General features: G+C 66.9%; 60 protein-coding genes and 1 pseudogene (1 of these 61 running past the window's edge). 30 read left to right on the forward strand and 31 right to left on the reverse strand.

Annotated elements, in window-relative coordinates:
• A pseudogene (locus tag NP4_RS04990) lies at positions 1–927 on the reverse strand (hypothetical protein); the annotation flags it as partial.
• 306 nt (positions 928–1233) lie between these two features.
• On the reverse strand, positions 1234–1746 hold the full coding sequence (locus NP4_RS04995) for a hypothetical protein (protein WP_067992590.1): 513 nt from the start codon (positions 1744–1746) through the stop codon (positions 1234–1236).
• A gap of 348 nt (positions 1747–2094) precedes the next feature.
• On the opposite strand from NP4_RS04995, the gene NP4_RS40660 reads away from it, so the two are divergent.
• The 3 genes from NP4_RS40660 (at position 2095) to NP4_RS05010 (ending at position 4547) form a co-directional block, all read left to right on the forward strand.
• Positions 2095–2373, forward strand: coding sequence for a LysR family transcriptional regulator (locus NP4_RS40660; RefSeq protein WP_067992593.1), 279 nt, complete (start codon positions 2095–2097; stop codon positions 2371–2373).
• On the forward strand, positions 2370–3278 hold the full coding sequence (locus NP4_RS05005) for a DUF5995 family protein (RefSeq protein ID WP_067992594.1): 909 nt from the start codon (positions 2370–2372) through the stop codon (positions 3276–3278). The genes NP4_RS40660 and NP4_RS05005 overlap by 4 nt, the downstream gene beginning before the upstream one ends.
• Positions 3279–3488: 210 nt before the next feature.
• On the forward strand, positions 3489–4547 hold the full coding sequence (locus tag NP4_RS05010) for an AraC family transcriptional regulator (protein ID WP_067992597.1): 1059 nt from the start codon (positions 3489–3491) through the stop codon (positions 4545–4547).
• Between the two features lies 1 nt (position 4548).
• On the opposite strand, the gene NP4_RS40665 is transcribed toward NP4_RS05010, so the two are convergent.
• Positions 4549–5499: a hypothetical protein gene (locus NP4_RS40665; RefSeq protein ID WP_156524884.1), complete on the reverse strand. Its 951-nt coding sequence runs from the start codon at positions 5497–5499 to the stop codon at positions 4549–4551.
• Between the two features lie 37 nt (positions 5500–5536).
• The gene (locus NP4_RS05020) at positions 5537–5878 is read right to left on the reverse strand and encodes a winged helix-turn-helix transcriptional regulator (RefSeq protein ID WP_067992601.1); all 342 of its coding nucleotides are present in this window, start codon (positions 5876–5878) and stop codon (positions 5537–5539) included.
• 141 nt (positions 5879–6019) lie between these two features.
• On the opposite strand from NP4_RS05020, the gene NP4_RS05025 reads away from it, so the two are divergent.
• The 4 genes from NP4_RS05025 (at position 6020) to NP4_RS05040 (ending at position 9793) form a co-directional block, all read left to right on the forward strand.
• Entirely contained in the window at positions 6020–6223 is a 204-nt protein-coding gene (locus tag NP4_RS05025; RefSeq protein ID WP_174556096.1) for a carboxymuconolactone decarboxylase family protein, read from the forward strand.
• On the forward strand, positions 6220–6414 hold the full coding sequence (locus NP4_RS05030; protein ID WP_067992603.1) for a hypothetical protein: 195 nt from the start codon (positions 6220–6222) through the stop codon (positions 6412–6414). The genes NP4_RS05025 and NP4_RS05030 overlap by 4 nt, the downstream gene beginning before the upstream one ends.
• Positions 6415–6527: 113 nt before the next feature.
• The gene (locus NP4_RS05035; protein WP_245997151.1) at positions 6528–6917 is read left to right on the forward strand and encodes an MmpS family transport accessory protein; all 390 of its coding nucleotides are present in this window, start codon (positions 6528–6530) and stop codon (positions 6915–6917) included.
• 50 nt (positions 6918–6967) lie between these two features.
• On the forward strand, positions 6968–9793 hold the full coding sequence (locus NP4_RS05040; protein WP_245997304.1) for an MMPL/RND family transporter: 2826 nt from the start codon (positions 6968–6970) through the stop codon (positions 9791–9793).
• A 2-nt stretch (positions 9794–9795) separates the two neighbouring features.
• Here the strand turns inward: NP4_RS05040 and NP4_RS05045 are convergent, their stop codons facing one another.
• Positions 9796–10386, reverse strand: a complete 591-nt coding sequence (locus tag NP4_RS05045; protein ID WP_147287856.1) for an Rv1733c family protein — start codon at positions 10384–10386, stop codon at positions 9796–9798.
• Positions 10387–10635: 249 nt separating this feature from the next.
• On the opposite strand from NP4_RS05045, the gene NP4_RS05050 reads away from it, so the two are divergent.
• Positions 10636–12090, forward strand: coding sequence for an amidase (locus NP4_RS05050; protein WP_067992611.1), 1455 nt, complete (start codon positions 10636–10638; stop codon positions 12088–12090).
• A 6-nt stretch (positions 12091–12096) separates the two neighbouring features.
• Here NP4_RS05050 and paaK read toward each other — a convergent pair whose 3' ends face one another.
• Genes paaK through NP4_RS05085 form a run of 7 tightly spaced genes read right to left on the reverse strand, consistent with a single transcriptional unit; the run spans position 12097 to position 18040 of the window.
• Positions 12097–13431, reverse strand: coding sequence for a phenylacetate--CoA ligase PaaK (paaK, locus tag NP4_RS05055; RefSeq protein ID WP_082875554.1), 1335 nt, complete (start codon positions 13429–13431; stop codon positions 12097–12099).
• Between the two features lie 21 nt (positions 13432–13452).
• Positions 13453–14520, reverse strand: coding sequence for a 1,2-phenylacetyl-CoA epoxidase subunit PaaE (gene paaE / locus NP4_RS05060; protein ID WP_067992614.1), 1068 nt, complete (start codon positions 14518–14520; stop codon positions 13453–13455).
• 1 nt (position 14521) lies between these two features.
• Entirely contained in the window at positions 14522–15043 is a 522-nt protein-coding gene (gene paaD / locus NP4_RS05065; RefSeq protein ID WP_067992617.1) for a 1,2-phenylacetyl-CoA epoxidase subunit PaaD, read from the reverse strand.
• A gap of 4 nt (positions 15044–15047) precedes the next feature.
• Complete coding sequence (paaC, locus tag NP4_RS05070; RefSeq protein ID WP_067992620.1) at positions 15048–15965, reverse strand: 1,2-phenylacetyl-CoA epoxidase subunit PaaC; 918 nt, start codon at positions 15963–15965, stop codon at positions 15048–15050.
• Between the two features lie 21 nt (positions 15966–15986).
• Positions 15987–16277, reverse strand: coding sequence for a 1,2-phenylacetyl-CoA epoxidase subunit PaaB (paaB, locus tag NP4_RS05075; RefSeq protein WP_067992622.1), 291 nt, complete (start codon positions 16275–16277; stop codon positions 15987–15989).
• Positions 16274–17230, reverse strand: a complete 957-nt coding sequence (gene paaA / locus NP4_RS05080) for a 1,2-phenylacetyl-CoA epoxidase subunit PaaA (protein ID WP_067992625.1) — start codon at positions 17228–17230, stop codon at positions 16274–16276. Before paaA ends, paaB begins: the two co-directional genes overlap by 4 nt.
• A 12-nt stretch (positions 17231–17242) precedes the next feature.
• Positions 17243–18040 carry an enoyl-CoA hydratase/isomerase family protein gene (locus tag NP4_RS05085; RefSeq protein ID WP_067992628.1) on the reverse strand — a complete coding sequence of 266 codons (798 nt, stop codon included), beginning with the start codon at positions 18038–18040 and terminating at the stop codon, positions 17243–17245.
• Positions 18041–18143: 103 nt separating this feature from the next.
• On the opposite strand from NP4_RS05085, the gene NP4_RS05090 reads away from it, so the two are divergent.
• Positions 18144–18773 (forward strand): TetR/AcrR family transcriptional regulator, encoded by a 630-nt coding sequence (locus NP4_RS05090; RefSeq protein WP_067992631.1) that lies wholly within the window; start codon positions 18144–18146, stop codon positions 18771–18773.
• 108 nt (positions 18774–18881) lie between these two features.
• Positions 18882–19193, forward strand: coding sequence for an EthD family reductase (locus tag NP4_RS05095; protein WP_067992633.1), 312 nt, complete (start codon positions 18882–18884; stop codon positions 19191–19193).
• On the opposite strand, the gene paaI is transcribed toward NP4_RS05095, so the two are convergent.
• The 3 genes from paaI to NP4_RS05110 all read right to left on the reverse strand — a co-directional run bounded on the left by paaI (position 19180) and on the right by NP4_RS05110 (position 20960).
• On the reverse strand, positions 19180–19578 hold the full coding sequence (gene paaI / locus NP4_RS05100) for a hydroxyphenylacetyl-CoA thioesterase PaaI (RefSeq protein ID WP_114755547.1): 399 nt from the start codon (positions 19576–19578) through the stop codon (positions 19180–19182). The genes NP4_RS05095 and paaI overlap by 14 nt on opposite strands.
• Before the next feature lie 97 nt (positions 19579–19675).
• Entirely contained in the window at positions 19676–20209 is a 534-nt protein-coding gene (locus NP4_RS05105) for a TetR/AcrR family transcriptional regulator (RefSeq protein WP_067992636.1), read from the reverse strand.
• A 28-nt stretch (positions 20210–20237) separates the two neighbouring features.
• Complete coding sequence (locus tag NP4_RS05110) at positions 20238–20960, reverse strand: TetR/AcrR family transcriptional regulator (protein WP_067992639.1); 723 nt, start codon at positions 20958–20960, stop codon at positions 20238–20240.
• Positions 20961–21065: 105 nt separating this feature from the next.
• Between NP4_RS05110 and NP4_RS05115 the strand changes: the two genes are divergently transcribed.
• The 3 genes from NP4_RS05115 (at position 21066) to NP4_RS05125 (ending at position 27231) form a co-directional block, all read left to right on the forward strand.
• Positions 21066–22433 (forward strand): M24 family metallopeptidase, encoded by a 1368-nt coding sequence (locus NP4_RS05115; RefSeq protein WP_067992643.1) that lies wholly within the window; start codon positions 21066–21068, stop codon positions 22431–22433.
• Positions 22430–24073: a CocE/NonD family hydrolase gene (locus NP4_RS05120; protein ID WP_245997166.1), complete on the forward strand. Its 1644-nt coding sequence runs from the start codon at positions 22430–22432 to the stop codon at positions 24071–24073. Before NP4_RS05115 ends, NP4_RS05120 begins: the two co-directional genes overlap by 4 nt.
• A 227-nt stretch (positions 24074–24300) precedes the next feature.
• Entirely contained in the window at positions 24301–27231 is a 2931-nt protein-coding gene (locus NP4_RS05125) for an AfsR/SARP family transcriptional regulator (protein WP_169813659.1), read from the forward strand.
• Here the strand turns inward: NP4_RS05125 and NP4_RS05130 are convergent.
• On the reverse strand, positions 27221–27421 hold the full coding sequence (locus tag NP4_RS05130; RefSeq protein ID WP_067992649.1) for a hypothetical protein: 201 nt from the start codon (positions 27419–27421) through the stop codon (positions 27221–27223). The genes NP4_RS05125 and NP4_RS05130 overlap by 11 nt on opposite strands.
• Before the next feature lie 137 nt (positions 27422–27558).
• On the opposite strand from NP4_RS05130, the gene NP4_RS05135 reads away from it, so the two are divergent.
• The 3 genes from NP4_RS05135 (at position 27559) to NP4_RS05145 (ending at position 30181) form a co-directional block, all read left to right on the forward strand.
• The gene (locus NP4_RS05135) at positions 27559–28347 is read left to right on the forward strand and encodes a hypothetical protein (RefSeq protein WP_067992652.1); all 789 of its coding nucleotides are present in this window, start codon (positions 27559–27561) and stop codon (positions 28345–28347) included.
• Positions 28348–28535: 188 nt separating this feature from the next.
• Positions 28536–29657 carry a GGDEF domain-containing protein gene (locus tag NP4_RS05140; protein ID WP_082875557.1) on the forward strand — a complete coding sequence of 374 codons (1122 nt, stop codon included), beginning with the start codon at positions 28536–28538 and terminating at the stop codon, positions 29655–29657.
• A 23-nt stretch (positions 29658–29680) separates the two neighbouring features.
• The gene (locus NP4_RS05145; RefSeq protein ID WP_114755512.1) at positions 29681–30181 is read left to right on the forward strand and encodes a MarR family winged helix-turn-helix transcriptional regulator; all 501 of its coding nucleotides are present in this window, start codon (positions 29681–29683) and stop codon (positions 30179–30181) included.
• Here NP4_RS05145 and NP4_RS05150 read toward each other — a convergent pair.
• Complete coding sequence (locus tag NP4_RS05150; RefSeq protein ID WP_067992658.1) at positions 30114–31607, reverse strand: SDR family oxidoreductase; 1494 nt, start codon at positions 31605–31607, stop codon at positions 30114–30116. The two genes, NP4_RS05145 and NP4_RS05150, sit on opposite strands and share 68 nt — an antisense overlap.
• Positions 31608–31684: 77 nt before the next feature.
• Here NP4_RS05150 and NP4_RS05155 point away from each other — a divergent pair, with 77 nt between their 5' ends.
• The gene (locus NP4_RS05155; protein ID WP_245997168.1) at positions 31685–33757 is read left to right on the forward strand and encodes an MMPL family transporter; all 2073 of its coding nucleotides are present in this window, start codon (positions 31685–31687) and stop codon (positions 33755–33757) included.
• 64 nt (positions 33758–33821) lie between these two features.
• Complete coding sequence (locus tag NP4_RS05160) at positions 33822–34304, forward strand: adenosine-specific kinase (RefSeq protein ID WP_067992661.1); 483 nt, start codon at positions 33822–33824, stop codon at positions 34302–34304.
• Here NP4_RS05160 and NP4_RS05165 read toward each other — a convergent pair.
• Together NP4_RS05165 and NP4_RS05170 are read right to left on the reverse strand one after the other, a co-directional pair.
• Positions 34292–34663, reverse strand: coding sequence for a hypothetical protein (locus NP4_RS05165; protein WP_147287859.1), 372 nt, complete (start codon positions 34661–34663; stop codon positions 34292–34294). The genes NP4_RS05160 and NP4_RS05165 overlap by 13 nt on opposite strands.
• A 126-nt stretch (positions 34664–34789) precedes the next feature.
• The gene (locus NP4_RS05170) at positions 34790–35545 is read right to left on the reverse strand and encodes a GAF and ANTAR domain-containing protein (RefSeq protein ID WP_082875558.1); all 756 of its coding nucleotides are present in this window, start codon (positions 35543–35545) and stop codon (positions 34790–34792) included.
• Positions 35546–35857: 312 nt separating this feature from the next.
• Here NP4_RS05170 and NP4_RS05175 point away from each other — a divergent pair, with 312 nt between their 5' ends.
• Entirely contained in the window at positions 35858–36277 is a 420-nt protein-coding gene (locus NP4_RS05175) for a pyridoxamine 5'-phosphate oxidase family protein (protein ID WP_255285485.1), read from the forward strand.
• 636 nt (positions 36278–36913) lie between these two features.
• Here NP4_RS05175 and NP4_RS05185 read toward each other — a convergent pair.
• Entirely contained in the window at positions 36914–37255 is a 342-nt protein-coding gene (locus tag NP4_RS05185) for a MerR family transcriptional regulator (RefSeq protein WP_067992672.1), read from the reverse strand.
• Positions 37256–37551: 296 nt separating this feature from the next.
• Here NP4_RS05185 and NP4_RS40670 point away from each other — a divergent pair, with 296 nt between their 5' ends.
• Complete coding sequence (locus NP4_RS40670; RefSeq protein ID WP_156524885.1) at positions 37552–37707, forward strand: hypothetical protein; 156 nt, start codon at positions 37552–37554, stop codon at positions 37705–37707.
• A gap of 119 nt (positions 37708–37826) precedes the next feature.
• On the opposite strand, the gene NP4_RS41485 is transcribed toward NP4_RS40670, so the two are convergent.
• The 3 genes from NP4_RS41485 to NP4_RS43285 are packed head-to-tail and all read right to left on the reverse strand — an operon-like array spanning position 37827 to position 38487.
• Entirely contained in the window at positions 37827–38027 is a 201-nt protein-coding gene (locus NP4_RS41485; RefSeq protein WP_067992675.1) for a hypothetical protein, read from the reverse strand.
• Positions 38027–38350 carry an aminotransferase class I/II-fold pyridoxal phosphate-dependent enzyme gene (locus NP4_RS41490; protein WP_169813660.1) on the reverse strand — a complete coding sequence of 108 codons (324 nt, stop codon included), beginning with the start codon at positions 38348–38350 and terminating at the stop codon, positions 38027–38029. The genes NP4_RS41485 and NP4_RS41490 overlap by 1 nt, the downstream gene beginning before the upstream one ends.
• Positions 38347–38487, reverse strand: a complete 141-nt coding sequence (locus NP4_RS43285; RefSeq protein WP_218023977.1) for a hypothetical protein — start codon at positions 38485–38487, stop codon at positions 38347–38349. The genes NP4_RS41490 and NP4_RS43285 overlap by 4 nt, the downstream gene beginning before the upstream one ends.
• Between NP4_RS43285 and NP4_RS43290 the strand changes: the two genes are divergently transcribed.
• On the forward strand, positions 38446–38724 hold the full coding sequence (locus NP4_RS43290; RefSeq protein ID WP_082875559.1) for a helix-turn-helix domain-containing protein: 279 nt from the start codon (positions 38446–38448) through the stop codon (positions 38722–38724). The two genes, NP4_RS43285 and NP4_RS43290, sit on opposite strands and share 42 nt — an antisense overlap.
• On the opposite strand, the gene NP4_RS05205 is transcribed toward NP4_RS43290, so the two are convergent.
• The 4 genes from NP4_RS05205 to NP4_RS05220 all read right to left on the reverse strand — a co-directional run bounded on the left by NP4_RS05205 (position 38721) and on the right by NP4_RS05220 (position 43059).
• A complete protein-coding gene (locus NP4_RS05205) occupies positions 38721–39215 on the reverse strand; it encodes a DUF6924 domain-containing protein (RefSeq protein ID WP_147287860.1) in 495 nt (164 codons plus the stop codon). The genes NP4_RS43290 and NP4_RS05205 overlap by 4 nt on opposite strands.
• A 78-nt stretch (positions 39216–39293) precedes the next feature.
• The gene (gene rph, locus NP4_RS05210; protein WP_255285427.1) at positions 39294–41903 is read right to left on the reverse strand and encodes a rifamycin-inactivating phosphotransferase; all 2610 of its coding nucleotides are present in this window, start codon (positions 41901–41903) and stop codon (positions 39294–39296) included.
• A 71-nt stretch (positions 41904–41974) separates the two neighbouring features.
• Positions 41975–42181 (reverse strand): DUF397 domain-containing protein, encoded by a 207-nt coding sequence (locus NP4_RS05215; protein WP_067992690.1) that lies wholly within the window; start codon positions 42179–42181, stop codon positions 41975–41977.
• Entirely contained in the window at positions 42178–43059 is an 882-nt protein-coding gene (locus NP4_RS05220) for a helix-turn-helix domain-containing protein (protein ID WP_067992693.1), read from the reverse strand. Before NP4_RS05220 ends, NP4_RS05215 begins: the two co-directional genes overlap by 4 nt.
• A gap of 284 nt (positions 43060–43343) precedes the next feature.
• Between NP4_RS05220 and NP4_RS05225 the strand changes: the two genes are divergently transcribed.
• Positions 43344–44882, forward strand: coding sequence for a M1 family metallopeptidase (locus NP4_RS05225; RefSeq protein WP_067992695.1), 1539 nt, complete (start codon positions 43344–43346; stop codon positions 44880–44882).
• A 43-nt stretch (positions 44883–44925) separates the two neighbouring features.
• Here NP4_RS05225 and NP4_RS05230 read toward each other — a convergent pair whose 3' ends face one another.
• Together NP4_RS05230 and NP4_RS05235 are read right to left on the reverse strand one after the other, a co-directional pair.
• The gene (locus tag NP4_RS05230; protein WP_082875561.1) at positions 44926–46437 is read right to left on the reverse strand and encodes a threonine/serine exporter family protein; all 1512 of its coding nucleotides are present in this window, start codon (positions 46435–46437) and stop codon (positions 44926–44928) included.
• A gap of 76 nt (positions 46438–46513) precedes the next feature.
• On the reverse strand, positions 46514–47329 hold the full coding sequence (locus tag NP4_RS05235) for an SAM-dependent methyltransferase (RefSeq protein ID WP_082875562.1): 816 nt from the start codon (positions 47327–47329) through the stop codon (positions 46514–46516).
• Positions 47330–47651: 322 nt separating this feature from the next.
• On the opposite strand from NP4_RS05235, the gene NP4_RS40680 reads away from it, so the two are divergent.
• Entirely contained in the window at positions 47652–47801 is a 150-nt protein-coding gene (locus NP4_RS40680) for a hypothetical protein (protein ID WP_156524886.1), read from the forward strand.
• Between the two features lie 168 nt (positions 47802–47969).
• Positions 47970–49157, forward strand: coding sequence for an oxygenase MpaB family protein (locus NP4_RS05245; RefSeq protein ID WP_067992703.1), 1188 nt, complete (start codon positions 47970–47972; stop codon positions 49155–49157).
• Here NP4_RS05245 and NP4_RS05250 read toward each other — a convergent pair.
• Together NP4_RS05250 and NP4_RS05255 are read right to left on the reverse strand one after the other, a co-directional pair.
• Complete coding sequence (locus tag NP4_RS05250; protein WP_067992706.1) at positions 49113–49376, reverse strand: DUF6653 family protein; 264 nt, start codon at positions 49374–49376, stop codon at positions 49113–49115. The two genes, NP4_RS05245 and NP4_RS05250, sit on opposite strands and share 45 nt — an antisense overlap.
• On the reverse strand, positions 49360–50139 hold the full coding sequence (locus tag NP4_RS05255) for a class I SAM-dependent methyltransferase (RefSeq protein ID WP_067992708.1): 780 nt from the start codon (positions 50137–50139) through the stop codon (positions 49360–49362). Before NP4_RS05255 ends, NP4_RS05250 begins: the two co-directional genes overlap by 17 nt.
• Positions 50140–50202: 63 nt before the next feature.
• Here NP4_RS05255 and NP4_RS05260 point away from each other — a divergent pair, with 63 nt between their 5' ends.
• From NP4_RS05260 to NP4_RS05285, 6 genes are all read left to right on the forward strand, one after another.
• On the forward strand, positions 50203–51108 hold the full coding sequence (locus NP4_RS05260; RefSeq protein ID WP_067992711.1) for a LysR family transcriptional regulator: 906 nt from the start codon (positions 50203–50205) through the stop codon (positions 51106–51108).
• A gap of 82 nt (positions 51109–51190) precedes the next feature.
• On the forward strand, positions 51191–51760 hold the full coding sequence (locus NP4_RS05265) for a cysteine dioxygenase family protein (RefSeq protein ID WP_067992712.1): 570 nt from the start codon (positions 51191–51193) through the stop codon (positions 51758–51760).
• A complete protein-coding gene (locus NP4_RS05270; RefSeq protein WP_067992715.1) occupies positions 51757–52782 on the forward strand; it encodes a YeiH family protein in 1026 nt (341 codons plus the stop codon). Before NP4_RS05265 ends, NP4_RS05270 begins: the two co-directional genes overlap by 4 nt.
• Positions 52783–52889: 107 nt before the next feature.
• A complete protein-coding gene (locus NP4_RS42410; RefSeq protein WP_245997183.1) occupies positions 52890–53564 on the forward strand; it encodes a cupin domain-containing protein in 675 nt (224 codons plus the stop codon).
• 507 nt (positions 53565–54071) lie between these two features.
• The gene (locus NP4_RS05280; RefSeq protein ID WP_067992718.1) at positions 54072–54956 is read left to right on the forward strand and encodes a helix-turn-helix domain-containing protein; all 885 of its coding nucleotides are present in this window, start codon (positions 54072–54074) and stop codon (positions 54954–54956) included.
• Between the two features lie 101 nt (positions 54957–55057).
• Positions 55058–56144, forward strand: partial view of an AMP-binding protein gene (locus NP4_RS05285; protein WP_067992721.1) — the 5' portion only. The gene runs 554 nt beyond the window's last position; only the first 1087 of its 1641 coding nucleotides appear in the window; the start codon lies at positions 55058–55060; the stop codon falls past the right edge of the window.

Consider the following 56144-nt stretch of genomic DNA (forward strand, 5'->3'; position numbering starts at 1 on the left):
TCCGGACTGCAGCAGCGGCGTCAGACGATCGGTGATGACGGTCTTGATGTCCGCGCCGGATGCGATGTCGCGCAAGGCCGGAGCGATCTGTGCCAGTACCGGGGACCAGTCACTGCTCGTGGCGCTGGCCAGGACGGGCTCGACCAGTTCACGCAGCGCCTGGGTCGGATTCTGTCCGCCCTCGCCCGGCGCGCCGAAGACCTCACGCGCCTGGGCGATCAGCGTATCGATCACGGTGTCGCCGGAATCGCGTCGGGCCCCGGCCATTTCGGTGGCATCGCGGACGAAGGCGAGCACATCCTGCACCGGCTGCCGCAACGGACCGGCCGGAACCTGTTCGGCCCACGCGCCGATCTGATTCAGATTCAGCCCCGAGGTCGCGATCTGGCCGACCAGTCCGGCGATATCCTCGACCATCGCGGGCGCGCGACCGGTCTCGCCATTGCTGGCGACCGCCTCGTTCTCCGGAACCGCCGCGCGCACAGCCTGATGAATCACGGGCGCGGCCGCCATCGGCGTGAAGGTCGCCTCCGACACCGGCGGGACGGGCTCGGCCGGTCGCTCGGGCGACGGTCCGCGCACGGCATCGGAGAAACTGTCGAGCGGGGCGGCCAGCGGGCTGCCCTGTGCCATCGACTGGGCTCCGGTCAGCGCCGATTCGAGCTGGGAACGAGCGCCCGGATCCAGATGTGCGCCCAGGGCCGCGCCGAGCTGACCGAGCGGTCCGCCGCCGCCATCGGTGGCGGTGGCCGTCGCGGGTGTCGTCTCGGCCTGCGCCACGGTTTCGGCGCCGAACGTCGCGGTCGCGATCGAGGCGAACGCGGCAGCGGCATACAGGCCGCGCCGGTTCCTGTCGGTCTTCCTTCTGTGCCGACCCGATGCCTTGGTGACTGATGTCTTCTGCACGTCTCGCCCATGCCTTTCCATGAAATGAATCCATTTACAGCGGAAGGAGCAAATTTTCAGCTAAGTATTGGCAGCGCAAAGAAAAAGGGCAACGAATATCGTTGTGACGTACGTTGCCATACAAAAAACAGTGATGAATGAAGTCGAATTCAGCGCAATAACAATGCGACGGCCCGGTCGGATATCACCACGATCCAGACCATCAGCAGCAGACCGATAGCGACAAGTCCGGCCAGCACGGAAATCGACCGAGCCCGCCCCCGCGACCGTCGATCATCACGCACGCGGAACACCGGCGGCGAATCAGCGCCCCGCGGAGCCCGATAGTCACGCATGAGCGTCCCCGAGTCCCTCATGCCACGGGCGCAACAGCTCCCGGTGCACCTCCTCGGTGAACTCACCGCGCCCGACCAGATCGCCCAGCACCGCGGCGGTCACCGCCTGCGCGACGGTCGTCGTCGCGCCGATCGCGCCCAGTGACTGCAGGATCGTGGCGAATCCGCCCGTTCCCGCGCCGGGCGAGAGCGCCTGTCCCGCAGCCGCCGTCGCGATCTGAATATTGCGCGAGCGGCCGAATTCCTTGGCCACAGCGGCGGCGATCCGCAACGGCTGCGCCGAGGTCTGCTGACCCAATCCGGACAACAGCCCGGCCAGGCCGCCGCCGCCCGCGGCGACGCCCTGCAGATCCGTCAGCCGGGATTCGGCGGCCCGCGCCGCGCCGGCATTGAGCCGTTCACGCTGTTCGGCGGTCAGCTGTCCGGCGCGTTCGACGATCGTCATGACGTCGTGCCAGCGCGGACCGTACAGGTATTCCAGATGCAGCGTTTGTTGATCGTTCATAGCAATTCGGGCCCTTCTCTCGAGCTCTCCAGAGAACCGATCAACTGCATATTCCACATTGCAGACAACCGCGTCAATGCCCGCCCAATGGAATATTTCAACTCCGGCAATATTGTACGAAAATCCGCCCGCGCAAACCCTTGACAATATTCGCCTTCGATGATTCGCCAGCAATTTGCCGCTTCGATGAGCGCGTCCCGTTCCCGAGCCTCCGCCCGGTGTGGGCCCCGAACCGTCCGGGCAGCACACCATTTCGGCCGCCGATACCCTCCTGTGGCGCGAACTTGGCGAAATAAACTACATCGTCGTAGCTCGTTTCTGTGTGGTCGACCGAGAAAGGGCCGTGTCATGGAGCCGCTCAACCTGTATCGGCTGACCCAGTTCCTCGAGGTAGCCGAGGAGTTGAATTTCACCCGGGCGGCCCGGCGGTTGCATATGACGCAGCAGGCACTGAGCGTTTCGGTGCGCCGCCTCGAGCGCGAACTCGGCGTCACGCTGTTCGAACGGACCACCCGCCGGGTGGCGCTGACCGACGCCGGACGGATCCTGCGCGACGGATCTCGGACCCTGCTCACGGCCTCCCGCGAGGTGGCCGCCCAGACCCGGCAAGCCGCACAGTCCGCATGAAGGCGGGCCGTTCGACCCTGTTCGAACGCATCGGATTCACAGTGCTCGTCGCGCTCGTCGCGGCCCTGGCCCCGGTCGGGACCGCGGCGAACGCGCAACCGGCGGCCCCCACGGCGGTCTGCGGGACCGCGCTGTCCGACGATGAGTTGGACACCATCGCCCGGCTCTCGCAAACCTCCGACCTGACCGGCGATTCGCTGGCGCGGCTGGAGACCGCCGTGGCGCGGCTGCACGAGATCACCGAAATTCTTGTGGCGCATCACGATCGACGCGGCCTGTTCGGGGTCGGTCTGGACACCGTCGAGCAGGCCGCGGTCATGCCGTTGCAGCGCGATCCGGCGGCCTTCCAGGATCGCGAGTACGCGCATCGCATCAGCCTCGAATTGCTGAGCCGTTACCTGGACAATCTGCACGCCGAATTCACCGGTGGCCCGCTCGCGCCACAGTGGGCGCGATATTTCGATGCGACCCGGCGGTGCGAACTGTCCGGGGCGCGCGTCGCGATGACGGGCTACGCCGCCCACCTGGTCGTCGACCTGTCCGAATCCGTCGCCGCGATCGGCAGCGAACCGCGCAACGCGCCCGACTACTTCGAAATCGTCGCCGCCATCGCCGAGACGGGCGATCTGATCGTTGACCGCACCAGGGACGTCTACGCCGCGGACCTGGGTCCGCTGTGGCGGTTCTATTTCTTCGGCGAGGGTCTGGATCTCCTACTGGGCCGGGGCGTGGCGACCCGGCCACTGTTGGTACTGGCCGACCTCGGAGCCAATGTCGTCATCTTCGGTAATGGCTTGGCACTGCGCGATCCGGCGCTGCACGACACCACCGCGGCCGAGATGTGGGCGCTGTTCGACGCCGCCGACACCGCCTTCGCCGTCCTGGCCCAGATCCACGCGCTCTGACAAGAGACCGATTGTCAAGCGCTACAGCGTAAAAGAATCGCTAAGCATATCCCGCGCGGAACATTCTCCCCGGTCCCTGACCTGCGCGGACGCCAAAGTTGCTGCGAGGTTGCTTGACGGTGTGGTCGCGGTCCGAGAACCATCGGTCCCCGGGGGGCATGAACATCTTGTCGACTCGCTCATCCGCCCGACGAAGGAGTTTCACCCGAGATGGACCTCTTCGATCCGCAGTTCAGCGCCGCCGTGATCCCCCCGACGATCCTGTTGCATCTGCGCAGGCTCGCCGTCGAACGTGGGTTCGACACCGAGCTGTGGTTCGGCGGGACGGGCGTGGTACCCGAACAACTCGACGCGCCCGAAACCCGCGTCTCCTTTCGCCAGGCCGATACGGTACTGCGCCGCGCGCTGCGGGCGCTGCCGGACGGGCCGTGGGGTGTGGAGGTCGGGGTGAAGAACGCGACGGTGCGATTCGGTCTCCTGGGCTTCGCGATGCGCTCGTGCCGCAATGGCGGGGAAGCGTTCGGTCTGGGTGTGCAGCTGCATCGGTCGATAGGCAGCCTGCTCGACTTCGAATTCGACCGCGGACCCGAATCGAGCACCCTGCGCATTCTCGAACGTATCCCGGATCCCGAGACCGTACGCTTCCTCACCGAGGAGGCCATGTTCACCGCCCTGATCGCCGCGCGGTCGGTGCTGGAGGACGATGTCTGCCCGCAGCGTGTGCGCGTCGCGTATCCGGAGCCGTCCTACAGCGAGGAATATCGCCGATACTTCCGCTGCCCGATCGACTTCGATTGCGGGGTCACCGAGCTGAGTTTCGACAGCCGACTGCTCGACCGACCCATCCGCACCTGCAACGAGGCCAATCTCAATGCCTCGCTCGACGCCTTCAAACGCATGTCCGAGGCGATTCCGGATCGCAGTGACATCGTGGCCTCGGTCGAGGCCATACTCGGTGAGAATCTGCGCCGCGTGATCACCATGGCCGAGGTCGCCGACCGCCTGTTCGTCACCGAACGCACCCTGCGCAGACAACTCACCGCGGCCGGCGAACGCTTCAGCGATATTCGCGACCGGGTTCGGCAGCGTCGGGCCCTGTTCCTGGTCCGCGAAACGAATATGACGATCGCCCAGATCGCGTCCCAGACCGGCTACAGCGACGCTCGGGAATTCCGGCGCGCCTATGTCCGATGGAACGGCGAACCACCGAGCGAAACCCGCCGGACGAGCGGTGTGATCGGAGACGATTGGGAACGAGTCGCCTCCTAGTTCACGCGGCGGGCAGATCGAAACTGATGACGACCGACGGTTGCTCGTCCCATCCGGCCGGACCGATCGTCCCGCCGAGCGGGACCAGCGACGCGCCGCCGCCTCCCCCGCCGGGAGGCGTATCCGGATCACCGCGCCCGTCCCGGGCGGTTCCGCCGATCGCGCCGCCGCCACCGCCGTGCCACCCCGCACCGCCGCCTCCGCCACCGCCTGTCCCGCTGCCCTGAACGCCGACATCGCCACCGGCCGTGCCGCCGTATCCGGGCCCGCCCCGACCGCCCGCGGGCAGATCGGTGCCGAAGACGTTCTCACCGCCGCCCGGCGCCAACGCGGTATCGGAAGTGCCTGCGGCTCCGCCACGTTCGCCGCCGCCGGGCATGCCCGCGTCACCGCCCGGTGACATTCGCCCGTCCCACGTCGCCGCACCGCCGCCACCACCGGCCGCGGTCACCAATTCCAGACGACCCGGCGCGTCACCGATGATCACCCCGAGATCGAGCGAAACCGACGATGCCCCGCCACCGTCACCGCCCCGGACATTCGGATAGGCCGTGGCATCCGCACCCGGCACCGGCCGGGTCGAACCACCCCGACCGCCGCCACCGGTGCTCTTGGCCGGATCGGGCACGGCGACATGGATATTCAGCCGGGACCCCGGCGGCACCGACGCGTCACCACCGGCACGCGCACCGCGCCCACCCGCCGCGACGGTATGACAGCAACTGGCCGCCCCGCGCGCACCGACCGCTTCGATATGTATCCGCGTCACCGGCATCGGCAGTTCCAGGACCCGACCCGTACTCAGCGAATCCGGATTCGTATAGACGCATGTGACCGTCGTCCCCGAGGTTCGACACTCCGGCGGCAGCGGCGCGGCGGCGGCGGGTACCGCCGCGACGATCGGCCAGGCCATGGCGGCAGTTCCGGCAATGGCACCCAGACGCAGGCTCATACCGTGCATTTCAACATGGAAACGGTCCCGGCGAGGGTCATTCCGACCCGGTGTCGGTTTGCGACTCGGCCCATTGCGACGCCCAGGCATCCAGCGGGCCGAGCGCCTCGTGCAGTCCCACGCCGAGCGGCGTGAGCGCGTAACCCGCTGTCCCCGTAGCGATTACGCCCGCCTCGATGAGCTCCCCGAGACGTTGATACAGCACACTCGACGACAAACCCGCGCATCGCGCCAACAGCGCTCGCGCACCGACCGGCCCGTCCCGCAACTCCCAGACGATCCGCAAGGTCCAGCGCCGCCCCAGCAGGTCGAGCGCCGCCATGAGCGGTCGACCGGTCGTCGAGCCGCGCACCGGACGGCCCGGGCGGGGTATCACCATCACACTCCTCGTCCATTGCGTTTCGATTATCGAAACACTAGTCGCGTCGGACTCACCACCGAGCAGCGGATCTCCCTGACCCATGGCTCCCCCGAAGACTCTTGCTGGACAAGCGAATCCGACCGCCTACTCCTGCTGACCGTGGACGCCCTGCACGATCACAGCGATATCGACGACGCTCTGTGGTCACGCCTGACCCAGGTCTTCGACGATCGCCAACTCCTCGACATCCTCCTGCTGTGCGGCTGGTATCACGCCATCAGGTTCACCGCCCGCGCCACTCGCCTACCACCGGAACCCGGCGCACCGCGCTTCGCCGACCTACTGCCCCGAACCTCGGGATGACTTGGCGCGAACGTGGATTCGTCGACCTCGACATCCCGCTGTCCGCCGCCGGAATTCTCATCACCGCGTTCGCGCGGGATGTCGTATTCGGCGGCCCGCCGTTCGCCGTCCTGAGCCTGCGCTGCGTGATCGGCGCGATCCTCGCCGCGGCCGCGTGTCCGCTGATCCGGCTGGAAAAGATCCTTCAGTGAACGGTTGTACTACACCGATTGTTGTACTACCGTCTGGTCCCATCTTGATTGATGTAACTTGCTGTAACGTTTAATGAAGGGTGAGGTAATGCGGCGTCACGCCTGGATACCTGGTGGTGATCGCGACGCTCGCGACCGCCGGGGCGTATATCGCCCACCTACGGCTGAGCGAGATTCCGGACCTCGCGATCGGGCATTCCCCGACGCCGCCCGCCCTCGGCCGACCGCACGACAAGGTCGTCGACTACGCGGTCGACGGTCCCGCCCACGCCTCGGTCACGCTGTCGTATCTGGACGCCAACGGTGATGCCCGCGATGTGACGGCCACCCTGCCCTGGCGCACCTCCGTGCGCACCGGCAAGCTGACCATCTCGAGCGGTGTGATCGCACAGTCGGACGCCGACCGCCTCTCCTGCCGTATCGCCATCGACGGCCAGGTTCGCGACGAACAATCCGCCACCGGACCGTCGGCCGCCGCGAGCTGCAAGGTCGTGGTGTCGTGAACCGGGACCGGCTGCGCGATCTGGCAGCCCGCACGCGCGCCGAACTCTCGGTGCCCTTCGATCGACGATATCGTGAAAAGGCCCCGGGCCGACCGCTTTACGCACGCCTGCTCTACGTCCTCGCCATTCCGATCATCGTGGTCTGGCTGGTCGCCGCGGGCGCGCTCAACGCGGTGGTCCCGCAGTTGGAGAAGGTGATCGAGGGCCACGCCCAATCGTTCCTGCCCGATCAGGCGTCCTCGGTGCAGGCGATCGCGAAGATGGGCGACTACTTCGGCGGAGCCGGGACCAACAACTTCGATTACGTTCTGCTGGAAGGCGATCGACCACTCGGCGGCGCCGCGCACCGGTACTACCGCGATCTGCTGCAACGCATCAACGCCGATACCGCCCACGTCAATTCGTCGATGGACCTGTGGTCCAACCCCGATCTCGCACCCGCCAACGAAAGTTCCGATGGTAAAGCGGCATTCGTGCTGCTGAACCTCAAAGGCAATATGGGCACCGCGCTGGCGATGGAGTCCACCCAGGCGGTACGCGACATCATCGCCGGATTTCCGCCGCCGCCCGGTATCAAGGCGTACCTCACCGGCCCGTCCGCGGTGGTGAACGACGAACTCGTCTCGATCAACGATTCGATACTGCTGTTGATCTTCGCCTCGATCGGACTCGTCGGCGCGGTGCTGATCTGGGTCTACCGCTCGCCGATCACCGTGGCGATGCCACTGCTGGTGGCGGGCATGGGATTCGCCGTCGCCCGCGCGATCGTGGCCTGGCTCGGCGAGCATTCGATCATCGGCGTCTCGATCTTCGCCTCGGCGCTGCTGGCGGTGATCGTGCTCGGCGCGGCCATCGACTACGGCGTCTTCCTGCTGGGCAGATATCAGGAGGCACGCCGCGCGGGCGAGGATCCCACGACCGCCTACTACACGGCGCTGACCGGCGTCCAATACATCATCATCGCCTCGGGACTGACCGTCGCGGGCGCCACGGCGTGCATGGCATTCACCCGGCTCGCCATCTTCAGCACCTCGGGGCTGCCCTGCACGGTGGCCGTAATCGTCACCCTCGCAGCGGCATTGACCCTGGGTCCGGCCTTCCTCGCGGTCGGCAGCCGACTGGGTTTCCTCGAACCGCGCGAACAACCGTCGCTGCGCCGCTGGCGGCGCATCGCCACCCGCGTGGTGCGCTGGCCCGGCCCGGTACTGGCCGCCTCCCTGGCCGTCCTCGCCTTGTTCTTGCTGATTCTGCCGACCTTCCAGGTCAGCTACAACGAGCGCCGCGCCCAACCCAGCGATTCCCCGGCCAATGTCGGATTCGCCGCGGCCGACCGGCATCTGCCGCCCAACATCATGGCTCCCAGCGTCCTGATCGTGGAGGCCGACCACGACATGCGCGACTCGGCCGATCTCATCGCCCTGTCCAAACTCACCAACGCGGTTCTCGCGATACCGGGAATCAGTGGCGTACAAGGGATTACCCGGCCACTCGGCGCACCCCTGGAACAGGGCACCCTCACCAGCCAGGCCGGATACGTCGGCAGCCGCCTCACCCAGATGACGGATCTACTCGGGCAGCGCCTGGCCGATCTGGAATCGCTGTCGGGGAATATCGGCCGCCTGACCCTCGCGGTGAACGGCGTGCAGTCCGCCCTCGGCTCCGGCGAACAGGGCATCGATCAGGCCACCGGCAAGGCCACCGAATTGCGTTCCGCCCTCACCGGAGTCACCGATAAACTGCATTCCCTCCAAGCCCAGGCAGGCCCGGTGAAACAACTCGTGGACAGCATCCCGAACTGCGCGAACATCGACGCATGCCATTCGGTGCAGGCCGGCTACTCCCTGTTCGACGATCTCGGCCGATTCGACGGTATGGCAGGCGGTTTGATCGATGGCGTGAACTCCGCGGCCGGTGCGCTACCGCGACTGGCGACCCAGCTGACCACCCTCAGGGGCTTCATCGCCCAGATCGATCAGGTCGTCACCCCGTTGCAGAGCACCCTGAAAGTGCTTGTCCCCCAGGTATCGGAGATCACCCAGTTCACCGACGAGATTCGGCAGAGCTTCGCCGCGGGCGATCCCGGCGGCTATTTCTTCCTGCCCAGTCAGGCCTTCGACAACAAACTCTTCAAAGAGGCCATGCCGCTGTTCTTCTCCCTCGACGGCAAGGTCACCCGCATGATCGTCACCCCGCAGGACGAGGGTTTCAGCCGCGAGGCGATGGATATCAGCGCCAAGATCATTCCGGCCTCGCTGCAGGCGATCAAGGGCACCGCGCTGGCCGGTAGCACCGTGAGCATCGGCGGTCCCGGTGGCACGCTGCTCAATATCGAGGCGTTCACCCACGAGGATTTCATCACCAGTATCGTCGCCGCCTTCGCATTCGTATTCTGCGTGATCCTGATCCTGTTGCGCAGCTTGGTCTCCGCGATCGCCGTGGTCGCCTCGGTCGCCCTGTCGTATCTGTCCGCGCTCGGCCTCAGCGTCCTCGTCTGGCAACATCTGCTGGGCAATCCGCTGCACTGGTCGGTGGCGCCGGTGTCGTTCATATTGCTGGTCGCGGTGGGCGCCGATTACAACCTGCTACTGGCCGCGCGATTCAAGGAGGAATTGCCCGCGGGCATCAACACCGGAATCATCCGCGCGATGGTCAACACCGGCGGCGTCGTGACCACGGCCGGACTGGTCTTCGGCGTCACCATGTTCGCGATGCTGGTCAGCTACGCGCACAATATCGCCCAGATCGGCACCACCGTCGGACTCGGGCTGTTCCTGGACACCCTCATCGTCCGATCCTTCGTCATCCCGGCCATCGCCGCCCTGTCCGGCCGCTGGTTCTGGTGGCCGATTCCGGTGCGCAACCGACCTACCCGCTGAACTCACCGCGCCCCGATCAGCCGCCACTGCCGACCCCACTCGTCCTCGTGCCGACGGCCGATCAGCCAGGTACTCAACCAGGCCAGCGCCGATACCGCGACCCAGATTTCGATCAGTAGACCCAACCCGACACCGGCCCCCTGCCACGCCGCCGCGCTCGCGTGCCGCGGCGGATCGGTCGGCCGACCGTCGGGTCCGAGCCACATGGCGACGCCGTCACCGATCCGAGCGGACGAACCGACCTCGACCGTCGCCCGGCCGTCCCCGGCCCACCACACCGCGGCCTCGTAATGCTGTTCGTACGTTCCGGTGGCCGTGGCCCGGGTGACTCGCTTCGGATCACCGGTGATCACCGCTCCCCCTTCGGTTTTCACCGCGCTCTCGGCGCGAATCTCGGCCGCGGCCGCGGTGGATCGCCCCATACCGACGACCCAGCTCAGCGGTACCGCGCACACGACGACCACGATCGCCGCGATCCAGATCAGTCCCCGCAGCCGATCGGTGGGACGCATCAGCGGACTGCGACTCCACGGTCCGGTCCGGCGAACCCGCACCGCGATCGACGGATACTTCGTCATGACGAGCGTCAACATGGCAGCAACTTTGCCATCATCTACTTCCTGCCAACAAGTGGCTGTACTGTCACTGTTCGCAAATATTCCGCCAGGCCCAAAGGCTCCTCCGGCCGAGATTTCGTGATGCAAACAACACCGGGAGCCAATGACAAAAGTCGAGAATTATGGCCCCCTCTTTATCCGAATCACATTACGCCGGAACATTTTTCGAAATCGACAATTCGCGTATAGGATCGCTCCCGGAACAGCGAATCAGAGGGAGACCTGATGCCAGGAACAGAATTTGCGACGCTACGCGACCAGGTGGCCGCACTGCAGGCCAAGACCGTCTCCGCCACCGAACTGCTCGAGCAGTGCATCGCCCGGATCGAGAAATTCGACGACAAGGTCAATGCCGTGGTGGTGCGCGATTTCGATCGCGCCCGCGCCGCCGCGAAACAGGCCGACGCCGCCCTCGCGCGCGGTCAGCGCGAACCGCTGCTCGGGGTTCCCGTGGCGGTGAAGGAATCGTTCAATGTCGCGGGCCTGCCGACCACCTGGGGCTTCCCCGACGCCGCCGGTTGGCTGCCCGCCGAGGACGCCGCACTGGTGACACGGGTCAAGTCCGCGGGCGGCGTCGTCATCGGCAAGACCAATGTGCCGCTGGCCCTGCATGATTGGCAGTCCTACAACGAGATCTACGGCACCACCAACAACCCCTGGGATCTGACGCGCTCACCCGGCGGCTCCTCCGGCGGCTCGTCGGCCGCGCTCGCCGCCGGATACGTCACCCTGGCCCTCGGCTCCGATATCGGCGGATCACTGCGCGTCCCGGCGCATTTCTGCGGCGTCTACGCCCACAAGCCGTCCCGCACACTGCTGCCGGGCCGCGGCAACACACCGCCGCGCGTACCCGCGCTGCCCGCTTCCGAGGACCTCGCGGTGGTCGGTCCCATGACCCGCACCGCCGCCGACCTGACCCTGGCCACGCTACTGCTGGCGGGCCCCGACGAGGTGGAGGCGGTCGCCTACCAGCTCGCGTTGCGTCCGCCGCGCGGAACCGAACTCGGCGACTTCCGGGTGCTGATCGTCGACGATCATCCGCTGGTCCCCACCTCGTCGGTGATCCGCGAGGGCTTCGACCGAATCGCGCAGGGCCTGGAGCGGGCCGGGGCCACCGTCGCCCGGCGCAGCGCCCTGCTGCCCGATCTCGACCTGACCGCGAAAACCTATCTGACACTGCTCATGTCGCGATTCGGGGCCGATGCCACCGCCGAGGTCGAGCAGGCCCGCCGGGCGGCCGCCGAGCTCGCGGCCGACGCCGACACCCCCGAGGCCGCCGGACTGCGCGGAATCGCGGCCAGCCACGCCGACTGGATCAGGACCGACCGCATCCGCATCGACCTCACCGACAAATGGCGACGCCTGTTCGGCGAATTCGATGTGGTGCTGTGCCCGATCAGCCCGACACCGGCCTTCCCTCACGATCATTCGGAGATGGGCGAGCGCACGCTCGATATCGACGGCACGGACTACCGGTACGACACTCACCTGATCTGGCCGAGTATCGCGACCCTGATCGGACTCCCGGCCACCGCCGCACCCATCGGACACACCCCCGAAGGACTGCCCTACGGCATGCAGATCATCGGCCCCTACCTCGAGGACCACACCACGCTGCGCTTCGCGGAGCTGATCGAGCGCGAGTTCGGCGGCTTCACCCCGCCGCCCGGATTCGCCTGAGCGCCTTCATCGCTCGGGTCGCAGATCCACCAACCGCCTGGCCTTGCCCACCGGCGACCGCTCGATCGAATCCGGATCCACCACATCCACGACCACCTGCACCCCGATGCGGTCCTTGATCCGGCCCGCCAGCGACCGCGCCGCCTCGGTGCGCAGCGCCTGCGACAACGCCCGGCGGCTTTCCACCCGCACGGTCAGTCGATCGAGCCGGTCGGGGCGATCGAGTACGCACTGATACTGCGGCGCAAGGTTTTCCAGGCCCAGAATCAGTTCCTCGATCTGGGTCGGGAACAGATTCACCCCACGCAGGATGATCATGTCGTCGCAGCGACCGGTGATCTTGCGCATGCGGCGCATCGACCGCGCGGTGCCGGGCAGCAGTGCGGTCAGGTCGCGGGTGCGGTAGCGGACGATGGGGAAGGCCTGCTTGGTCAGCGAGGTGAAGACCAGCTCGCCTTCCGCACCGTCCGGCAGCACCGCACCCGTATCCGGGTCGATGATCTCCGGATAGAAGTGGTCCTCCCAGATATGCAGTCCGTCTTTGGTTTCCGCGCACTCCTGCGCGACGCCGGGACCCATCACCTCCGACAGCCCGTAGATGTCCACGGCATCGAGATCCAGTGTGTTCTCCAGCTCCACCCGCATCTGCTCGGTCCACGGCTCCGCGCCGAAGATGCCGGTGCGCAACGAGGTCCCGCGCGGATCGATACCGGCGCGCTCGAGCGCGTCGGCGATGGTGAGCATGTACGACGGGGTCACCATGATCGCGTCGGGCCGGAACTCGGCGATGAGCTGAACCTGCCGCTCGGTCATTCCACCGGAGACCGGAATCACGGTGCAGCCCAACCGTTCCGCCCCGTAGTGCGCGCCGAGCCCACCGGTGAACAGCCCATAACCGTAGGCCACCTGGACGATGTCACCGGCGCGGACCCCGGCCGCGCGCAGACTCCGCGCCACCAGCCGGGACCAGATGTCGATATCGCCCGCGGTGTAACCCACCACGGTCGGCCGCCCGGTCGTGCCCGAGGAGGCGTGCACGCGCACCACCTCCGATTGCGGCACGGCGAACATGCCGAACGGATAGTTCTGTCGCAGATCGGCTTTCGTTGTGAACGGGAACAGCGCCAGATCCCCGAGCTGTTTCAGATCGTCCGGATGCACACCGCGCTCGTCGAAGGCCCTGCGGTAGTGCGGAACACGGTCGTAGGCGTGTCGTAACGACCATTTGAGCCGACTCAGCTGCAACGCGGAAATCTCGTCGCGCGAAGCGATCTCGATCGGTTCCACCGCGTCGGCGGAACGGGGCGCGGAGGTGACGGGAAAATCGACGAGCTCGGTCATGGTGGCTCCGTGGTGGAAAGCTCACGCGTCGAAGTCGACGGTGACGGTGTCGCTGATCGGAAAAGACTGACAGGTCAAGACGAATCCGGCGGCCACTTCGAAATCCTCGAGCGCGTAGTTGCGGTGCATCCGCACCTCCCCGGCGGTGACCTTGGCCCGGCACGTACCGCATACGCCGCCCTTACAGGCGAACGGCAGATCCGCCCGAGCGGCCTGCGCCCCGTCGAGGACGGATTCCGCGCGCGACAGCGTCGCGGTACTCGAGTTGCCGTCGAGCACGATGGTGACCTCGCTGGTGGGACCGGTCGTCGCGAGGTCGGCATGCCGCACCGGCCGCGGGGCGCTGTCCTCGACGAAGAACAGTTCCTCGTGAATACGCTCCGCACCGACGCCGAGTTCGTACAGCGCGTCGCGCACATCGACGACCATACCGATCGGCCCGCACAGCCAGAAATGATCGACGGCCGCCACGGGGACGAACGCGCGCAGCAGCCGCCGGATGCGCTCGGCATCGAGTCGGCCGCTGAGCAATTCGGCGCTGCGCGGCTCGCGCGAGAGCACATGCGTCAGCTGCAACCGGCCACCGTAACGGTCCTTGAGGTCGCCGAGTTCCTCGGTGAACATGACCGAACCGACGCGCCGATTCCCGTAGAACAGCGTCACCCGCGCCTCGGGATCCCGCAGTACGGTCGCCGCGATCGAAAGCATCGGCGTGATACCCGAACCCGCCGCGAACAGCACATGCCACCCGCCGGTGCCCGGATCGAGCGCGAAGCGGCCGGTCGGCGGCTGCACCTCGATCTCGTCACCGGGCCGCACCTCGTTCACCAGCCACCCGGAGAACGCGCCGCCCGGCACCACCCGAACCCCGATCCGCGGCGCGGCGCCCGCGGGCGCGCAGATCGAATAGGACCGCCGCTGCTCGGCGCCCGCCACCTTCTTGCGCAGCGTGACCGATTGCCCTGGGCGAAAGTCGAATTCGGCGCGCAGCTCATCGGGCACGGCGAAGGTCACCGCGGCCGCGTCCGCGCACAGGCGCTCGACCGAGGCCACGCGCAGGGGATGGAACGGCTTGCGTGCGCCGGCCACGTCAGATCTCCTTCACATGGTCGAACGGTTCCCCGCACGACCGGCAGCGATGCAGCGATTTACACGCCGTGGCCCCGAATTCCGAGGTCCGCTCGGTCTCGGCAGACCCGCACTGCGGACAGCGCACCAGCCGGGCGGGCGGGGTAAGCGTCAGCGGCACCGGCCCCGCCGAAGGCCGACCGACAGGCGACGGCGGGCTGATACCGTGCTCGGCGAGTTTGCGTCGCCCGGCCGCGCTGATCCAGTCCGAACTCCACGAGGGACTGAGCTCGGTGCGGATCTGCACCCGCGCGAATCCTGCCGCGGCGAGCCGATATCGGAGGTCCTCGCGCATGGCGGCCAGGGCCGGACATCCGCTGTAGGTGGGCGTGATCCGCACGACGATCGTGCCGTCCGCGGCCCGATCCAGGCCGCGCAGCACACCGAGATCGGCCAGGGTCAGCATGGGCATCTCGGGATCGGTCACCGCGGCCGCCGCCGCGCGGGCCCGGTCGAGAATCCACTCGTTGTCACTCGATGTCATGCCGTCACCACCTGCCCATCGGATGCGCGCGAGCCACCGCCTGCAACTCGGCCAGCACGTAACCCATTGCCTCGGTGTGGATTCCGTCGCGTCCGGTTCGCCCGCCCACACCGGTCACCGGCTGCGCCGCGGGCGCGTCGAGCCGGGCGGCGTGGAAGACCTGCGCCACCACCGATTCGAACTCCTTGCGCAGCGCCTCCGCCGGAACCGCCGCACCGACCGCCGCCAATCGCTCCTCGACGGGATGGGTCACGAACAGCTCGTCGATATACGGCCAGACGCGGGTGACGGCATCGCGAATTCGCTGGCGGGAGAACACGGTTCCGTCGGCGAGGGTCACCAGCCACCGCGCGGCGTAGTCACGATGATAGGTGACCTCCTTGACGCCCTTGGCCGCCACCGCGGCCAGCACCGCATCGGTCGAGTCGCGCAACCGGTGCAGTAGCGCCAGCCGATAGGTGGCGAAGGCGAACAACCGCGCGATACTCACCGCGAAATCACCGTTGTCGAGTTCGACCAGTCGCACATTGCGGAACTGCGGTTCGTCGCGGAAGAACGCCAGGGCGTCCTCGGCCGGAATCGGTGAGCCCGAGGGCAATTCGGGCACCATCCGCGGATCGGCCGCCGCGGCCCGGGCCAGCAGCAGCCGCGCCTGGCCGAGCAGATCCAGCCCGATATTGGCCAGCGCGACCTCCTCCTCCATCTCCGGCGCACGGGTGCTCCACTGGGCCAGCCGCTGCGCGGAGATCAGCGCGTCATCGCCGAGCATCAGGCAGTAGGCCGCCAGGTCGGGGCCGTCGATCCCGGCGCGCAGCGTGGTGTCCACCCCGGCCAGCGGATCGTCGAAGCCGGTGCCGAAGGCCCATTGGCCGTGCCCGTTGTGATCGACGAGGTCCGCGTAGGCCGAATCGTGGTCGGTCATGCTCGTTCTCCCACCCGGCGGTCACATATGCGGGACGTTGTCGGGAATCTCGTAGAAGGTCGGATGGCGGTAGATCTTGTCCCCGCTGGGCTCGAAGTACGGATCCTTCTCGTCGGGACTCGAGGCGACGATGGCGGTCGAGGGAACCACCCAGATGCTGACGCCCTCGTTGCGCCGGGTGTAGAGATCGCGCGCGTGCCGCAGCGCCATCCGGTCGTCGGCCGCGTGCACCGAACCGACGTGTACGTGATTGAGTCCGCGCTTACCGCGTACGAATACCTCGTACAGCGGCCAATCGGCATCCACGCTCATTTGCTGCCCTCCTGCGCGGCGCGTCCTGCGCCGGCCTCCGCGGCGCGCATCTTCCGCGCGAAGACCGTCGCGGCCTCACGCACCCACGCGCCCTCCTCGTGGGCCACCCGACGGCGATCGATCCGCTCGGCCGCGCACGGTCCGTCGCCGCGCACGATGGCATCGAATTCCTCCCAGTCCGGGGAACCGAAGTCGTGCGCCTGCCGCTGCTCGTTCCACTCCAGTTCTGGATCGGGCAGCGTGACGCCGAGTACGCGCGCCTGCGGCACGGTCATATCCACGAACCGTTGCCGCAGTTCGTCATTGGTGTGGCGTTTGATGCCCCACGCCATCGACTGCTCGGTATTGGGTGAGCGATCATCGGGCGGGCCGAACATCATCAGCGCGGGCCACCACCAGCGGTCGACCGATTCCTGCACCAGTTCCCGCTGCGCGTCGGTGCCGTGCATCATCGTCAGCAGCAACTCGTAGCCCTGCCGTTGATGAAACGACTCCTCCTTGCAGATCCGTATCATCGCCCGTGCGTACGGGCCGTAGGAATTGCGGCACAGCGGAACCTGATTGCAGATCGCCGCGCCGTCGACCAGCCAGCCGATAACCCCGACATCGGCGAAGGTCAGCGTCGGATAGTTGAAGATCGACGAGTACTTCTGCCGTCCGATGATCAGCCGCTCGACCAGATCGGCCCGGTCCGCGCCCAGCGTCTCCGCCGCGGAGTACAGATATAGTCCGTGTCCGGCCTCGTCCTGGACCTTGGCCATCAGAATCGCCTTGCGCCGCAACGACGGTGCGCGGGTGAGCCAATTGCTCTCCGGCTGCATGCCGATGATCTCCGAATGCGCGTGCTGGGCGATCTGTCGGATCAGCGTGTTGCGATATCCCTCGGGCATCCAGTCCCGGGGCTCGACGCGCCGATCGGCGGCGATGGTTTCGTCGAAGGTCTGTTCCAACATCTCGAAATTCCCTCAGCGCCCGTGGAATACGGGCTTGCGCTTGTGCAGGAACGCCTCGACCGCCGACCTGTGATCCTCCGACGCGCCAAGTCGCCGCTGCGCCTCGGCCTCGCGATCGAGTACATCCGCGAGCGGGGCATCGACATTCGCGTCGAGAAGCTGTTTGACCGCGCGGTAGGCGCGGGTCGGCCCGGTGGCGAGCGTCGCGGCGGTTTCGGCGGTCACGGTGGCGACATCGGCGTCGGCGACGACGCGATGCACCAGACCCCACTGCTCGGCCCGGGCGGCGTCGAACGTATCGCCCAGTAGGAAAAGGCTTTTCGCGCGGCCCATGCCCACCAGGCGCGCCAGGGTCGCGCTGAGGCCGGAGTCGGCCGCGAGTCCGATGCCGGTGAAGGCGGTACCGAACTTGGCGCGCTCACCGGCGATCCGGATATCGGCCGCCAGCGCCAGCCCCAGTCCCGCGCCCACACACGCGCCGGTGATACCCACGACAACCGGTACCTCGATTCCGTTCAGCGCCAAGACGATCGGGTTGTAGTGCTCGCGCACGGTGTCCATCGCGTGCGCGGGATCGGCCCCGAGGCTCGCGACATGCTCGCCCAGATCCTGTCCGACGCAGAAGTTCTTCCCGTTCGCGGTGATCGCGACAGCGCGCACGCCGTGGTCGGTGCGCGCCGTCGACAACGCCTCGAGCAGTTCCCGTTTCATCGCCAGGTTCAGGGCATTGGAGGCGGCGGGGCGATCGAGGACGATCGAGACCACACCCTCGACGATCGTGTACGACACCGAGGTCGGCTGCTCGTCCATGAGGGCTGTCCCTTCGATTGCTCCGCGCTTCAAGTAATAACCGATCATTCGTTCGGTTATCAAGACCTGATTTTGGGACAGGGCCTGGTGTAGACATGTCAACATGGCTGCCTCGCACACCCGCCGCACCGGTCAGGTCGGCCGACCGGGCTACGACCTCGAGTCGCTCCTGACCGTCGCCGTCGGGGTGTTCAACGAGCGCGGCTACGACGGCGCGAGCATGGATCATCTGTCCCAGCGCCTCGGTATCAGCAAATCCTCGATCTACCACCATGTTTCGGGTAAATCGGAACTGCTGCGGCTGGCGGTGGACCGGGCGCTGGACTCCCTGTTCGCCGTCCTCGACGAACCGGATACCACCACCGGCGCGGCCATCGATCGGCTCGAACATCTCGTCCGCCGCAGCGTGCACGTGCTGGTCGAGCAGTTGCCGTATGTGACAGTGCTGCTTCGCATCCGGGGCAATACGACGATCGAGCGTCGCGCGCTGGCCCGCCGTCGCGAGTTCGACCGTTTCGTCAGCGCGCTTGTCAAGGAGGCTTCCCAGGACGGCAGTCTGCGTCCGGATCTGGATCCCGATCTGATCGCGCGGTTGATCTTCGGCACGGTGAATTCCCTGATCGAGTGGTATCGCCCGGCCCGTCGTATCGATGCCGACCAGATCGCCGACACCCTGGTCACGATGATCTTCGACGGTATGCGAATCGGATCGGCCCGCCGCCCCGGCCCTTGACGCGCCGCGCCGCCGCGCGCACAGTAATTACCGAACGAATGGACGGTTGGTCGAGGGGTCGAACCGCCTCGTCGCCAGGCTCCCCACGAGAAGTCGAAGGAGAACCGAATGTTCCGTATCGCGGTCTGCTACGGCCAACCCGCCGATCCAGCCGCCTTCGACGAGTACTACTCGGCGACGCACGCACCCATCGCACTGAAAGTCCCCGGCCTGACGAAACTCACTGCCGGTAAATGCAAATCACTCGGCCGCGCCCCGGCCCCGTACTACATGATCGCCAGCCTGTATTTCGACTCCGCCGATGCGCTCGAGGCGGCCCTGAAATCACCGGAAATGGATGCCGCGGGCGCCGACGTCGCCAATTTCGCCACCGGCGGCGTCACCATTTTCACCCAGCGGGAAGAAGTCATTCTCGGCTGATATCGCGGCTGTTCCCCCGGAACTCGGCAACGACGACCTCCCCACGGCGGACTGTCACATCATAGATTCCGCTGCGTCCGCGCCGAACCCGCTCCGACGCCTCGGCGACCAGCTCGTCGCCGCAGCGCGTCGGAGCGAGGAACGCGATACTCGCCCCGGCCGCGACCGCCGTTCTCCCATATCCATTGCAGGCCACCGCGAATGCCGTATCGGCCAAAGCGAACACATACCCGCCGTGCGTGATCCCGTGACCGTTCACCATATCCGCGCGCACGGTCATCGCCACCACGGCCGCCCCCGCCCCGGCATCGATCAATCGCATTCCCATATTTCCTGATGCGGGATCCTCGTCGAACATCCGACGCGCGAATTCGATTCCGGCCATGCCGACCATGTTATCGCCGATCGGATTCCGATATCGCACAGGGGCTTTGGTGGTACCGCTCGACGAATTCGAGGATCAATGCGGCGGTGGCGTCGGATCATCGAGCTGCGGACAGTGCGCCGAGCCCGGCAGAATCCGGACCCGCGCGGCCGGATAGCGCTGCCCGGCCCGCAGCGCCGTGGTGTGCGCGATCAGCCGATCGCGTCGCCCGTGCACGAAAAGTATTGGCGCACCGGGCTGTCCGGCCGGACTCGACCTGTCCGGCCAGTACGTCGTCGGTGCGCGCGGCCACCCACAGCTCGAGCACCGCGGCGAACACCGGCCCTTGATGCATGCGCCACAACAGATCCAGCGCCTGCGGGACCACATCCTCGCTCAGCGTGAGCCGCCCGAACGTCTCGAGCGCCTCCCGCACCCGCTTGACCGCCAGATACCGCACCGCGGCCGCGACCAGATCCTCCCGCGACCGATAGTGATGCAGCAGCGCACCGCGTGTCACCCCCGCGCGCTCGGCCACCAGCAGCGTCGTCGTCCCGCGATAGCCGTACTCGCGCAGGCATTCGATCGTGGCGTCCATAACCTTTGTCTGCGTCGCGGCGCTGCGCTGCTCCTGGGTCCGCCGCACTGCCATACCGGCGACAATACCGACACCTACGACCTCAACCGGCCTGCCGCTCGGCCGGGGTGACCGAGACGGCCTCGCGCAGCCGGGCCAGCAGCGCGGGCTGGACGCGGCCGTCGGCGTCGCGCAATCGGTCGGTGGCCGCGCCCTCGAGGATGAGTTCCATACCGACATAGAGCGACTCGCGCATGAGCTCCGGTTCGGCACGCAGGCCGTCGGGACGGGCCGACAGGGCGAACACCCCATTGAGCGCACCCCACAGGAATCGCGCGCCGGCCACGGGCGGCAGCGGCCGGAACTCCCCCGCCGCAACACCATCTGCGAGCACCGACTCGAGCGCGGAATTCATCAGCGCCACCCGTTCGGTGATCATCTCCCGAGCCCGCGGCGTACCGCGATCGCTCTGCGAACCACCCGCGAACTCGATCATCGCGAATTGGCGCGGCGATTCCAGATAGAACAGCAGATACGCCTCCGCCGCATCGATCAGCCGCTCGACCGGTCGTCGCGGGCCGTGGTAGGCGGCCATCATGTGCCGCTCGTTGCGTTCGAGCGCCTCGTCGACCAGTGCCAGATAGATGTCGTCCTTACCGGCGAAATGCTGGTAGATCGTCGCCACCGCGACATCGGCGACCTCGGCGATGCGCTCGATGGTCCCCGATTCGCCATGGGCGGCGAGCACCTCGTCGGCCGCGGTGAGAATCCGCCGCCGGGTGCGCGCGCGACGGCGATCGTGACGGTTCGGAGCAGCCTCGGACATCGGTCGATCATAGCCACAGGTGATTTATGTCATCACGCTCTATTAATAGAGTGTCATTACATTTATCGTAGTTCGCACTACCATCAGCGGCCCGAGGAGCACGTGATGAGAGTTGTTCTGAAAAGACTGCCTCTCCCCGTCGCAGGCCTGGTCGCGACAGCGGTCCTCACCGCCTGCGGGCTGGCCCATCTCACCGCGGCCGCCGAGGACAAGCGGAATCCGCCCGGTGGCCCGTCGGACTGGGGACGCGACCTCACCCTCTGCTTCGCGGTACACGGCAACCACCACTGCGGATCGGCCGTATACGACACCGGCACACCGGCGATCCAGATCGTGCGCCCGGGAGCGGAGGAAACCCGTCTGCCGCCGGACACCGCGATCGAGGTCGGCACCCCCGACGGCACGTGGCATCGGCGCTATGTGACCGGCCCGAATATCCAGGCGTCGATCGGGCCGGGCTCCGGCGACTCGATCGCCGGGCTGTCCGCCTACGCCGGTCTCGATGTCCGCTACGACCTCGCCGAGGGCACGGTCGATTCGCGAGCCGTTGACAAGGAGATCCCCATGCCCACCTACACCGACGTTCCATTTCCCTTCCCCGCCAATGCCCTACAGCGGTGGATCTCCAATCGGCGCACCAGATCGGCGAGGCCGCTGAGCGCTGCCGAGATCGCGGGATTCCGGCGCGCCCAGGCGCTGTCGTTCCGTTGCGCCCAGGCGGCCGCGGCGCAGCTGCGACCCGGGTGGACCGAGGGGCGCACCCAGGAATGGATGGCGACCTACCTGCGCGACCACGGCGTGAAAACCTGGCTGCACAAACCGATCGCCGCCTTCGCCGAACGAACCCTGGCTCCCGACAACGAATGGGGTCCGGCCCGGGGCGAGGGCCTGACTCTCGGCGAATCCGATGTCGCGATACTGGACTGCTCGCCGATCGTCGACGGCTACACCGGCGATATCGCCTACACCGTCAGCGTCGGCCCCAATCCCGAACTCGAACGCGCTCAGCAGTTTTTGTCGCGATTGCGTTCCGAACTGCCCGCCCGATTCGTCGATCCCGAGCGGTCGCGCACGGTCTTCGAATGGGTCACCGAGCAGATGACCGCCGCGGGCTACCAGAACGCCGCCAACGGCTATATCGGCCACGTCTTCGGCCACCGCGTGTATCGGCACGGCCGATTGGCCGCGCGGTTTCCGTACTTCCCGCCCGAACGACTCTTCGGCTACGAATTGAGCTGGCACTCACCGGGATTCCTGCTCAATGTCGCCAGCCGCCTGGTCCTGCCCGAGGAGCTCGGGCCGCTGCACACCGGCCCCAAGACCGGCATTTGGGCCATCGAACCGCATATCCGCGTCGGGACCTTCGGCGCGAAATTCGAGGAACTGCTCGTGGTCGACGACGACCGCGCGTACTGGCTCGACGATATCTCCCAGCGGCGAATCATCGTCTCGCCCAAAGGAGAACAGAGATGAGGGCGACACTGCGGAATCGGCTGTACGGCGCGATGCTCGACCGCCTGCTGCGGCTTCCGCCAGCAGTGACCCGAGATATCCGGGTGACCGAGGGAATTCGCATCGGCATGCTCGACGGTGTCGACCTCGTCGCCGACCTGTACCAGCCGAATGTCCCCGACGCCCCGACCGTGCTGGCGCGCACGCCATACGGCCGGGTCGGCATGGTCAGCCGCGCTCTCGCGATCCCCTACGCGCAGCGCGGATTCAACGTCCTCATCCAATCGGTGCGCGGCAGCCACGGCGGCTCGGGCGGAGTATTCGACCCGTTCCGGCACGAGGAGGCCGACGGCCTGGCCACCCTCGACTGGATCGAGAAGCAGTCCTGGTACCACGGCCAGCTGTTCCTGGCCGGGCCCAGCTACCTCGGCTATACCCAGTGGGCGCTGGCGATCGGCGCGGACGACCGCGTCAGCGGTCTGCTACCCGCCGTAGCGCTGAGCGACGCGCGCGAATTGCTCTATGCCGGAGGCGGATTCTTCACCGGACTGGCCGTGCAGTGGATACACCGCATGACGCTGCTCGAACGCAGCGCCCATCTCGCCGACGCCGTCGAGGTGATCGGCGACCGACGCGCACTTCGAGCCATGTGGACCCTGCCGCTCACCGACGCCGACCGCGCCGCCACCGGCAAACACGTGGACTACTACCAGCGCTGGCTCACCACACCGGCCGACGCACCGTATTGGTCCGACCGTCGCGTACACGACCGATTGGGCCGAATCACCGCGCCCACACACATCTTCGGCTGCTGGTACGACTTCTGCCTGCCCCAGCAGATCGCCGACTATCGGGCCATGCGCGCCGCGGGCCGCGACCCGCTGCTGACCATCGGACCCTGGGCTCATGTCGATACGGAAATGATGGCGGCCGCGGTCCGCGAGGGACTCACCTGGTTCGGCCGACTGGCCCGCGGCGAACAACCGGAGCGAAAACGAGTGCGCCTGTTCGTCGGCGGCATCGAGCAGTGGCGCGAATTCGACGCCTACCCACCGGGATTCGTACTCGGCCAGCAGTGGTATCTACATCCGAGCGCGGGCCTGGCCCCGACCGAACCCGACACCGCCGCCACCCGGCACTTCCGATACGACCCCGCCGATCCCACCCCCGATATCGGCGGCGCCACTCTGGACGGCGGACGATCCGGCCGAAAAGATCAGCGGGAGCGCGAATATCGCCCCGATGTCCTCACCTACACCGGCGCACCGCTCGAATCCGACTACGAGATCATCGGTCCCGTCCGCGCCGATATCACCCTGCGCACCTCCGCATCGTCGGCGGGCCTGTTCGTCCGCCTCTGCGACGTCGACCCCACCGACCGCTCGACCAATGTCTGCGATGGCTACCTGCACGCCACCGGCTTGGGCGACGGCCCGCACACCGTGACCGTCGACCTGTGGCCCACCGCCTACCGCTTCCGCGCGGGTCACCGCCCGCGCCTGCAGATCAGCGGCGGCTCGTTCCCCCGTTTCGCCCGCAACACCGGCTCCGGCGAATCACCGCTCACCGCCGTGACACTCACGCCGGTCGACTATGAAATTCACACCGGCTCCACGATCACCCTGCCCGCGAACGCCTACGCCCATCGCGCGGATCCCTGACCGAAACCCGCGATGTTGGCCATTTCACGGTCATAGTTGGCCACATTCCGCTCCGCTCCCCCGATAACGTAGCGGCACAGGTGCGTAAGTTTTCGGTAAGCGTCGTTATGGACTTGTTCGGAGTAGGGTGCAAGTGGCGCTGGCAGCGCCGAATGTGAGGGATTTGGTTGGCAGCGCAGCAGGACTCGAGTATGGGCGTGGCGGGGCCTGGGGTACTGAGATTGTCGATGTTGGGGCCGGTCGAGGTGTGGTTGGGTGATCGGCGGTTGGATATCGCGGCTCCACAGTTACAGACCGTGCTGGCCATGCTCGCGGCCGAACCGGGCCAGACCCTGTCCACCGCACAACTGGCCGCCCGGCTGTGGTCGGACCACGCGCCGAAATCCGCGCCCAGCGTGCTGCGCAATCACGTCTTGGCGCTACGCCGCCAATTCGACATCCACGGCCGTCCCGGCGCGGGTGCGGAATGGCTCGATTCCACCCGTGGCGGCTACCGGCTGGGACTACCGGTGGAATTCGACGTCGTCACCGTCGAGGAATTGATCGCCGCCGCCGAGACCGACCGCCGCGCCGGATCGACCGAAGCCGCTGACGCCAAACTCAATGCCGCCCAACAGATGTGGCGCGGCGACCCACTGGTCGGACTGCCCGGCCCCTGGGCCGACAAGGAACGCGCCCGCCTGGACCGACTGCGCTCGGCCCTGCGCGAGGCCGTCATCGCCGTCGCCCTGGACCTGCGCCGCTACACCGCAGCGATCGCCGACCTCGAGGCCCTGGTCACCGCCGAACCATACTGCGAACGCTGGCACGAACTGCTGATGGTCGCCCTGTACCGCAGCGGCCGCCGCGTCGAGGCCCTCGACGTGTACCGCAACGCGCGCCGCCTGCTCGCCGACGAACTCGGCCTCGAACCCGGGCCCGGCATGATGCGACTACACCAGCAGATCCTCGCCGCCGACCTACCGGTCGCCGACACCACGAACGAATCGCCCCGGGCCGAAACGGATTTCGACCTCCCGCGCGCTCCGGCGCGCCTACCCCCCGATATCGCGGATTTCGTCGGCCGCCAGGATCTCATCGACGAACTGACCGAAACCCTGACCGCCGACGGCGGCCGTCGCCCGGTCATCGCGATCACCGGGATGGGCGGTGTCGGAAAGACCACGCTCGCAGTACATCTGGCCCATCGCGTGCGCGATCACTATCCGGACGGCCTGCTGTACCTCGATCTCGGTGGTATGGACGAACACCCGCGCTCGGCGGAGATGCTGCTCGCGGTCGCGATGCGCGCGGTCGGCGTCGAACCGGGCGAACTGCCGAAGGATCCGTCGGAGCGAACCGCGCTGTGGCGCAGCACCGTAGCGGACAAGAAGATGCTGCTCATCCTCGACAACGCCCGCGACGTCGAGCATCTCGCGCCCCTGCTGCCCGGTACCGGCTCGGCCGCGGTGCTGGTCACCAGCCGGTCGAGTCTGGCCGAACTGTTCGGCGCGCGACTCGCCCCGCTGGATGTGCTGTCCCGCGAGGAGGCGCGAACGCTGTTGGCGCGCATGGTATCCGCGCGGCGCATGTCGGAGGAACCCGAGGCGGCCCACCAGATCCTACGGGCCTGCGGTCGGCTGCCCGTCTCCCTGCGCATCGTCGGGGCCAAGCTGGCCAGCAGGCCCACCTGGCGTCTGGGTGCGGTCGCCGAACGCCTCGCCGACGAACGCGGTCGGCTGGCCGAACTCGCGGTCGACAATACCAGCGTCGAATTCGTCTTCGACCTCGGCTATCGCCACCTGGAACCCGAACTCGCGCGCGCGTTCGTGCTGGTCGCGCTCTGCGACGCGCCCGACCTGTCGATCGCCGCCATCGCCGCGCTACTCGACCGGGACGAGCCCGAGGCCGAGCGGCTCTGCGAAACCCTGGTGGACCTGGGCATGTTGCAGACACCCGAACTCGGGCGCTATCGGTACCACGATCTGCTGCGCCTGTTCGCCCGCCGGGTCGCCGATCCCGAACAGCAGGGGGAATGGCCGCGAGCGCTGTACCGCCTGATGGACTTCTCCCTGGCCACGGCGAAAAATATTGTGGATCTGCGTGATCCGGGGGTCGGCACCGATTTCTACGCCACCACCGACGCGGCCGGACTGCGGTTCACCGACGAACGAAGCTGCACCGCATGGGCTATGACCGAACGGTACGCCGTGGTCGCGCTCTATCGCCAGAGCGTCGATCAGCCCGATTCCCGAACCCGTACGCTCGCGGTCGATCTCGCGCTGTCACTCGCACTGGGCGGCGACGCGGGCGAACATCTACCGCAGGTCTCACCGATGCTCGAGGCCCTCGGCCGCGCCGCCTACACCGACGGCGATCGCCGCACCGCGGGCCGCGCCCAGCTGGCCGCCGCCATGGCCCGGCTGGTCGGCACGGGCGATCTCAGCGCCGCCCACTCCCTGCGCGATGCGGGTGCGGTACTGCGCGATTCGGGCGACCGGCACGGCACCATCATGGCCGAGCAGATGCTCGGCACGGCCATGTCCTTCCAGGAGGACACCGATGGCGCCGTCGGACACTTCCGGCGCGCCATCGACTTGGCCCGCGAGATCGACAACCAGTGGAGCGAGGGCAACAGCTGGGCCACGATCGCCTACGCCTACTGCCTCGCCGAGCGCTGGTCGGAGGCCGCCGAGGCCGCCGAACAGGCCCTGCGCATCGCACGACTGGTCGGCAGCCTGCGCCTCGAGTCGATGGCATTGCACGAGTTGGGCTTCGCCACCGCGCATCTCGGCGATGTCACGACCGCCCGCGCGCTCTGCGAGCAGGCGCTCGACCGGGCCCGCCGCGACGGCCGCCGACATCAGGAGGGCTGGGCGCTGGGCCGTCTGGCCGAGGTGCTCCTGCACGACGGCGACGCCCGGGCCGCGGTGCCGATCGCCGAGGAGGCCGTGCGGGCGCTGACCGAGGTCGCGGCCACGGTGCGGTGGCTGCGGGCGATGCGGGTGTACGCCCGCGCGCTGACCGCCGCGGGCCGGGCCGACGAGGCCGATGCGGTCCTGAACAAGGTCGCCCAGGTGAGCCGTCGGATCGGCCTCACCACCCCCGATGAGCGCGCCGACGCGGCGGCGGGAATGGCCGCCGCCCAACACCGATGGTCGATCGCGCTCAGGCGGTGAAATCGGCCGTGCGGCCGGTCTGTCGGCGCTGGTATCGCTGCACGACCGCCTGGTCCTGTAGCAACGACTCGGTGACGGTGGTCACCAGAGTCGCTGCCGCACGGTGCAATTCGTTCGTCTCAGTGCCCAGCACGCCGCGCGGCGCTTCCGTCATCGTCGCGGCATCGGCCCTCAGCCGTTCATTCGCCACAAAGGGCCGCCACCCGTGTCACCTGCCGGTAAGCCGAAGTGCAAGCCGAGCGTAATAATCGGATAATCGAGGCATTTTCGTCGCGCTCGAGCCGGGGTAGCGTTCGGCGGAGAACCCGATCGGGCGCAGGAGGACCGATGACCGAAACCCCGGCGGCCTACAGCCACTGGACCCGTCGTGCGCTGACCTATCTGCCGGTACACCGGCGCGGTGTGCTCATCGGCTATCTGTGGGCCTCCACCGAACAGCACGCCGCGGGTTTCGAACGCCGCCTCGAGACGGCCGGAAATGATCTCGACTGCCTGCTCGCCTGGGAAGCGCGCCTGAGCGACGCTGCCGCACAGGGCCTTTCACCGAACGAGGCGATCCGGCAGTGGATCGGCGCGCCCGAGGACGCCGCGGCCGGTGCGGTCCCGGCCGAGACCCAGCCCGGTGAACTGCCGAGCCTGGACGAGTTGTGGACTCGGCTCAATCCCGATGGCCCGCCCCTCGGCGACGGCCCGCTGATCCAGGACGGCGCGTATCTCGACGGCACGCCCGCCGATCGGCGCGACGGATGGGGGCCGCTGGTCAGCGTCCCCCTGCGGACCTACGCCACCGAAACCGCCTCGCCCATCCGGTATCTCCCGGTCCGCCTGGACGAACTGGTCGCCGGCTACATCTGGGCCGCCATCACCGGCGAGGCCGCCGGTTACCTACCGCGCACGCAGGCCGGACGCGCCGGCGAGATCGCGGCCGGGCTGTGGCAGTTGCGTATGAGCGACGCCTATCTGGCGGGCGAACCGGCCACCACCGCATTGACCCGCTGCCGCGACCAGCCCGCCGACCGGCTCTCCGGCGTCGTCGGCGCCGACGCCGTCGAATACGAGGCCTCGACCCTCGCGGAGCTGCGCGATCTCGCGGCGGACGCTGTCTCGGGCGAATAACTCGGTCGAGGCCCGACGGGGTTTCGCCGCTCCCCCGCACCCCGAGACGCCCAGGGCACCCTGCCGCAGACCTGGCAGGCCGAGGAGGGCAGAACGGTCGACGAAGGCAGCTGACCGGAACGGGACAATCGCCCCTACCGTTGCTAGCGTGTTGCCTGTGCTCCGCGCCGGGATGAAGCGCTAACCACATGTCCGAGATCCGAGCGATGCTTCGGACCTGGTGGCGCGATCGCGTCGATTACGACGTGCTCGTCGAAACGCTCGAGTCGCATGCGGCGCTCGGGCCGGTCAAGGTGTTCCTCGGCTCGGGCGGACTGGTGTCGCTGCTGATCACGATGCTGCTCGTGCAGGTGCACGGCGGTCTGACCGGACCGGCCGGAATCGTGCAGGACGTGGTCGTGGCCGTCTTCGATATCGCCTGGACCGTGCGGTGGTGGTTCCTGCCGTTGCCGCGCGAGGTCGAATCGCTGTGGCTGGTCGCGATGGCCGACCTCGCGACCACCGCCAACAGCGTGATGGTCCGCGATCGCCTGCTCGGCGCGGCCGGAATCGTGCTGCTGGTGACGATCGGCGGCTACGTCGCGATCTTCCACGGCCCGCGCATCCTGGCCCTGCACGTCGCCTGGTCGATGCTGGCGATCACGTTCATCGCGACGCTGATGGCCACCGGCACAGGCGGATTCGCCGTCCACGAGGGCGATGTCGCCCTGGCCTTCGGTGTGGTGCTGGCCAATTTCATGGTGTCCGCGGTCGTCCTGCCCGCCATGCATTTCGTGTACTGGCTGCTGCGCGTGGATTCCCTGACCGACCCGTTGACCCTGCTGCTGAACCGGCGCGGCCTCGACAGCCAGCTCGCCCACTTCTTCGGCTCCTGCGATCGCGGCGAGGTCTACGTGGTAATGCTCGATCTGGACCGATTCAAAGCGGTCAACGACACCTTCGGCCACGCGCGCGGCGATCAGGTGCTCGTGCGCACCGCCGACTGCCTGCGTGCCGCCGCCCCGGCAGGGGCGCTGGTCGCGCGCACCGGCGGCGAGGAATTCGTGGTCGCGGGCTGCCTGCGCGAGGAGAGCATCGAATCGGCGGCCGAGCGCCTGCGCGGCGCGATCGAACGCATGCGGGACCTGCCCGTCCCGATCACCACCAGCGTCGGAGCCGCCGCCTACGACGCCACCCGGCTGCGCGACCACAATCTCGAGAAGATCACCCGCTCTCTGCTCCGCAGCTCCGACGGGGCCATGTATCAGGCAAAGCGCATGGGCGGCAACGCCGTTGTGATAGCGGACGAGGACCAGACGATGGTTCGCTGAGGAACGTGAGGCAGGATCGTTACGTGAGTGAACCCGAACAGCGCGCCGAACTCGAGACGCGGATCGCCGAGGACATCCGTGCGCTCACCGCGGTCTCCGAACAGATCGGTCACGTCTTCGCCCGGGCCAACGACCTGCGCGCCAACGATTTCCGCGCGCTCATGCACGTCGCACACGCCGAAACCGAGGGCCGCGCCCTCACCGCCGGACAGCTCAGCACCCAGATGGGCATGTCCCAGGCCGCGGTGACCTACCTGGTGGAACGCATGATCGAATCCGGCCATCTGCGCCGCGAATCCGATCCCAGCGACCGCCGCCGGGTCCTGCTGCACTATGACGAACCCGGGATGGCCCTGGCCCGGGACTTCTTCGGCCCGCTCGGCGAACGCAACCGCTCGGCGCTGTCCGATTTCCCCGAGGCCGACCTCGACGCCGCCCATCGCGTCCTGCGCACCCTCATCGAGGCCATGCGCGGCCACTACGCGGGGCTGATCGGTCCGCCGACTTCTCCGCCGCCCCGGTGATATTGCGGGCCATACCGCCGAAGATCACCGCGTGGAACGGCGAAATGGCCTGCCAGTACAGATGTCCTGCCAGTCCGTGCGGATCGAACAGCGCCCGTTGGTGATACACCGATCCGGCCCCGTCCGGCTCGACCGACAACTCCAGCCACGCCCGCCCCGGCACCCGCATCTCCGCGCGCAACCGCAGCAGACGCGGCCGCTCGATCTTCTCCACCCGCCACCAGTCCAGCGCCTCCCCCGCGCGCAGCCGATTCGGATCGCGTCGCCCGCGCCGCAGCCCGACCCCACCGGCCAGCCGATCCATCCAGCCCCGCACCGACCACGCCAAAGGGAAGGAATACCAGCCGTTCTCACCGCCGATGGCCTCGATCACCGCCCACACCGTGCGCGGATCCGCCGGGGTGTGGCGCGAGCGCACATCCTGATACAGCGTGCCGCCCGCCCATTCGGGATCGGTGGGCAGCGGATCCGACGGCGCGTCCGGGGTATCCGCATCCGACCAGCGAGTCGGCACATCGAAATCGCGAATGCGCCGCAGCGCCAACTCCACCGCGCGCCGATACGGCGTGCGGCCCTCGGGCGGATCGGGGATATGCCGCGCGATCTCCCGATCCCGGCACACCACATCGTTGACCAGTGACTCCATCAGTGGCACCGCGATCGCCCGCGGCACCGGGGTGACCAGATTCACCCACTGCGCCGACAGCCACGGCGTCAGCACCGGCACCCGCACGATCACCCGCCGCGGCAGCTCGGCGACCTCGGCGTAGTCGCGCATCATCTGTTCGTAGGTCAGCACGTCCGGGCCGCCGATATCGAAGACGCCCGCGAACTCGTCGGGCGCGTCGGCCGCGCGGGTCAGGTAGTAGAGCACATCGCGCACCGCGATCGGCTGAATCCGATTGCGCACCCAACGCGGGGTCACCATCGCGGGCAGCCGCTCGGTCAGATACCGCAGCATCTCGAAACTCGCCGACCCCGACCCGATGATCACCGCGGCCTGGAACACCACCGCGGGCACCGGACCCTCCGACAGGATGCGGCCCACCTCCGCCCGCGAGGCGAGATGACGCGAAAGCCGTTGTCCGACAGGCGCGATCCCGCCCAGATACACGATGCGCCGCACCCCCGCCGCCGCGGCCTCCCGGGCCACCAGCCGCGCGGCCTCGCGATCGACGGTGTCGAAATCGGAGCGGGTCAGCGAGTGCACGAGGTAGTAGACGACCTCCTGCCCGCTCAACGCCGAGCGCACATCCTCGGCCACGGTGATATCGCCGCGCACGATCTCGGCCCGGTCGCGCCACTGCGCCTCGGCCAGCTTGCCGGGCGTGCGGGCCATCACCCGCACCTCGTGCCCCGCGTCGAGCAGCTCCGGGGCCAGTCGGCCGCCGATGTATCCGGTCGCTCCCAAGACCACGCATCGCATCGGCCCCAGACTACCCGCAACTTCGATGCGGTACCGATGCACTTGTCGATTACTTAAGTTTCTGAAAGAGTTGGGCCGTGCGTTTCTGGGATCGCTATGCCTCGCTGGTCATCGCTCGCCGATCATGGGCGATTCTCATCCTGCTCGCCGTGCTCGCGGGCGCGCTGATCGGCGGCGTGGGCGGCAACGACAGCGGCACGAGCGGACCGAGCACCCTGCCCGACAGCGCCGAATCCGCCAGGGCGCGTGCGACTCTCGCCGACTTTCCCGGCGGCGACACCGCGACCGCGATCGTGGTGGTGAGCCGACACGACGGCCACGAACTCACCGATTCCGACAAGGCCGCGACCGCCGCGGCCGTCCAGCGCGCCGCGGGCACACCGGGCCCCGAACCGCTCGTCTCCGAGGACAAACGCGCCGCGATCGGACGCGTCCAGATCGATTCGGCGCTGAGCGGATTCGACCTCACCGACCGCGTCGACCAGATCCGCGAGGCCGCCGACAACGGCCTGCCACAAGACCTCTCACTCCAGGTCACCGGCGGGCCCGCCTTCGGCGCCGATATCGCCGACTCGTTCTCCGGAGCCGATATCACCCTGCTCGCGGTGACCGCGCTGGTGGTGGCGATCCTGCTGATCCTCACCTACCGCTCGCCCGTCCTGTGGCTGGTGCCGCTGCTGGTGATCGGCGTGGCCGATCGCGCGGCCACGAGCGTGGGGACCGGCCTGGCCCGGGTGACCGGCCTGAATTTCGACGGGTCGACCTCCGGCATCACCAGCGTCCTGGTCTTCGGCGCGGGCACCAATTACGCACTGCTGCTGATCTCGCGCTACCGCGACGAACTGCACCATCACGACGATCATCGCCGCGCCCTGCGGCAGGCCGCCCGCCGGGCCGGACCGGCCATCCTCGCCAGCAATGCCACCGTCGTAATCGCCCTGCTGACCCTGCTTTTCGCCGATACGCCGAGCACCCGCAGCCTGGGCGCGCTGGCCGCGGCCGGACTGCTCGTCGCGGCCGCCTTCGTCCTGCTGGCCCTGCCACCCGCGCTCGCCCTGTGCGGTCGGCGCGTCTTCTGGCCGCTGATCCCGCCCGCCGACGGCCGCGATACGACCGAAACCGGCGCATGGCATGCGCTGGCCGAACGCGTGGTGCGCCGACCCGTTGTTGTGATCGGTTGCGCCCTGGCCTTTCTCGCGGTATGCACGGCCGGACTCGCGCAGACCTCGATCGGGTTGTCGCAGACCGAGAAGTTCCGGGTGCGCGCGGAATCGGTGGACGGATTCGACACGCTCGCAGCGCATTACCCGTCCGGCTCGTCCAATCCCACGCTCGTGATCGCCCGAGCCACCGCGGCCGACGACGTGCAGCGCGCTCTCGACACGAGCCGCGATCGAGGGGTGGTGAGCGCCCGCCCCACCGGCGACCCGGCTGGCGGACTACAGCGCTGGTCGGTGGTTCTGGCCGCGAAACCCGGCTCGGCGGAATCCTTTTCGACGATCCGATCGATTCGCGAAGCGCTCTCTTCCGTCCCGAATGCCGACGCCCTGGTCGGCGGCGGCGACGCCGAGGCGCTCGACGCCCGCGACGCCGCCCGCCACGACCTGCGCACCGCGGTGCCGATAATCCTCGCGGTGGTGGTCCTGGTCCTGCTCGCCCTGCTGCGCGCGATCCCGGCCGCCCTGCTGCTCGTCACGGTGACCGCCGCCAGCGCGCTCGCGGCACTCGGCGCGGGAAGTTGGCTGAGCCACAACGTCTTCGGCTATCCCGCCCTGGACGATAACGTCCCGCTGTTCGCCTTCCTGTTCCTGGTCGCCCTCGGCATCGACTACACGATCTTCCTCGTCACCCGCGCCCGCGAGGAAACCCCCGCCCACGGCACCACCGGCGGCATCGTGCGCGCGGTCTCGGCCACCGGCGTGGTGATCACCAGCGCGGGCGTGGTGCTGGCCGCGGTCTTCGCGGTCCTCGGCGTCCTACCCCTGATCACACTCACCCAGATCGGCATCGTGGTCAGCCTGGGCATTCTGATCGATACCTTCCTGGTCCGCACGATCGCGATCCCGGCACTGTTCGCACTGGTAGGCAGCCGAATCTGGTGGCCGAGTCCGAGTTCGCACTCGACGCACGAGGGCCATCCCCGCCCTTGACCGCACCGCCGGTCGCGTACTCGTTTTCCCCATTCGACGGTCGCGATCGGCGCATCATGGACCGATGGAGCTGACTTCGGTACGCATCGATAAGCCCGACGACCTCAATGTCATCATCGGCCAGTCCCACTTCATCAAAACCGTCGAGGACCTGCACGAGGCCCTCGTCGGCACGAGCCCGCACCTGAAATTCGGCCTGGCCTTCTGCGAGGCGTCCGGCCCCCGCCTGATCCGCCACTCCGGCAACGACACCGACCTGACCGAGCTGGCCACCAAGAACGCCACAGCCGTCGGCGCGGGCCACTGTTTCATCGTCTTCCTGCGCGAGGGCTACCCGGTCAATGTTCTGCCCGCCATCCGCCGCGTCCCCGAGGTCTGCGGAATCTTTTGCGCCACAGCCAATCCGGTGGAGGTGCTGATCGCCGAAACCGGTCTGGGCCGCGGCATCGTCGGCGTGGTCGACGGCCAGCCCCCGCTGGGTGTGGAAAGTCCACAGGACCAGACCGACCGCAGGCAGCTGTTGCGCACCATCGGCTACAAGTTGTAATCCGAAGGCCCGGAACCCTGTCCGCTGCGGACCGCTCCGATGCTGTCGATGCTCAGTGCGAGCATCGTCAGCCCGGCATCGTGGATCAGCATGTCCAGATCGCCGAGGACGATTCCGACGGCATCACTGGCCGCCTTGATTTCGCGCCCTGTGGCGTGCGGCTGATCGAAGATCGCCTGCAGGGTGTGCAACTGCAGGCCCACGTCGAACAGATGACGCACCAATCGGTCGCTGGAATAGGCGAATGCGGCCGCGTTCCCGGCCGGTTCCGGAGCGGGATCAACGAACTGATGCGGCAAAAACATCGGAGCGCCAGCGATCCTGGCCGTGGGCGGAATCGGAAGCACAGCGTCGTCCATATCGGTGTCCTGAATCGCGAGCAAACGGATTCCGGAGCCTCGCTTCAGGACTCGGAAAGACGGTGCGTGAGTATGCGTCTCCCCAGAGTTTACACCTCCTGGCCTGTTGTCCATCGCGGTCCTCGGTCACCGGCCGTCACCGGCAAATCGGAAATGCGGTGGAGAGGGGTCGAAGCCGGTGACTGTGCGGATCATCTCCGCCGCGATCGCGGAGAGCTTGATATTGCGCTGCTGAGACGTGCTGCGCAGCACGTCGAATGCGGCCTCGCGAGTGCATTGGCGTTGCATCATCACCATGCCCAACGCCTGATCGATCACCGAACGCGACGCCAGCGCCGCCCGCAGCTGATCGGTCAGATCCGCTTGACGGGCGGCAGCGATCGCCGACGCCAGCAGCACACCGGTGTGGGCGCCGGTCAACGCGATCGCATCGCGGGCTCGATCGTCGAACCCGTCGGCCCGCGTGGAATACAGGTTCAACGCACCGATCGGAGTCCCTTCGACCACCAGTGGTTGCGAGTAGATCGACCGCACCCCGTGAGTCAGCATCCGCGCCGGATACCGCCCCCACCGCCGTTCGGTCACGATATCGGGCACCGATACCGGCGCGCCGGTCTGGATCGCCTCGAGACAGGGGCCCAGGCCCTCGCTGTATTGCACCTCGTCGATCAACTCGGCATGCGCACCGGTCGAGGCCACGGTCATCGGGCCGGCGTCGCGCCGCAGGGTCACCCCGGCCATCGGCCGCCCCGGCAACATTCCCGATGCGATGTTGACCAGATCCCGTAGCGAATCTTCCACATCGCGGGTCGACAAAAGCAATGCCGTGAGCTCGGCCATTCCGACAGCCAACTCGTCGAACCGCGCCTGTTGCTGTGCCATCGATGGCCCCCTGGCCCGAGACAATGTGTCACGCCCCGCGGTCGTCACTCACGCCCCCGCCGCGGGAGCCGCACCACCGCAGATGCACAAAGTATTCTTAGCACTTGGAATTTCCCCTCGCCAGAGGTCGTGAAACATGAAAGGATCAGGCAGACAATACGATCCAGTGATCGTCCGGTCACCTGTTACCGATCAGCGCCCGACCGGAACCCAGGGACTGCCCCGGCCAGAACGGGCTGTCGCGACCGGCGTCGATTTTCCAAGCGGTCATCGCAACCTGTTGGCATGCACGATGGTTCGGAGACGATAGCGATGGACGGACAACTCCGGTCCCGCGACCTGACGACTGTCGAGGCACTGAAATTGCTGTCGGGTGCCCGTTTCGGACGGGTCGTTTTCGCCCGTTACGCTTTGCCCACAATTCGCCCGGTCAACCACATCGTCGCCGACGACACGATAGTCATCAATGCCAACGCCGGCATCACGCTCAGCGTCACCCGCCAGGTAGTGGCCTTCGAGGCCGACACCATCGACCACGATTCCATGCTCGGCTGGTGTGTCATCGTCACCGGCACCGCCGAGGAGATCAACGACCCGCAGGAGATCGGCCGCTTCCAACGCCTCCTGGCCGCCGACCTCCCCGGCCCCCGAAATCGACTCATTCGCATACACACCGAAATAGTCACCGGCATCGAGTATCTGAACGCCGCGAGCATCCACGACCCGGCGTGATGCGTGACCGTCGGTCAACCACGGCTGTACGCCATGGGTTGCACGGCAATTACGCGCTCGGGTAGACGCCGCGAGAACCGTTGCTCGGTAGATTGTTTCGCATTCAGCAGGGGGAATGCGACATCCGGGGGTTTCGGGCAATGGGCATATCACTACAGGGCGAGTTGGAGCCGCTGCTTTCGAAGCTGTGGCAGGTCGCCGACGACAAATACATGAGCGACGCCGTCATGGATCCGACCAACGACGCCTAAGTGCGGCAGGCGCAGGAGGGCCTGCGGCATTTCAACCAGAACCTGTCGAGTCTGGTCGCTCGGTTCCGCGAGTACTACTCGCTGGACGGACATGATCTGGACCTGTTCGGGCGCGCATATCGACGGCGTCCAGAAGCAATTCCCCACGGCGGTGAGCAGATTCAACGAGGCAGCGGAAACTTTCCACGGTCTGCTCACCACGGTCCGCGACGAACTCGACGAATCCGGCCAGGCGATCGTGAGGGCCGCGACCACCTACCACGGGCCGACCAATACGAAGCCACCCAGATCCGCAATCTCGAAAACGACGTCCCCGCCCCCGGAAGCTTCGCGGGCGCTGACGATTACACGCCGCCCGAGTGGTTGAGCCCTTAGTTCATGAGCACTAACGATCGCGATGGCTGTCGCGCAGTTCGTCCCGTTCCTTGGTGAGGGCCAGGTTGGCGGCGTGTAGTTCGGAGTTGGCGTCCTCGAGTTCGAGGATGCGGCCGATACCCGCGAGATTGACGCCCCGCTCGACGAGCGCGGTGATGCGATGCAGGCGAGCGAGGTCGTCGCCGCTGTAGCGGCGGGTGCCGCCCGGGCTGCGGACGGGTGTGATCAAGCCGTGCTGCTCATACAGCCGCAGCGTCTGGATGCCGATCCCGGCCAGATCCGCCGCCACCGAGATCGCGTAGACGGCCCGGTCCGAATCCGGCAGATGTTCGTCGCGCCGCCCTGGACTCATACCACTCCTCACAGTTTCCGGGCGCAGCTTATCTCACCCCAGACCTTGCACTCTCCCCTGTCGAGTGCTAAACAATATCTGTGCCTACAGGCACAGATTATCTGAGGTCTCTTCGATGGAGAATGGAGTGAACCGCAGGTGGCAAGCATGCTGATGCTGACCAAACCCTCCCCTGCCCTGGATCGTCCAGCTCACCACGGGTTCGGAAAGCCCGCACGAACGACAGCGCTACCGATCGACATCTGGCGCGCCGGCGTGCTGCGGCCGAGTGTCCCGCTCGTAGCGAGGCAGCCGCGATGAACGTCGCCACCACGTCCGGCCCGACGCCACCGGCCGAGGAGGACACCCCGATCCTGCAATGGCCCGACCCGAGCCCGCTGCAGCACTGGTGGACCGAGGTCATGGATGGCGCGCTCACCCCCGCCCCGGCCTCCCCCACCACGCGATCATGACGGCGCTATTGGCCGCGGGGGCGGCGATTCCCGCCCTCGCCGCGATCGGGGCGTGGGCGACCGTCGCCGCCACCTACTGGCACGAACAGCGCAGGCACTTCCGCACCCCGCACACCTCGTTACGGCAGGCGCGCCCGCTGGAAAGCCTCGACCGCCACGCGCACGTCCTCGGCACTGTGCGCCGCCGAAAGCTGCACCCGAATGCGATCGGCGCCACGGGGCACGACCGGAAACGCCATGGGCACAACGTGTATGCCGAACGATCGCATCCGCCGCGCGAGCGCGACCGCGTCGCCGGTGAGCACCGTGAAGCCGGCCATCAGCTCCCGAAACAGGGCGGCAGCTGCGTTTCCACATCGTCGAGATCGGCGTGGCGGTAACGCAACCGACGGGCCCTGCTCAATCGGATCCCATCGATCATCGACGCGTGATTGAGCTCATCGGAGATCACCGCGTCGTCCGCGCCGAGCAGTGTCTCGAACACGCCACCGTTGGCGTCGAAACACGACGAGAACAGCACAGTCCGCTCGGCGCCCAGGAATTGGCTGACCCGGGCCCCCAATTCGATATGTCCGTCCTGGGTACCGCTGATGAAACGCGCACTCGCCAAGCCGAATCCGCGCTCGTCCACGGAATCGATCACGACGCGGCCAGTCGCCGGGGGAACTTCTGCGCCGCCTGTTCGCTACCGTCCCAACCGGTTTCGCGCAGCCACGTCTCGAAATCGAGCAGGCCGGGATGCAGGGCGCGCAGGGCGGACAGATCCCGATCCAGCGCCATGACATCGCGATTCTGGAAGAACTCGAACATGGCCGCCCCCACGAATGGATCACCCAGCGCCGCGTCGACCACGCCCGCCACCTGCTCGAAGCGACCGAACTCCCCATCAACGAGGTCGCGACCGCCGCGGGCTTCGCCGACCCGATCCTGCTGCGCAAACACCTGCGCGGCACGGTCGGCCTCACACCCAACGCCTACCGCCGGTCTTACGCAGCGCCCCAAGCGGATCCGGCCTAGCCGACGGCCTTGGCGTCGGCCAGGTTCTCGACGCCACCGTAGAGCATGTGTTGACGGCGTACGCCGTCGTCGTCGACATCGTCGGCGAACTCCTCCCAATCCATATTGGCGATCGAGAGATTGTTCTCGATCTCCTGGATCGTGTGCGGAAGCGCCCGGAACGATCGCCCCGCGGGCTCGCCCGGCCAGTCATCTTCCGGGTCGGGCTCCGAGCCGAGATCCACGACCAGAACAGGGTATTCGGGCGACCGAATCGTAGTCTCGTCCACGACCAGCAGCAATGCGTGCCCGCCGCCCTTCGGCAGGCGCTCCAGCAGATCGGCGACCGGCACGCCCTCGAAGGTCGGGTCGTCGACAAAGGTCACATCGGCCTTGAACTCATCCGGTGTCACCCAACCGATCCCGGCCTTCACCCGCTCCCAGGCCGCCTGGTCGGAGAAGTCGGTACGGACCACCGGCACGGCCGGCGTCTCCGGCAGAAGTTTCGTCATACCCTGCACCCTCTCACGGGGAGGTGCTCGGGCGACTCGAGCGACCGAGCGGCGGTGACGCCAAAGTTATCAAGCCCTTCAAGGGATTCGATGCCCGACGTCGAGGATTTCGACGTAGCCATCCGTACCGTTCACCCGAATGCGCTGCCCGTCCCGAATCAGCTCGGTGGCATGTTCCACACCCACCACAGCGGGCAGACCGTACTCGCGGGCGATGACCGCACCGTGGGTCATCAGACCGCCGACCTCGGTGACCAGGCCCGCGATCGTGACGAACAGCGGGGTCCAGCTGGGATCGGTGTAGGCGGTGACCAGAATATCGCCCGCTTCGAGATCGGCTTGCGAGATATCGGTGACGACGCGGGCGCGACCCTCGATCGTCCCGCCGGACACCGCGATTCCCGGCAGGGCGTCGGCGGGCAGATCCTCGCGGCGATAGGTTCCGCTGAGCGTCTCACCGTCGGAGGTGAGTACTCGTGGGGCAGTTAGCCCTTGGTAGGTGCGGAACGCCGCCTTGCGCTCGGCGATGAGTTCCGCATCGACCCGGTGACTGCGCACCACCTCGGCGAGCTCATCGAATTTCAAGTAGTAGATGTCCTCGGCCTCGCCCAGCACACCGGCTTCCACCAACCGCGCGGCCTCACCCAGCAGCGCCCGCTTGTAAACGAAATAGCGGCTCACCATGCCGTATTTCGGATACTCCCGATACCCGGCGAACATGCGGACGCGGTCGATCATCCGCTCGGTCTCCTCAGCCTTGCGCTCCCCGTCGGGCAGCTCGCGCAGGCGGCGCAGGAATTGTGCCTTCTTCTGCTCGGCATCGCGCCGCCCGTCCTCGAAGCGTTGCGCACCCGCGCCCGGCTCGAAGTTCTTGATATTGCTCAGAATCGTCGGCACCAGCGTGACCGGGTTCTCGCTCCAGCGCGGGCGGGTGATGTCGATCTCGCCCGCACAGCGCATGCCGTACTTGCCGAGGAACCCCTCGATCGCCTCGCGCGCCTCCGGACCACCGGCGCATTCGGCCAGCTCGTCCATGAAATCCCTTGGCTCCCCAGCTTTCTCGACACCTTGCAGGAAGTGCACCACTTCCGGATGCGGCCGGATCACATCGGCCACGTCCAGCAGCGCCAAACCCATCTCCGAGGTCACATTCCCCGGCACCGACTGGGTGAGCGCGTCGGCGGCGTTCTTCTCCCCCAGCCATTCCCGCAGCCGCTCGTTGAGCCACTCCGCGGCGTCCATCCCGGCCTTGATCACCTGCAACCCCAAGGGCGCGAACAGAACCCGTTGCAGCTCTGGGATATCGGCCATGATGTAGTCCAGCAGCGCCGATCCGGAGACGTCCCGGATGCCGCGTTTCAGCTCGGCCAGCGAGGCTTCGCTCTGCGCGATGATCCCGGTGACGATATCGGGATCGCTCTCGATCGGCGCGGAATCGGAAGCGCGCAGCGCGGCCGGTGCGCGCACCGAATCCCCTTCCGCCGCTTCACGAATGAAATCACCGCGTTCGACCACGCTCCGCAGCGCGTCCCCGATCAGCGGATCGGACTTGCCGAGCCCCTCGACCACCGCCGTGCGACTACTCGGCGACGCCAGCATCGCGGTGACATCCACGAACAACCGCCCGCCCGCATCGCGCATCGGAGCCCGACTCGTCAACTGCCACATCGAGATTCCCAGCGGCTTCATCGCATCGGTCATCATCTGCTGATGCCCGACGGAGACGTAGACGTGATTCTCGTCGTCGGCGGCCACGGGAATCGGGAACAGCGTGGTGATCGGCCGACTCTGCACAATGCGGATTTCCTCGCCGTCCAAACACCATTCGATGTCCTGCGGGCTGCCGAAATGCTTTTCGATGCGACGGCCCAACCTCGCGAGCCGCAGCGCCTCGGCATCCGAGAGCACCGGCTCTGCGGCGATCGTCCTATCGATGACCTCGCCCTCGCGAACCCGATAGATATCGGCGTTCACGAGTCCGGAAACGAGATCCTCCCCGAGTCCGAGGGCCGCGTCGATGGAAACGACCGTCCGATCCGAAGTGAGGGGGTCGGCGGTGACCATAACGCCCGCGGCCCGCGCCGCGACCATCCGCTGCACGACCACGGCCATACGAACCGTCGTGTGACCGAATCCATTTCGCATCCGATAGGCGACAGCCCGCTCGGTGAACAGCGAACCCCAACACCGGCTGACGTGTTCGAGAATCGCCGCGGTCCCCACGACATTCAAATAGCTGTCGTGCTGCCCCGCGAACGACGCGTTCGGCAGGTCCTCGGCCGTCGCACTGGATCGCACGGCGTAGGCCCCGTCCGCGCCGAGCCGGGTAAGCGCACCGACGATCTCGGCCGCCACCTCATCGGGAATCACCAGCCCCTCGATCGCGCCCCGAATCTCCGCACTCAGCGCCCGGATCGCCTCCCGATCGTCGGGCCGCAACCGTGACAACTCATCGATCCGCTCCTCGATCGACGGCACACCCGCCACAACCCGCGCGAAGACATCGGTCGTCACACAGAACCCGCCCGGCACCTCGATACCGTCGATCCGAGCCAACTCCCCCAGATTCGCCCCCTTGCCGCCGACCATCGCGACCTGGGTCCGGTCGATCTCCGCAAAGCCGAGCACATAGCCCATCCACCACTCCTCACCTGCGATTTCGACATTCAGGCAACGATTATGGACCATAACCCGACGCCTCATGAGGCTCCGGAATCGTGTATAAACTGAAAGGGGAAGGGGAAATCAGCCCAGCGCGATCAGGGGTGGCCGAAGCGGCCGGTCATGAGGTCGGCGGTGAAGGCGGACCATTCCGTTGGGGTGAAGAGCAAGGCCGGGCCTGTGGGCTGCTTGGAGTCGCGGATGCCTACCATGCCCTGGGCAAGGTATGCCACCTCCAGGCAGTCACCGCTCGCATAGCTACGGCTCGACTTGAACCACACTGCCGTTGATAAGTCGATGCTCACGTCGAGAGCTCCCTCGCGATCCTCAGGACCAGATCCCTGGTCGCATCTGGATTCAACGCTACACGCTCAAGTGTCCGCAGCACACTGCGATACTGGCTGAGATCGTCGTCCTCCGTCAGGTACAGAACACCCGTATACCCTTCAACGTAAACCACCGGCAACGGGGTCAGCCTGGTCTTCGGGAGCATCGGAAATTCTAGCCAGAGAAACGAACCGACCACTGCAGCAATAGGATTCGTTCCGGCAGGTATGACTCTCATTGATACGTTCGGCCGCTCAGCCAAATCGGCGAGGTGTCGCAGCTGATCACCCATAACGCCCGGTCCGCCGGTTGGCTGTCGCAAGACCGACTCCGCGATGAATGCGTCGAACTCGAACTGCGGATCCAGGAGACGCTGTCGACGCTGTTGAAAAAATCCCAGAAGCCCTTCGATTTCCTCGGACTTCTCGTTGGGAAACTCCGCCCACGCCAACTGCCGTCGATAGTCCACAGTCTGTAGCAGACCTGGTACGAGGGTAAGCTGAACTGACGTAATCTTCCGCGCAGCCTCCTCGAGGTCGAAGAAGCGATCAGTGCTTGGCCGGAGCTTGTTGATGAAAGCCCGCCACCGACGTCCGTCGCAGTTTCGTTCCTTCCGAACCTCTTCCGCAAGCATGTGCAACTGTCGCCGCTCGTCGTCACTCACCCCCAACACGTCACTGATGGCATTGATCCACATACTCGAGACGTTCTGCTTCACCCCGTCTTCGAGCCGCCCATACGTCTGCGGCGAGGTCTGAATCGCCCGAGCCACCGCATACTCCGACATCCCCGCCCGCTCACGAAACTTCTGCAACTGCCGCCCGAGCGCCCGACTCGCAAGGGTTGGATTAGCCATCGTTAGCCTCTCTCACGACTGAAGTGATTTTTGGAAAGGGTCAATCTGGAATATCGATGGATCTACGACAGCCGAACACCCGAATTACTCCACCCCACTGCGCCGAAGAGTATCACTTTCAATCAGTGAATCGTTCACAACACGACCGAAGGAGGAATTCAAAGTTCCTGCACCCCATGGATTTTCGATGTACCGGAATGCCCGACCACCCCACCGCAACCCCTAGCGAGGTCATCGAATCATGGTGTGTCCCAAGTCATTTGCCCATGCTTCCATCGAATGTTATGAAAGCCAAACACAGGGGGGCGGCCCGCATCACCGCTCTGGTGGTGACCGGTCTGGTAGCACCACTTCTCATCGCCGGACCGGGCGCGAACGCCCGCGCTCCGATCGGCGGGATCGGCGATCCGGTCTTCCCGAACATCGGCAGCGCCCTTTACGACGTCTCCAACTACAGCATCGACCTGAAGTACGACCCGTCCTCCGGGCGGCTCAACGGCACCACCACGATCACCGCCAAGGCGCGCCAGGATCTGAAGGCGGGCTCGGCGATCGGATTCGACTTCCTGCTGCAGACCCAGTCGGTGCTGGTCGAGAACCGGCCCGCCAAATACGCCCTGGGCAACGACAAGCTGGCCGTGACCATGCCGGTCAATCTCGCCACCGGCGACCAGTTCACCGCCGTCGTCGCCTACAACGACATCCCGTCGCGCGTGCAGAACGCCGCGGGCGCGCGCAACTGGATCGAAAACGCCAACGGCGGACTGATTTCCAACGAACCCTTCTCCGCCGAATGGTGGTACCCGAGCAACGACCATCCGAGCGATAAGGCGACCTACGCCGTCTCGGTCCTGGCCCCGGCGGATATGGATGTGCTGTCCAATGGCACGGAAACCAGTGTGACCCAGCAGATTCCGGGCTGGAAGCGGCACAACTGGCTCAGCAAGTCCCCGCAGATTCCCTACGCCACCTATCTCGCGGTCGGCAAGTACGAGCGCGGCGGCCAGAACGGCGGCTCGCCGACCCGGCCGAATCTGACCGCCTACGCCAAGGATCTGGACCCGACCGTCCGGGCCAACGCCAAGGCCAGCGTCGAGCGCACGCCGGAGATCGTGGACTGGCTGTCGAGCGTGCTCACCCCGTACCCCTTCGAAGCCACCGGCGGCGTCGTCGACGCCAAAATGGGCGGTTTCGCCCTCGAAACCCAAACCCGCCCCACCTACACCGACGGATTCTTCACCCGCGGCAAGAACGATTCGGTGATCGTCCACGAGAACGCCCACCAGTGGTTCGGCGACTCCACCTCGGTCGCCACCTGGAAGGACGGCTGGCTCAACGAGGGCTTCGCGAGCTACATGGAATACCTCTGGTCGGAGCGCAACGGCACCGGCAGCGCCGCCGAAATCGCCGACTACGCCTACGACACCTCCACCCGAATCGACTGGAACGTAGTCCTCACCGACCCGGGCCCCGCCAAGGTCCTCCCCGCCGAACTGTATTCCCGTGGCGCCCTGGCGATTCAGGCCCTTCGCAGCGCCCTCGCCGACGACGACATCTTCTTCAATATCCTCCGCGAGTGGCTCACCAAGCATAAATACAGCAACGGCAAGGTAGCCGACTTCATCGACACCGCCAACGCCGTAACAGGCCGCAACACCACCCCCCTCTTCAAAACCTGGCTCACCGACAAGGGCAAACCCGCATACAAGCCCAGCGAAGCCACCCTCAACGGCACCGCACCCACCACACCCCGAACCATGGCCCCCAGCCCCAAGCCGAAGGCCTGGGACACCCTCTACGCCGTGGTGACCGCCAAGCAGTAGCCGAAAAACATGTGCCGCGCTCCGGATTTCGTCCGGAGCGCGGCTACGGCTCGGGTCGAACCTCCCGAGCCGTCGGCCGCGGCTCGGTATCCAAACTCGCCGAGCGAATCCGGGTCCGCATGCCGACCATCCGGCGCGCTCCGCCGGTCGCCACGAAGTTGCCCAGGACCAGCCCGGCGCCGATCGCAAGTGTCGTGAGCACGGCCAGCGCGAACGACACGCCCGAGCCCGGCGCATGACCGATGAACCGCAGCAGCGAATGCGCGACGGCCAGCGATGGCAGCAGCGCGCCGCAGAACGCCGGGACGATGATCGACGCCGGGGAGATCCGCAAGCGCGCGGCCGTCCAGGTGCAGATGGCGCCGAGAATCGCCGCGCCGAGCATCAACGACAATTGCAGGCCGATATGCGCACGGGCGCACAGCTGCAGGATCACCTGGGTGAATACCGCCGCCGCCATGGCAATCGGCACCACTCGCGCGGTGGCCCCCTGTGCGAAGGCATTCGCCGCGGCCGCGATCGCCGAGGCGAACAGCGCCCACAGCGGCGTCAGGCCGGTCAATTGAATCGAGGACGGATCGACCTCGAGATTCACCCATCGCGTGATCGCCAAACCGACCTGAATTCCGGTGACCATGCCGAGCACCACCAGACCGATGCCCAAACCACGTACCAGCGCCAGACTCCGAAATCCCGAAATCGCGTCCTGCGCGGTCGCCACGATCGCCGGATGCGGCAGCAGCAACACCACGCACGCGGCGACCATACTCGCCGCCTCACCGGGATTGATCGGACTGTAGGAGATCGCCAGACTACCGACCACCGTCGTCACCGCCATCTGCGCGACCGCCACGAAAAATATTGGCAGATAACGACTTCCGAGTGCCCGACCCAGATACATCAGCACGAACATCAGAACGAACGCGCCCAGCGCCGACCAGTAGGTCCCACCCGCCTGCAACGCGACGACCACCCCGAGAACTCCCATGGCCCCTGCCACAACGCCATAGGGCCAACGCGGCCCCGACCGCATCTCCTCCACCAGCCGCCCACTGGCCTCGGTCATATCGATCCGATGCCCCACGATGTCGTCGACCACCCCGTACACATTGTTGAGCCGATGCAGATCCGCCCCCGTCTCCCGCACGGCCCGCAATCCGGCGATCGTCGGCTCATCCGGCACGGCATACACCATATGAATCGAGGACCCGGAGAATACGAGTTCCACCGCCGCCAGATTCCAGGTCGCCGACACCGCGACAATCGCCACCTCGACGCTGCGCGCGTCGGCCCCCGACGACAGCATCACCTCCCCCAGATCCAAACAGAAGTCGATCACTTGCCGCGGCGAATACTCTTCACCGGTCGCCGTCGGCGAGGGCGTCACCTCCGAATAAATACTCCCGCGCAGCAACAGCGCGATATCGCGCCGCTGCTCGGCCGTGACCACTCGCTGCCGACGCCGCCGCACCCGCGCCCGATTCCCACCCTCGACCCCACCGGCCGCACTGCGCTCGACCGATGCCCGCGTACGTCCGATACGAATACGTCTCATATCGGAACCAGCATTGCCGCCAGTTAGCCAGTTCGCAACCCGCTGACCGTCGCACCGCTCGGTATCGCCCTCGATGTCAGGGTTTGACCGCGACGCCACCCACGGCGTCGTACCAATAGGTGGTGGTATCGGATCCAGGTTCGGGATGCCACAGCGGCAGTGGGACCAGGCCGGGTTCGATCAGAGCGAAATCACCGAAGCAGTCCTCGATTTCGGCGCTGCTGCGCGCGACGGTCGGCGTGGTGGTCCGAGCGGCCAGCGCCAGCCATTCGGCGAGTTCGTCAGGGGGATAGTGATCACTCGGCGCGGAATGGGATACAGCCAGGTAGCTCCCCGGCACCAGATGCTCGTCCAGGTGCGCCAGCAGCGGCCGCAGCGGGTCCGCTACCGCGTGCAACATCAACAGCATCAGCACCGCGACCGGCTCGGTGAAGTCCAGGCGGGTGGTCACCACAGGGTCGGTGAGAATGGCGTCGATATGGCGAACGTCGCCCTGGACGGTTTCGACCCATTCCACGTCCGCGAGCAGACGGCGGCTCATGATCAGCGCGACCGGATCGATATCGACGTACACCAGGCGCGCGCCGGAAACGTCACCGGCGTCGGTGATGATCTCGTGCACATTGCCCGCCGTCGGGATACCGGAGCCGATATCGAGAAACTGCCGCACCCCTCGATCGAGGAGATAGCGGATCACTCGGCGCAGGAACGCGCGATTGGACCGCGCGGCATGGAACATGTGCGGCCATCGCAGCCGGTAGGCCTCGGCCAGCTCCCGGTCGGCCCGGAAGTTGTGTGACCCGCCGAGTGAGTAGTCGTACATCCGCGCCAGACTCGGAACGGTCGGGTCGACGCCGTCACCGGCCCAGTCCGGTTTCATGTTCTGCCCCATCGGATTCGGATCGCTCCCCCGGTCCGAATGCTACGGACTCGGCGGCCATGTGAGAAGACAACCCCTCCGGGTATTCGGCCTACCAGGGCGATGCGACAGGCGACAGGCGGCGAGGACGATGCTCTACCGGGCACAGGTCCGCTAGTTCATCGAGCAGGGATTCGTCCGGCTGCGAGCGGTCTTCCCGGATTCGATCGCACAGCGATGCCTGCGCATCATGTGGCCGGACACCGGCTGCGAACCGGACGACCGGGGCACATGGACGAAACCGTCGGTGCGGCTGCCCGGATACGATTGCGAGCCCTTCCGCACAGTCGCGCGGATGCCGGAGCTGGGGCAGACCTTCGACACGCTGGTGGGCCCGGGGCGGTGGGTGCGCAAGGACGGCCTCGAGGCGGTCGCGGTCCGCTATCCGCATCCCGATCCGCCGAACGACGACTACTGGCACGGCCTCAGCGAGAAAAGTTTCTGATGATTCTCTGTTTAAAGCGGCCTTGAACAGTCGTTTATTCCTGTATGTTACTGACCATTCTCCAACGCCACGGACAATCGAGAGGCGAATGATGAGTCCCTGGAACCTGATTCAAGATCTTCTCTACCGGCTCGATGCCGGATCCTCCGCATTCGGTGGGTGAGCGCGATGAGTGAGTGGAACAGGCGTGACGCGCTGCGAGTCAGCGGCGGACTCCTGGGCGCGGTCGCCGCGCTGGCGCTGACGGCACGCACCGCGAGGGCCGAGCCGTGGGTCGGCGGCGGCGCCGATCCCCTGACCCTGTGGGACCCCGAAGCCGATCCGATCGTCGCCGACGTAATGGACCACACCGACGTACCGCAGGTGAACCGGCTGCTGGGAACCTGGACCCGCAACGGTCAACCCCTCCCCGACGGGCTGCCCGCGAATCTGCGCGAATTCATCGAAGACGCCCGCCGCCTTCCGGATTGGGCCGATCCCGGCAAACTGGCCGCCTCCTTCGAATTCAACAAGAAGCGCGGCACCTACCTCGGCGTGCTCTACGCATTCGCCAGCGGCATGATGTCCACGGTCATTCCGCACGAGGCGCTCGCGGTGTACTACTCGCGCGGCGGATCGCATTTGAAGGATCGCATCGCCAAGACCGCCAAACTCGGCTACGACATCGGCACGGTCAACGCCTACGCTCCCGACGGTCAGATGATCGTCACGTGCGTCAAAACCCGGATCATCCACGCCGCGGTCCGACATCTGCTGCCGCAATCGTCGCACTGGCCGCAGGGCCACACCCCGATCAGTCAGGACGATCTGATGGTGACCTGGCACAGCCTCGCCACCACCATCATGCGCACGTTCCGCACCTGGCAGATCCCGATACCGCCCGCGGAATCCGAAGGCTACCTGCACAGTTGGCAGTTGGCCGCCCATCTGCTCGGCGTCCGCGACGAATACATTCCCGCGTCGTGGGAGCAGGCCGACGCGCAGGCCCGTCAGGTCCTCGACCCGGTCCTGGCCCCGACCCCCGAGGGCGCCGATCTGGCCCACCGGCTGCTCGACCTCGGCGTCAATATCGATCTGAGCCTGCTCAGCAAACCCATTCTGGGCGCGTTCACCCGCTACATCCTGGGCGACCGGATCGCCGACTGGCTGGCAATTCCCCGAGAACCGGTGTGGGGCCCGCTACTCCAGTTCAGTTGGCCCCCATTCCTCGCCGTGCGCGAGGGCATCCTCGGCGCGATTCCCCCGACCCAGGACGCCTATTGGCTGTTCGACGAATTCCTGCGCCAGTTCGCGCTGTGGTATCTGGCCGAGCTACGCATGCCGATCAGCATCGAAATCCCCCAGACCAACCGGTGATTCGCGGGTCTGGTCGTAGTAGATGCCCAGGCGGTCGATTCGCCAGAGTTGACCGTAGACGATCAGCGCCGCGCCGAAGACGGTCGGCCAGATCTCGAGCGCGGCCAGACCCCAGATCAGCAATACCGGGCGCTGATCGGGCCGATCCGGGCGCTGAGCGCCCGAGGCAGTCGCGAACGGCCACGGTGATCCGCGCAGCCGATCACAACTGCCGGACACGCAGCACACCGGTCAGCATCGGGAGGTCGAATTCGCCACTGGCGGTTTCGGTTCGGCTCGCGAGATAGGCCCGGATGCGGCCGAGCGTGTCCTGCCTTTCCTGTTCCGACATGACCAGCACACCCGCCCGCGTCGCCAATGTCTCGACGAGCGAGTCGGCACTGCGACGCTGCCCGTGTTCGAATTCGGCCTGTTCGGGCGCGCCGAACCGAGCGGCCCGGCCGGGACCAGGGAGGTGCAGGCGCGCCGTCGCCGCGCGCCAGGTGGCGACGGTGTCACGCGGACCGATCACCGCCCTCCCGCTGACCTGTTCGAGCCCGGCCAGCCAATCCACCCGGGTATCCAGGACATTCCACAAACCGGCCAGAACTCCTTCGGGCGCAAGCACTCTGGCTATCTCGGGACCGGCAGCCGCCATATCGAACCAGTGCAGCGCATTCCCGGCCAGCACCGCATCGACGGACCCGTCCGGCAACGGAATCTCCTCCGCACTCCCCGACAGCGCACGGACGCCCGGCAACGCCCGCCGCAACTGCGCCAGCATCGCCGAATCAGGCTCTACCGCAACGCCATCCGCCCCCAGCGTCACCAATGTACCGGTCAGCTTCCCGGTTCCGGCCCCGAGGTCGAGCGCCCGAGACCCGGGCGCGGCCGCGAGCGCCCAGCGCACGGCGGTCGGCGCGTAGTCCGGACGATGCTCGGCATACGCGGACGCCACCGTGCCGAACGACGAACAGTGCAGTGGCCGCTCATGATTCCCCATCCGAACACCCTACGCGCGCTGAAGTTCGGCGACTTCGATCAAAGATCTCCTTATGATTCGGTGATGCTCGAATCCCGGCACATCAAGACGTTCCTCGAAGTCGTTCGCAGCGGCTCGTATTCGGCGGCGGCGCGCGGTCTCGGGTACACCCAACCGGCGATCACTCAGCAGATGAAGGCCCTGGAGCGGGAAGTCGGTATGCCACTGTTCATTCGGATGGGGCGCGGGCTGCAACTGACCGAGGCCGGGTCGACGCTGGCTCGCCACGCCGAGATCATCGCGAACGACCTCGCGGCGGCGCACAATCAGCTGCGCGCGCTGGCCAAACTGGAATCCGGACTGGTCCGCTTGTGCGCCTTCCCCAGCGCGAATGCCACGGTCGTGCCGCGCGCGGCGGCCGGGCTGCTGGCCAACCATCCGGGCGTGCGGGTGGAGTTGCAGGAGGCCGAACCGCCGGAGTCGCTGTGGCGGCTCAGCCGCGGCGAATGCGATGTCGCGCTTGCCTTCACCTATCAGGGCTCCGACACCGAACCGCCGCCGGACGTCGAACGAATCGCGCTGATGGAGGACCTGCTCACCATCCTGCTGCCGTCCGGACATCCGCTCACCCGCCACCACAGCGTCCGGCTCGCCGACCTCGCCGAGGAGCGGTGGATCGCGGGATGTCCGCGGTGCCGGGCCAATCTGCTGCACCTGTGCGCCGAGGAGAACTTCGTGCCGGACATCGTATTCACCACCGACGACAATCTGGCCGTGCAGAGTCTGGTCGCGGCGGGAGTGGGCGTGGCCCTGATGCCCGCGCTGGTGCTGTCGTTCCTGTGTCATCCGAATGTGCAGGGCCGGGTCCTGGCGGGACGGCCCACGCGCCGGGTCTCCGCATTCGTCCTGGCCGATCGCCTGCGCGTTCCGGCGATCGAACTGGTGCTCACCGAACTCGAGGCGGCCGCCGCGGCGAGCATCGGCTGCTGATGGTCAATTCATAAGCAATACTTGGGGATTGGCCAACATTTCGTCATTGGACGTTATGGATAGCCGCCTCGACACTGCAAGTATGCCCGCGCTCGTTACCTCCGACGGAATCACCACCCGCACCACCGAACTTCTCGGCGAACTGATCCACTCGGTCCGTCACATCGTAGGCCGCGGCCTCGCTCCGCAACCGACCGCGGATCTGGTGGGTCAGGCCCTCGAACCCGTCCTGGGCCGGCCCGGCCTGCTCACATCCGAACAGTCCGAGGGCGATCCGGACCGCTACCGCCAGCACATCCTGCACGCCGAGCCGGACGGCCTGTTCTCGATCGTCGCCCTGGTCTGGCTACCCGGTCAGCACACCACCATTCACGACCACGTGTCCTGGTGCGTCGCGGGCGTGCACGAGGGTCAGGAGAGCGAGCGACGCTATCACCTGGCACCCGACGGACCGACATGTCGTCTGGTGGTGGGCGAGGATGTGCTCAATCCGGTCGGCGCGGTGTCGGCCTTCGCACCGCCCGGCGATATCCACCGCGTGCGCAATGCCGGTGCTACCAAAGCGATTTCGATCCACCTCTACGGTGCGAACATCGCACGGCTCGGCACCAGCATCCGCCGCGACTACGCGCCGCCGGTCGAGGAAGCATGAGTCTGCGGCTACGCCCGCCCGCCTCGCTGCGCGCGACCGGCGGGCGCGGCGTCACGGGACTGTGCGTGGCCGCGCTCGGCGTCGGATCGGCCACGATCGTCCACTACCTGTTGCCCGCGATTCCGGTGCCGACCGCGGCCGTGGCGCTCGGTGTACTCGCCGCGCATCTGCCGGGTGTGCGAACATTCGTGCGCACTAGCGCTCGTCCTGGCCTGAGCATCGCGTCCAAACAGGTGATGCGGCTGGCGATCGTCCTGCTCGGCCTGCAGCTGAGCATGTCCGATGTCCTGCGGCTCGGCTGGGCGACCGCGATGATGGTGCTGACCGTGGTGCTCGTGACATTCCTCGGCACGCTGTGGCTGGGCCGCCGCATCGGCCTGCCCGGCGATCAACCACTGTTGGTCGCGACCGGTTATTCCATCTGCGGCGCTTCGGCGATCGGGGCGGTCAGCCGGGTATCGGGCAGCCGCGAGGAGGACATCGCCGACTCGGTCGCGGTCGTAACCCTGTGCGGCACACTGGCTATCGCGGTGCTGCCGCTGCTCCAACATCCACTCGGTCTCGGCGACGAGCCCTTCGGGCGCTGGGTCGGCGCGAGCGTTCACGATGTCGGGCAAGTGGTCGCGGCGGCCCAGACCGCGGGCGCTGCCGCACTCAGCGCCGCGGTGCTGGTGAAACTCATGCGAGTGGTACTGCTCGCCCCGCTGGTGGCCCTCGTGGCCGCCCGCCGCCGCGCGACCGGCGCCACCGGCTCCGGCGCACGACCACCGCTCGTCCCATTGTTCGTCGCCGGTTTCCTGCTGATGATCCTCATCCGCAGCACCGGTCAGGTCCCGACCGAGATCCTCGAATTCGTCAGCGCCACACAGGGTCTGCTACTGGCCGCCGCCCTGTTCGGTCTCGGCGCGATGATCAACCTGTCGTCGATGACCCGCACCGGCAGCCGAATGGCCGGCCTCGGCCTCGCCTCCTGGGTGACCATCGCCGCCGTGTCTTACGCGGGGGTCCTGCTCACCACCTGACCGGAGGTGACTTTCGACCCGGGATTCCGGGACCGGCGGGCATATCGCGAACCCCCGCGGCGGCGTACGGTCGGCTGCGGGTGGGGTGACCGGTGAAGGTGACCGAAGTGACCAAATTCGTGCAGACCATCGAGTTCAAGACCATACGACTCGACGAATTCAACAAAGTCCTCGACGAGTGGCTCGCGGCGACCGAGGGCAAGCGGGCCGCGACCCACATCATGGAAACCAGAGATCGCGACCAGGACGACACCTATATGCAGATCGTGGAGTTCCCGTCCTATGAGCAGGCCATGGCGAACTCCACCCTTCCGGAGACGACCCGGCTGGCCGAGGCGCTCACCAAGTTGTGCGCCGGACCACCCGTATTCCGCAATCTCGACCTGGTGCGCGAGGACGACATGTCCACGCGCCCAGGGCCGAGTCTGCTGATCAAGAGCTTCGACACACCCGACGAGACACGGCCGTTCGAGTCGGACAGCGGCCGACTCGACCTCGTCCACGCCGATACCGGACCGGTCGGCCGCGCGGTGTTCCAGCCGGGTTGGCGTTGGTCGACTCATGTGAAGCCCATCGCCGGAACCGACAGCTGCCAGGCGGCCCACGTCGGATACTGCGTATCCGGACGCATGCGCATCGTGATGGACGACGGATCCGAAGCCGAGGTCGCCGCGGGCGATTTCATGTTCTGCCCACCCGGACACGACGCCTGGACCATCGGTCACGAACCCTGCGTCATGATCGACTGGACGGCAGCCGCCGATTACGCGCGCCGACGCTGAGATCATTACTTCGTAGCAGGCGCCGACTGCAATTGAAGTTGCGTCCGACTTCGCGAATTGCTGTCGGCGACCTGCCGAGCGGCCCACTGCTCGTCGAATCCGAGCGCCTTGGCCCAGCCCCAGATCGTTGCCTCCTCGACCAGCGTCGATGCCGTGGCGGATCTCCCTCGCGTCGAGCATGTTCGGCCGCCACGCTCAATGTCCGGATCGCGTCCTGGCAGCGGGCCCGCTCGACATCGATGCAGCCGTGGCAGTACCGCACGGAGATGGCCAAGGTCCCACCATGATCGCATCGCCATTGCGCCGCAACATGATCGGGCCCAGGATCAGTATCTCCATGCCGCTCACGAATCTCCCTCGTTTCGATCGTTCCAACCCCGAGCCGACTGCCGCTGTCCATCGTCCAGTGCGCGATCGATCGGCGGTATCCCTGAAACAAGGGGTGGTTACGCGTCGACTTATCGGGAACTTACGGCCGCGTCCGGTCTGTTCTATAGCCTCGGCAACGTGGTGTTCGACTCGACTCGTTTCGACCTTCGACCTTATCTCGGCTTCGACATGGACCGGTTCGTCCGGCGGACATACTGCAGCTGGCAGGACGCCGGGTGGCAATCGCTGCTCGTGCAGCGGTTCGAGCATCCCCCGGTGGCCGAGGACATGGCCTTGCCCGCGGCGGCGGATCTGCATCTGGTGCTCCCGCGCGCCGGACACGGGGTTGTGGAGACGCGCAGCGGCGGGCGGAGCAGCCGTCGGACCTGGGCGCCGGGGCGGCTCGACCTCAGGCTCCCGGAGCAGCATGTCGTGCGCCGGTATCGCGCCGAAGGGCCGATGCGCAGTGTGCAGGTACACATTCCGCGCGACACCTTCGATACGGCCGCGAAGCAATTGGGCGGCCCCGCAGTGGATTTCGAGGCCATGGCCGCATCCTTGGCCACGGGCGATCCGCTGATCGAACAGCTCGTGCGAGCGGTCGGCGAGGCCGACGCGGCCGATGATCTCTACGCCGAGTCGGCGGCCGCGTTCCTCAGCGTGCACCTGCTGGTCCGGCATGCCCGCGCCGCGGCTCCCCGGATGCGGGAGGACGGGCGCGTGCGCGCGGCCGTGGCGATGATGCGGGAGCGGTTCGCCGAACCGATCACCCTGGCCGATATCGCGGCCGAGGCGCATCTGAGCGTCTACCACCTCGTGCGGGTGTTCCGGGAGGCGACCGGGACGACGCCGCATCGGTTCCTCGCCCGGCTGCGGGTGGAGCAGGCGAAGCGACTGCTGCGCGATACCGAACTGTCGATCGATCAGATCGCGCCGCGCTGTGGCTTCGGCAGCCCGGGCGCGCTGTCGACCGCGTTCCTGCGGCACACCGGAACCCGACCCTCGGTGTACCGCAAGATTTGACCGATCCTCGGCAATCGCGCGCATGGCTCGAGCGGGGGCATCACGTTGTACTTGGAATTCGAAAGATCACCGAAACTGTTGTGTGAGAAGGGCGGCGACGCGTGCACGAAGGATGGCTGACCGATGTCGTGGCCGGCTACGAGAACGATTACGGGCCCGCGCACGAATACCTTCGCGAGGACGGCGAATGGATCACGGTCAGCCGCCACGAGCTGTTGCGCGGGGTGCGCTCGGCCGCCACGGGCTGGCGCGCGGCCGGTCTGCGACCCGGTGACCGGGTCGCGGTGGAGGCCACCGATCCGCACCTGTTCGTCCCGGCGTTCCTGGGCGCGCTGTGGTCGGGCGTGATTCCCGTGCCGATACCGCCGCCGCCACCCGCGGGACGTCGCGCGGCGTGGAATACACAGGTGGCGGCGATGATTCGGACCGCGCAGGCCCGCTCGATCGCGCTGCGCGATGCCGCGGATCGGCCCGCGAACAGCGCGACGCCGATCGTTTTGGACGACGTACTGGCCGCGCCGCCGGAACATCCGGTCCCCCATCGCGCCGACCCGGACGCGACGGCCTACATCCAATTCAGCAGCGGCAGTACCGGATCCCCACGCGGCGTTCCCGCGCGGGTGAGCGCGGTGCTGGCCAACGGCACCGCCATCATGCGCGACGGCCTGCACAGCGACCCCGCCGTCGGCCGCGGACTGTCCTGGCTGCCACTGCATCACGACATGGGCCTGGTCGGATTCGTCTTGGCTCCCTTATTGGTCGGCGTCCCCGTGTCCTTCCTACCGACCCGCTTCTTCGTCCGGAATCCGGGGCTGTGGCTACGGGCCATGTCCGACCGACGCGCCACGATCAGCTTCGCACCCAACTTCGCCTTCGCCCTCGCCGCCCGCCGGACCCCGGCCGCCGAGATCGTCGCGCTGGATCTCGGCCACGTGCGGGTGCTGGGCTGCGGGGCCGAGCCCATCAATCATGGTGTGCTGCAATACTTTCTGAATACTTTCGCCCCGGCCGGGCTCGCACCGGAGGCGCTGTCACCGTGCTACGGACTGGCCGAGGCCACCCTCGCGGTCGCACTCTCCAGTCCGAAGCGCCGATACCGTACGGACCGCGTCGACGCCGCCGCACTGTCCACCGGACACGCCATCGCGTCCGATGCCTCCGAGAACGTGGAGACCCTCGTCGGGTGCG

This window comes from Nocardia pseudobrasiliensis NBRC 108224, assembly GCF_001613105.1.
Lineage (GTDB): Bacteria > Actinomycetota > Actinomycetes > Mycobacteriales > Mycobacteriaceae > Nocardia > Nocardia pseudobrasiliensis.

Excerpts from the sequence above, each read along its gene's own strand:
- NP4_RS04995 (WP_067992590.1), bottom strand. The coding sequence starts at position 1,746 with ATGAACGATCAACAAACGCTGCATCTGGAATACCTGTACGGTCCGCGC.
- NP4_RS05160 (WP_067992661.1), top strand. The coding sequence starts at position 33,822 with ATGGAGCTGACTTCGGTACGCATCGATAAGCCCGACGACCTCAATGTC.
- NP4_RS05115 (WP_067992643.1), top strand. The coding sequence starts at position 21,066 with ATGAGAGTTGTTCTGAAAAGACTGCCTCTCCCCGTCGCAGGCCTGGTC.
- NP4_RS05165 (WP_147287859.1), bottom strand. The coding sequence starts at position 34,663 with ATGGACGACGCTGTGCTTCCGATTCCGCCCACGGCCAGGATCGCTGGC.
- paaB (WP_067992622.1), bottom strand. The coding sequence starts at position 16,277 with ATGAGCGTGGATGCCGATTGGCCGCTGTACGAGGTATTCGTACGCGGT.
- NP4_RS05105 (WP_067992636.1), bottom strand. The coding sequence starts at position 20,209 with ATGGCAGTGCGGCGGACCCAGGAGCAGCGCAGCGCCGCGACGCAGACA.
- NP4_RS05090 (WP_067992631.1), top strand. The coding sequence starts at position 18,144 with ATGGCTGCCTCGCACACCCGCCGCACCGGTCAGGTCGGCCGACCGGGC.
- NP4_RS40680 (WP_156524886.1), top strand. The coding sequence starts at position 47,652 with ATGCCGGAGCTGGGGCAGACCTTCGACACGCTGGTGGGCCCGGGGCGG.
- paaI (WP_114755547.1), bottom strand. The coding sequence starts at position 19,578 with ATGGCCGGAATCGAATTCGCGCGTCGGATGTTCGACGAGGATCCCGCA.
- NP4_RS05050 (WP_067992611.1), top strand. The coding sequence starts at position 10,636 with ATGCCAGGAACAGAATTTGCGACGCTACGCGACCAGGTGGCCGCACTG.
- NP4_RS05260 (WP_067992711.1), top strand. The coding sequence starts at position 50,203 with ATGCTCGAATCCCGGCACATCAAGACGTTCCTCGAAGTCGTTCGCAGC.
- NP4_RS40665 (WP_156524884.1), bottom strand. The coding sequence starts at position 5,499 with ATGAGCCTGCGTCTGGGTGCCATTGCCGGAACTGCCGCCATGGCCTGG.
- paaD (WP_067992617.1), bottom strand. The coding sequence starts at position 15,043 with ATGACATCGAGTGACAACGAGTGGATTCTCGACCGGGCCCGCGCGGCG.
- NP4_RS40660 (WP_067992593.1), top strand. The coding sequence starts at position 2,095 with ATGGAGCCGCTCAACCTGTATCGGCTGACCCAGTTCCTCGAGGTAGCC.
- NP4_RS05135 (WP_067992652.1), top strand. The coding sequence starts at position 27,559 with ATGACCGAAACCCCGGCGGCCTACAGCCACTGGACCCGTCGTGCGCTG.
- NP4_RS43285 (WP_218023977.1), bottom strand. The coding sequence starts at position 38,487 with ATGGCGCTGGATCGGGATCTGTCCGCCCTGCGCGCCCTGCATCCCGGC.
- NP4_RS05175 (WP_255285485.1), top strand. The coding sequence starts at position 35,858 with ATGGACGGACAACTCCGGTCCCGCGACCTGACGACTGTCGAGGCACTG.
- NP4_RS05010 (WP_067992597.1), top strand. The coding sequence starts at position 3,489 with ATGGACCTCTTCGATCCGCAGTTCAGCGCCGCCGTGATCCCCCCGACG.
- NP4_RS05005 (WP_067992594.1), top strand. The coding sequence starts at position 2,370 with ATGAAGGCGGGCCGTTCGACCCTGTTCGAACGCATCGGATTCACAGTG.
- NP4_RS41485 (WP_067992675.1), bottom strand. The coding sequence starts at position 38,027 with ATGGCCGGCTTCACGGTGCTCACCGGCGACGCGGTCGCGCTCGCGCGG.
- NP4_RS05095 (WP_067992633.1), top strand. The coding sequence starts at position 18,882 with ATGTTCCGTATCGCGGTCTGCTACGGCCAACCCGCCGATCCAGCCGCC.
- NP4_RS05045 (WP_147287856.1), bottom strand. The coding sequence starts at position 10,386 with ATGTTGACGCTCGTCATGACGAAGTATCCGTCGATCGCGGTGCGGGTT.
- NP4_RS05225 (WP_067992695.1), top strand. The coding sequence starts at position 43,344 with ATGAAAGCCAAACACAGGGGGGCGGCCCGCATCACCGCTCTGGTGGTG.
- NP4_RS05205 (WP_147287860.1), bottom strand. The coding sequence starts at position 39,215 with ATGACGAAACTTCTGCCGGAGACGCCGGCCGTGCCGGTGGTCCGTACC.
- NP4_RS05150 (WP_067992658.1), bottom strand. The coding sequence starts at position 31,607 with ATGCGATGCGTGGTCTTGGGAGCGACCGGATACATCGGCGGCCGACTG.
- rph (WP_255285427.1), bottom strand. The coding sequence starts at position 41,903 with ATGGTCCATAATCGTTGCCTGAATGTCGAAATCGCAGGTGAGGAGTGG.
- NP4_RS05170 (WP_082875558.1), bottom strand. The coding sequence starts at position 35,545 with ATGGCACAGCAACAGGCGCGGTTCGACGAGTTGGCTGTCGGAATGGCC.
- NP4_RS05270 (WP_067992715.1), top strand. The coding sequence starts at position 51,757 with ATGAGTCTGCGGCTACGCCCGCCCGCCTCGCTGCGCGCGACCGGCGGG.
- NP4_RS05120 (WP_245997166.1), top strand. The coding sequence starts at position 22,430 with ATGAGGGCGACACTGCGGAATCGGCTGTACGGCGCGATGCTCGACCGC.
- paaK (WP_082875554.1), bottom strand. The coding sequence starts at position 13,431 with ATGACCGAGCTCGTCGATTTTCCCGTCACCTCCGCGCCCCGTTCCGCC.
- NP4_RS05030 (WP_067992603.1), top strand. The coding sequence starts at position 6,220 with ATGACTTGGCGCGAACGTGGATTCGTCGACCTCGACATCCCGCTGTCC.
- NP4_RS05255 (WP_067992708.1), bottom strand. The coding sequence starts at position 50,139 with ATGGGGAATCATGAGCGGCCACTGCACTGTTCGTCGTTCGGCACGGTG.
- NP4_RS05220 (WP_067992693.1), bottom strand. The coding sequence starts at position 43,059 with ATGGCTAATCCAACCCTTGCGAGTCGGGCGCTCGGGCGGCAGTTGCAG.
- NP4_RS43290 (WP_082875559.1), top strand. The coding sequence starts at position 38,446 with ATGCAGGGCGCGCAGGGCGGACAGATCCCGATCCAGCGCCATGACATC.
- NP4_RS05125 (WP_169813659.1), top strand. The coding sequence starts at position 24,301 with ATGTTGGGGCCGGTCGAGGTGTGGTTGGGTGATCGGCGGTTGGATATC.
- NP4_RS05110 (WP_067992639.1), bottom strand. The coding sequence starts at position 20,960 with ATGTCCGAGGCTGCTCCGAACCGTCACGATCGCCGTCGCGCGCGCACC.
- NP4_RS05140 (WP_082875557.1), top strand. The coding sequence starts at position 28,536 with ATGTCCGAGATCCGAGCGATGCTTCGGACCTGGTGGCGCGATCGCGTC.
- NP4_RS05020 (WP_067992601.1), bottom strand. The coding sequence starts at position 5,878 with ATGGTGATACCCCGCCCGGGCCGTCCGGTGCGCGGCTCGACGACCGGT.
- NP4_RS05235 (WP_082875562.1), bottom strand. The coding sequence starts at position 47,329 with ATGGGGCAGAACATGAAACCGGACTGGGCCGGTGACGGCGTCGACCCG.
- paaC (WP_067992620.1), bottom strand. The coding sequence starts at position 15,965 with ATGACCGACCACGATTCGGCCTACGCGGACCTCGTCGATCACAACGGG.
- paaA (WP_067992625.1), bottom strand. The coding sequence starts at position 17,230 with ATGTTGGAACAGACCTTCGACGAAACCATCGCCGCCGATCGGCGCGTC.
- NP4_RS05230 (WP_082875561.1), bottom strand. The coding sequence starts at position 46,437 with ATGAGACGTATTCGTATCGGACGTACGCGGGCATCGGTCGAGCGCAGT.
- NP4_RS05245 (WP_067992703.1), top strand. The coding sequence starts at position 47,970 with ATGAGTGAGTGGAACAGGCGTGACGCGCTGCGAGTCAGCGGCGGACTC.
- NP4_RS40670 (WP_156524885.1), top strand. The coding sequence starts at position 37,552 with ATGAACGTCGCCACCACGTCCGGCCCGACGCCACCGGCCGAGGAGGAC.
- NP4_RS05265 (WP_067992712.1), top strand. The coding sequence starts at position 51,191 with ATGCCCGCGCTCGTTACCTCCGACGGAATCACCACCCGCACCACCGAA.
- NP4_RS05185 (WP_067992672.1), bottom strand. The coding sequence starts at position 37,255 with ATGAGTCCAGGGCGGCGCGACGAACATCTGCCGGATTCGGACCGGGCC.
- NP4_RS05085 (WP_067992628.1), bottom strand. The coding sequence starts at position 18,040 with ATGGACGAGCAGCCGACCTCGGTGTCGTACACGATCGTCGAGGGTGTG.